The organism is Actinobaculum sp. oral taxon 183 str. F0552 (assembly GCF_000466165.1).
Classification (GTDB): Bacteria; Actinomycetota; Actinomycetes; order Actinomycetales; family Actinomycetaceae; genus Peptidiphaga.
Map to the genome: position 1 here is coordinate 1 of NZ_KE951414.1, position 45,310 is coordinate 45,310.

Here is a 45,310-nt window from a genome sequence, read left to right on the forward strand (position 1 = left end):
CCGCGCGGTGGGGCAGGCCGGCTACCCGGCGCAGGCCCAGCCCGGCCGCGGCGCCGGCGAAGGCGGCGCCGGCGAAGACGGGATGAGGGAAAAAGAGGTGAGCCAGCCAGCGCGAAACGGAAGGGGGACGGACCGATGAGCGCGATGATCGACCTCGGGTCTCGAATCGAGGAGGCAAGCCGCTCTCGGATCGACGTGGCAGGCGATTCTCGAATCGGCCCCGCGAGCTACCCCGGAGTCGTGGACTTCGGTCCCCTCCTGGAACGGCTTCCGGCCATAGGCCTGGAGGATCTGGCCTCTCAGGCGGCCCTCCTGAAACGGACCGACAGAAAATACCTTCTCGACCGCGCGCTGACGGCCGAGCTCGTCGAATACCTCTGCTCGATCCAAGCCGAGGTCCTCTCGATCGGAGGGGCCAGGGAGTTCGGCTACCTGTCGGATTATTTCGACACCCCGGATTTCGCGCTGTACCGTGCGGCGGCCACCAAGCGGCGGCGGCGGTTCAAAGTCCGATCCCGCGTCTACCTCGACGCGGGCCTGCGATTCGTCGAACTGAAAACGCGCAGCGGACGCGGGCAGAACGTCAAAGACCGCCTGCGCCTGGACGACGTGCCGATGGACGTGTGCGAACGCCTCAAGAGGGGGCTGCCGGTCGAAGCCTTCGACCTGACGCCGGACGTCACCGGCTGCCCGCGGATCCGCGAATGGCTCGCCGCACGGCTCACCGAACGCGGCGTCGTACAGACCCGCAGAGCCGGGGCGCGGGCCGTCGGCGAGCTGGCGTGGGTGATCCGCTCGGTCTACACGCGAACCACCTTCCGGCTGCCGGGCGATTCGCGGCTGACGATGGACCGGGGGCTCACGCTCTCGACCCCTTCCGGCTGGTCCCCTCTCCGGGTGCCGGAGGTCGTGGTGGAGACGAAGTCGAGCAAGCACCCGTGCGAGGCGGACAGGTGGCTGTGGCGTCGAGGAGTGCGCCCGGTGCGGCTGTCCAAGTACGCCGTCGGCATGGCGGCGATCAACCCCGGGCTCCCCGCCAATCGCTGGAGCAAAACGATAGCAACGCTAGGAGGCATAGCATGAGAAGGACGAAGACGTGGGCGGCCGCCGCCCTGGCCGCGGGGCTGACGCTCGGCGCCTGCGGAAGCGGGAAGACCTCGCAGGGGAAGACGAGCAGCGGATCCCCCGCCGGCAGCTCGACCACGCACGGCGAAACCCCCGCCAAGGACGGCCTGGCCCAGCTGGACTCCCTGCGCCGGATAGCGGGGAAGTCGATTCCCCGCGGAGACGTCTACGCGAACACCGTGAAGGCGGACGGCGCCACAGCCGAGAGAATGATGGCGGAGAATCAGAGACCGCACGCCGATTCCAACGACGTGCAGTACGACGAGTCGTCGGCCACGAAGATCCGGCTCAACGGCACCTCCGCCGCCGTCGAGGGGCCCGGCGCATCCTCGGGCGGCGGCTCCGCCGTGACCACCAGCGCCGGGAAGGTGACGATCTCCAAGGCGGGAACCTACGTCCTGTCCGGCGACTTCACCGGCCAGGTGTTCGTCAAACTCCCCAAGACCGCCAAAGTCAAACTCGTCCTCAAGGGAGCCAACATCACCTCTCCGGACAACGCGGCGATCCGCATCGTGGAGGCCGACGAGGCCGTCATCGCCCTGGCCGAGGGAACCGCCAACACCCTGTCCGACGCCTCCAGCTACGCCTCCACGGTCAAGGGGAACGGGCCCATCGCCGCCCTCGCCTCGAAGGCCGACCTGACGATCGGAGGCGGCGGGACGCTGGACGTGAGAGGCAACAGCAACGACGGCATCTCCAGCTCCGACGGGCTCGTCGTCACCGGAGGGACCGTCAAGGTCACGGCTCGCGACGACGCGATCCGCGGCCAGGACTACGTGGTGCTCGCCGCCGGGACCTTCGACCTCAAAGCCGGCAACGACGGCGTCAAGTCCGACAACAAGAAGAACGCCGGGCGCGGATACGTGCTCGTCACCGGCGGCACGGCGAACGTCGTCGCCAAATCCGATGCCTTGGAGGCGACCTCGGACCTCATCGTCACCGGCGGATCGGTGAACGCAGCCGGCTCGGAGGAGGGCTTCGAAGCCTCCAAGATGCTTCTGGCCGGCGGAAGCGCCACCGTGACCACCTCCGACGACGGGCTCAACGCCGTCAACACCGCGACCAAACCGTGGATGGCCATCACCGGCGGCGACTGGACCCTCAACACGGAGGGCGACGGCTTCGACTCGGACGGCGACGGCGTCATCAGCGGCGGCAAGGTCACGGTCTACGGCCCGTCCGCCGCGGGCAACGGAGCCGTCGACGTCGAGAACGGCTTGACGCTGTCCGGCGGCACCCTCCTTGCCGTCGGCTCGGTCGGCATGGACGAGGCGCCCAAGACGACCGCCGGCCAGTCGGCCATCAAGGCCCAGGCCGACATCCCCGCCGGAGGCAGGCTCGCCGTCGCCGATTCGACCGGCGGGGAGATCGCCGCCTACACGAGCCCCAAGCCGGCCAAATCCGTTGTCTTTTCCTCTCCGAGGATCAAGAAGGGCGACGCCTACGCCGTCACGGTCAACGGCCAGAAGGCCGCCGCCGCGACCGGCGGCGACTACAAGTAGGAGCGCTTCCCCGGCGATCGGCTGCGCATGTCGCGGTAGGGCGAGACGAGTCTACGGGAGCGCCTCCCCGAGTGAGCTGCGTGCGGCACCGCGGTTTCCGGGATCGCGCGAGCGGCGCCTTCCCGAGCGCGGTCTGGCGGGCCGCGAATTCGCCGACCGAGGCGGCCTGGCGACACGCTTGAGCGCGGCCTCGCGACACGCCGACGGCCGACACGCCCATCCCTTCGAAGTGGCGCGACGCGGTTCCGCCGCGGCGATTCACACGTGTGGACAGCGCGGATTCCATCGTCCACACATGTGAACTCGGTTTGTCCACAGGCGTGGATAAACTTGGGGATTCCCTCCGAAAGTAGGAGCGCCCGAAGCCGGTGGGCCGTCGAGCGCGGAGCGGGCCGGAAAGTGTCGGAGGCGTCTGCGATGCTGAGATCGGCCGCCTGGCCGGCGGTACGAACCGATCCCGTCTGGGCCGGTGCCGTCCGCGGCGCGCGGTCGGGGCCGGCTCCGGCGTGTGGACGCTCGAGGGGATATCTCTGCCGGCGCCGGGGCTCGGGCTTCACAGGTTGTCCACCCCGGTGGTCGGGCAGTCCACAGGAGAGGAATTGCACGGTGCCACTCGTCACGGAGACACAAGCCCTTGTGGTCTACCGCCGTGGTGACCACAAGGTGTAGTGTTTTCGCTCGAGTCGCCAAGTCGGCGGCTCGGTCGCGGAAGCCACCGATTACGGCCGCGGTTTCACGGAGGCCTTTGGAGGGGCTCTCCCGCGGGATGGGCGGAAATGAAGGCTCCGCCTCTCGCCGGGCGTCAAAGCCGGCGAGGCTCTCCCGCGGGCCGGGGTGGAAGAAAGGGAATACGAATTGAGCATCACTGTTTACACCAAGCCCTCATGCGTTCAGTGCAATGCGACGAAGCGGGCCTTGGACAAGGCAGGGCTCGCTTACAACGAAGTCGACCTGACTCAGGACGCTGAGGCTCTGGAGGCCGTCAAGTCTCTGGGCTACCAGTCCGCACCCGTGGTCTTCGCCGACGGCGACCACTGGGCGGGGTTCCGTCCGGACCGGATCAAGGCGGCGGCCGCCGCCGTCGCCGCCTCCGCCGTCACGGCGTGAATCGGAGGGTGGGGGCGCCGCTCGGCGCCCCCACCCGGCCCGGACGCATCAGGAGGTCCCGTGGGGCAGATCGTCTACTTTTCCTCGGCGACGAACAACACGAAGCGGTTCGTCGAGAAGCTCGGCATGCCCGCCCGGCGCATCCCCCTGCGTCCGACGGAGGAACCTCTGCACGTCGAGGAGGAGTACGTCCTGATCGTCCCGACCTACGGCGGAGGCAACGTCAAGGGAGCCGTTCCCAAGCAGGTCGTCAAGTTCCTCAACGACGAACGCAACCGTTCGCTCATCCGAGGCGTGATCTCGGGAGGGAACACCAATTTCGGCGCGGCGTACTGCCTGGCGGGCGAGATCGTCTCCGCCAAGTGCAAGGTGCCCCACATGTACAAGTTCGAACTGCTCGGCACGCCCCAGGACGTGGCCCGAGTGCGCGAAGGTCTGGAGAAGTTTTGGCAGCAACCACACTGACGGACACCGGCGAGGAGAACTGCGGCGATCCGGGCCTCGACTACCACGCCCTGAACGCCAAGCTCAACCTCTACGACGCCGACGGCCTCATCCAGTTCGACGCCGACCGCGCGGCCGCCCGCCAGTACTTCCTCCAGCACGTCAACAAGAACACGGTCTACTTCCACGACCTCGAGGAGAAGATGGACTACCTCCTCAAGGAGGGGTACTACGAGAGAGGCGTCCTGGACGCCTACGACTTCTCCTTCGTCAAGAGGCTGTACAAGGCCGCCTACGCGAAGAAGTTCCGCTTCCCGACCTTCCTCGGAGCCTTCAAGTACTACACCTCCTACACGCTCAAGACCTTCGACGGCACCCGCTACCTCGAGCGCTACGAGGACCGCGTGTGCATGGTCGCGCTGACCCTCGCCCGCGGCGACGAGGCGTTGGCGATGTCGTTCATGGAGGAGATCATCGAGGGGCGCTTCCAGCCGGCCACCCCCACCTTCCTCAACGCGGGCAAGGCCGCCCGCGGCGAACTCGTCTCCTGCTTCCTCCTGCGCATCGAGGACAACATGGAGTCCATCGCCCGCGGCATCAACTCCGCGCTCCAGCTGTCCAAACGCGGCGGGGGAGTGGCCCTGAACCTGTCGAACCTGCGCGAACTGGGCTCGCCGATCAAGAAGATCCAGAACCAGTCCTCGGGCGTCAACCCGGTGATGAAGCTCCTGGAGGACTCCTTCTCCTACGCCAACCAGCTCGGGGCCCGCCAGGGCGCCGGCGCCGTCTACCTCCACGCCCACCACCCGGACATCATGCGCTTCCTCGACACCAAGCGCGAGAACGCCGACGAGAAGATCCGCATCAAGACGCTTTCCCTGGGCGTGGTCATCCCGGACGTCACCTTCGAGCTGGCCAAGAGGAACGAGGACATGTACCTCTTCAGCCCCTACGACGTCGAACGCGTCTACGGGGTTCCCTTCACCGAGATCTCCGTGAGCGAGAAGTACCGCGAGATGGTCGACGACGAGCGCATCCGCAAGTCGAAGATCAACGCCCGGACCTTCTTCCAGACCGTCGCCGAGATCCAGTTCGAATCCGGATACCCCTACATCCTCTTCGAGGACACCGCCAACAGGGCCAATCCGATCGAAGGCAAGATCACGATGTCGAACCTGTGCTCGGAGATCCTCCAGGTCTCCGAGGCCTCCGAGCTGAACGACGACCTCTCCTACGCCCACGTGGGCAAGGACATCTCCTGCAACCTCGGGTCGCTGAACATCGCCAAGGCCATGGACTCGCCCGACCTCGGCAAGACGGTCGAGACCGCCGTGCGCGCTCTGACCGCCGTCTCCGACATGACGGACATCCGCTCCGTCCCCTCCGTCGAGCGCGGCAACTCGGCGAGCCACGCCATCGGCCTGGGGCAGATGAACCTCCACGGCTACCTCGGGCGCGAGCGCGTCTTCTACGGGTCCCGGGAGGCCCTCGACTTCACGAACGTGTACTTCTACACCGTCGCCTACCACGCGGTGCGCGCCTCGATGCAGATCGCGCGGGAGCGCGGGGAGCGCTTCGAGGGCTTCGAGAACTCCGCCTACGCCTCCGGCTCGTACTTCGACCAATACGTCGAGGGGACGTGGGAGCCCGAGACGGAGAAGGTGCGGGAGCTCTTCGCGGGGATCCGCATCCCCACCCGGCAGGACTGGGCCGCCCTCCGCGACGACGTGCAACGGTACGGCATGTACAACAGGAACCTCCAGGCCGTTCCCCCGACGGGCTCGATCTCCTACATCAACAACTCGACGTCGTCGATCCACCCGATCGTGGCCAAGGTCGAGATCCGCAAGGAGGGCAAGATCGGCCGGGTCTACTACCCGGCGCCGTACATGACGAACGACAACCTGGAGTACTACCAGGACGCCTATGAGATCGGGCCGGAGAAGATCATCGACACCTACGCCGTGGCGACCCGGCACGTCGACCAGGGCCTGTCCCTCACCCTGTTCTACCCGGACACCGTCACCACCCGCGACGTCAACCGCAGCTATGTCTACGCGTGGCGCAAGGGGATCAAGACGCTCTACTACATGCGCGTCCGCCAGCAGGCCCTGGAGGGGACCGAGGTGGAAGGCTGCGTCTCCTGCATGCTGTGAATGCGCGGCGCTGGGCGGGAAGGGGCTCCGGGCGCGTGAGACGCGGGCGCAGCGCCTTGACGGGAATCCCGGCCTTCGTCGTGACCGGGCCCTCGCTGCCGACGCGGGTGCGACGGCGCCCGCTCCACCCCCGCGCCACAGACGGAACGCCGCAGCCGGACCATGCTCCTCGCGCACTTCCAGCGCTGCGTCCTCGGCCTTCCACGGTGGAACGCGAATCTCGCTTATGACCGGCGGAGACCTCCTCCGGTGCGCTTCCCCTTTCACGGCGGCGTCTCGGGAATGTCGCCTGCCTCATAGAACTCCTCAATCTCGCACTGGACCTCCGAACGGTGCGCGCATAGAATTAGAGCGTGAATTCTAATTACTGTCGATGCGCTTCGGACCCCTCGGAGCGCAGAAGGAGAGTTCCATGAAAGCCGTCCGATTCGACGAATACGGAGACTCCTCGGTGCTCCACATCCGCGATGTGAACGTCATCCCGCCCACAAGCGGGCAGGTTCTGGTGAAAGTCCAGTACGCCGGGATCAACCCGGGGGAGATCGTCATTCGCGAGGGAGCCATGCGCGACTTCTTCCCCGCGCGCTTCCCCGGCGAGGGCCAAGGGAGCGATTTCGCGGGATCCATCGTGGAGCTCGGCACGGGCGTCGACCACCTCCGCGTGGGGGAAGCCGTCATCGGCATGAGCGACAAGCGCAGCGCCCACGCCGAGTACGTCACCATCGCCGCCAACCGCGTGGTCCCCATGCCCAAGGGCCTCGACCCTCGGGTGGCCGCCAGCCTCTACGTCGCGGCCACGACCGCCCAGGCGACCGTCGACACCGTGGCGCCCCAGCCGGGTGAGACCGTCGCGGTGTCCGCCGCGGCAGGCGGCGTGGGCATCCTCGCATCCCAGCTCGCCCGGCGCACCGGCGCCGACGTCATCGGAATCGCCGGGCCGTCCAGCGCCCAGGCTCTGCGCGACCTGGGAATCCAGCCCGTCGAATACGGCGAGGGACTGGTCGAACGGCTGCGGGAGGCCGCCCCGCGCATCGACGCGTTCATCGACTGCTTCGGCCACGGATACGTGGAGACGGCGCTCGATCTGGGCGTGGCTCCCGAGCGCGTCGCCACCATCGTCGACTTCGGGACGGCCCAGCGCTTCGGAGTCCCCGTGGTGGTGGGGACGTCGGCCGCCATGGACCCCACGGCCGTCGTCTCGCGGATAGCCAGGCTGATCGCCGCCGGAGAGCTCAGCCTCCCCATTCGCGCGGTCTATCCCTTCGACGAGGTCCGCGCCGCCTACGACGATCTGGCGACCAGGCACGGCGTGGGGAAGATCGTCCTGAGCGTCGGCTGACGCCCGGCGTCCGCCGACCAGGCGGACCCCGCCATGCCCACATTGGACGTTTCCTGGATTGTTCCGGGGAATGTCGGGCCCGGAACGTCCGCCTGCCCTCGCTTCATCATCGATAGGGTGAACACGTGATCGAATTCGAATCGGTAGCCAAGACCTACCGGGGCGGAGCAGTCGCCGTGGCCGACTTCTCCTTGACGATCCCCTCCCACCGCACTGTCGTGCTCGTCGGGTCCTCGGGCTCGGGCAAGACCACGCTCCTGCGCATGGTCAACCGCATGGTCGACCCGACCAGCGGCCACGTCCTCATCGACGACGAGGACGTCCGGGACGCGAACCCCGTCCGCCTGCGCCGATCCATCGGGTACGTGCTGCAGACCGGCGGGCTTCTGCCGCACCGCACGGTGGCCGACAACGTCGCCACGGTTCGCGTGCTCAACGGCGAATCCCGCAGGAAGGCCCGAGCCGGCGCGGCGGAGCTCCTCGAACGAGTCGGCCTGGATCCCTCGCTCGGCTCTCGATATCCCGCGCAGCTGTCCGGCGGACAGCAGCAGAGGGTCGGCGTGGCGCGCGCCCTGGCCACCGACCCCAACATCCTGCTGATGGACGAGCCCTTCGGCGCCGTCGACCCGATCGTGCGTCGTGAGCTCCAAGACGAACTCCTGCGCCTGCAGGCCGAACTCGGCAAGACCATCCTCTTCGTCACCCACGACATCGAGGAGGCCTTCCGGCTCGGCGACGAGGTCGTGGTCCTCAAGGAGGGCGGGCGGATCGCCCAGCGCGGCACGCCCGAGCGGATCCTCGCCGAGCCCGCGGACGAATTCGTCAGGGACTTCATCGGCTCCGACCGCGCCGACGTGCAGCTGGAAGTGCGCAGCGTAGGCGGAAGGAACGTCGTGGTCGATCCCGATGGGCGCCCCGTGGGCGTTCTGGGAACCGAGCGGCGGGAGGGCTCGTGAACTGGCTCTCCTACAATTGGCAGTGGGCCGGGGACCTGGCCGCCACGCACCTGTACCTGTCCGCGTCGGCCGTCGTCATCGCGGTGCTCGTCGCCGTCCCGCTCGGACGGCTCGCCTTCCGCTTCCCCAAACTGGGAGGGGCCCTGCTGAGCGCGGCGACGCTGATATACGCCGTCCCCTCGCTGCCGCTCCTGTTCGTCGTCCCGATCCTCATCGGGACGCCGCTGAGATCCTCGACTACGATCATCGCGGCCCTCGCCCTGTACGGCGCCGCGCTGCTCGTCCGCACCGCCGCCGACGCCTTCAACGCCGTCGACCCGATCGTGCGCGACAGCGCGGTGGCCCTCGGCTATTCGCGCACGAGGATCCTCTGGGGGGTGGACCTGCCCCTGGCCACCCCCGTCCTCGTGTCGGGGATCCGGGTGGTGACGGTCTCGACCGTCGGGCTCGTGACGATCGGCGCCCTCATCGGCATCCCGAGTCTCGGCACGCTCCTGACCGACGGGTTCAAACGGGACATCATGGCCGAGGTCGGCACCGGCATCGCGGCGACGGTCCTGCTGGCCCTCGTCCTGGACGCCGTCGTGCTGCTGGCCGGGCGCGCCCTGACTCCGTGGATGAGAGCCGTGGGGAGGGTTGCGGCATGAACTACCTCCGCCAAGCCTTCTCCTGGCTGACCGACTCGTCCAACTGGTCCGGCGCCTCGGGCATTCCCGCGCGAATCGGCGAGCATCTGCTCATCACGGCCATCGTCGTCGGGCTCGCGGCCGCGATAGCGGTGCCTGTGGGCGTGCTCGTCGGCCACACTCGGCGCGGGGCGGCCGCCGTGGGCGCGGTCACCGGCGCCGCCCGATCCATCCCGACCCTCGGCCTGCTCACGGTCTTCGGGCTCGCCTTCGGCATCGGCCTCAAGGCCCCCGTGCTCGCGCTCGTCATCCTGGCGATCCCCTCGCTGCTGGCGGGAACCTACGCGGGGATACAGGCCATCGACCCGGCCATCCCCTCGGCCGCGAAAGCCGTGGGGATGAGCCCGGCCCAGGTCATCGGGAAAGTCGAAATCCCGCTCGCCCTGCCCGTGATCGTCGGCGGGATCCGAGCCGCGGTGCTCCAGGTGATAGCCACCGCGACGCTCGCCGCCTACATCTCGGACACCGGGCTCGGCCGGTATCTGTTCTCCGGTCTCAAATCGCGGGACTACACCCAGATGCTCGGAGGCGCGTTCGTGGTCATCCTCCTCGCGCTGCTCATGGAGGTCATCCTGGCGAGCCTCCAACGAGCTGCCACCCGCATCGCCGATCCAACCGGTAAGTGATCCGGTCGGCGCACGAGACCCGGCTCCCAGGGAGAATTCACGTGAACACTAAAACCATCGCCTTCGCGGCGGCATTCCTCCTCGGCCTGGCGTGCACGCTCACGGGGTGCTCGAACCGAGACCCGTTGCGGGGAGGCGGCGGGTCCGGCGACGGCACGATCGTGGTCGGCTCGCAGGACTATTACTCCAACGAGATCATCGCCGAGATCTACGCCCAGGCCCTCGAAGAGAAGGGATACTCCGTCGACCGTCAGTTCCTCATCGGGCAGCGCGAGGTGTACATGCCCGAAGTGGAGTCCGGGCGCATCGGCGTCATTCCCGAATACACGGGAAGCCTCCTCCAGTACTACAGGAAGAACGCCGCCTCGGCCGACGCCGGCCAGATCCACGAGCAGCTCGCCAAGGCGCTGCCCAAGGGCCTGACCCTGCTCGACCAGTCGGAGGCGACCGACCAGGATTCCTACGTCGTGACCAAGGAATTCGCCAAGAAGCACTCTTTGGAGAGCATCGGGGACCTGGCGCGGGTCCGCGGGCTGAAACTCGGCGGGAACTCCGAACTGGAGACGAGGCCCTTCGGTCCGAAAGGCCTGAAAAGCGTCTACGGCGTGGACGCGACGTTCACTCCCATCGAGGATTCGGGCGGGCCGCTCACCCTCAAGGCTCTGCGGAGCGGACAGGTCCAAGTCGTCAACATCTTCTCGGCCAACCCCGCGCTCGACGCCGGAGACCTCGTGGTCCTGAAGGACCCGAAGAAGATGTTCATGCCCTCGCATGTCGTGCCTTTGACATCGGGGAAGCTGCCCGCCGGCGCGGCCGCGGTGCTCAACCGGATCTCAGCCGAATTGACCGCCGAGGACCTCGTTTCCATGAATGCGGAATCCGTGGACAAAGGCAAGCCGGCTGCCACTATCGCCTCCGACTGGCTGGAGAAGCACGATGTCGCGTAACCCGTGACGTCGCCGTGGTCCGTGCCACGTGCGGTGGCTCAGGCGAATCCGGTCGCCTCCGGGCCGGCCGTGTGTTCGGGCCGTGGAGCCGCGTGCTCGGGCCGTGGAACCGCCTTCTCCGGCTGCGGAGTCTCCGCCTGGGAGGCCGCATTCTCCGGCTGGGAGAGTCCCGGCACGGAGGCTGTCCTCTCCGGCCGAGGGACGGAGTGTCTGCGCTGCCCCTTGGCCGTGGCCGCGAGCGCCGACGCCTCGGCTTCCAGGATCCTGCGCCTCGCGTTCGCCAGGCGGCAGGCGGCGTGCAGGAAGCGGACGAGGGCGACGGAGACGACGACCGTGACCACCGTCAGCACGATGATGAATACGGGAAACGCCAGCAGTTCCATGTATCCGATGAGATTATTCCAGGACAAGGCGACTCCTTCAGTGGTGCGCATTCGTTCCGGCGAACGATTCCGTCAATCGAGTCTACGGGAAATCGGCGTCTGCCCCTGTCGGCCCGTGCCGGAACCCTCGCGCCGATCGCATGCACGCCCGTCGCCGATTGCACGCCCCTCAGCCGACTGCCCTGCCGGCGCGTCGGGGGTGCGCATGCTAGCCTGGCCCGCGGAGCAGTGGACGCGCGCGTCGATCGGAAAGGGCTGACATCGTAAATATGAGGCGACAATGGCGTTATGGTGCGTTCGCACTCGTGGCCGGGATGACACTGTCCCTTCTGGCGACGGCACCGCCTCCGCCCGCCCCGATTCCCCGCCCGCTGGCCGAAGGCGGCCGGCAGAGCCTCGACCGGCGCGCCCGCGACCATGTCGGCGGGAACGGTTACTGGACGAAGGACCGCCTTCGGCGCGCCTTCCGCGGCGGCGAGCGCGCGAAGGACGGCTCCGGCCCCGTCGTCGACATCGACGACCCGAAGCTCTCCGGCTACAAGCTCGGCGAGGGGAAGATGGGGGAGGGCTACAATTTCGCGGGCATCCCGCAGATCGGAACGTTCTTCTTCAGGACCGGCCCGGTCTCGACCGCCCAGGTCCACACGTGTTCGGGAGCCGTCGTCAACTCCCCGTCCGGGACGATCGTCATTTCGGCGGCGCACTGCTGGTACGGGGTCAACGCCCAGTCGATCGTCTTCATTCCCCAGTTCACCTTGGTCCACGGCCGGCCTCAGGCCCCCTACGGGGTTTGGGAGATGTCCGGGACGAAGATCTACATCGATCCGCGCTACGGCAAGGGCTCGGGCAACGGCGTCGCCTACGACGTCGCGATCCTGACCGCCGCCCCGAACGTGGCCAACCAGACGATTCAGGACGTCGCGGGCGGGCTCGACATGGCCATCGACTCGGCCACTCAGCTGTCCGAAGTCGAGATCGTCGGATACCCCGAAAGCGACTCGAGCGACCACACGTACACGACCGCCTACCCTCGGCACTGCCGGAACGCGACGACGACTTACACGGAGGCGGGCGCGAAATTCTTCGACATCGCCTGCACGGGGATGGCGGCGGGGATATCGGGCGGCCCTTGGCTCGTACGCGACCAGTCGAACTCGTGGAAGATCGTGGCCATCACCGGCGGAGGACAGGACGGCGGCGGATACACGGACGACGAATCCGTCGGCGTGCCGATGACGGCCAACGTCTCCGCGCTCATACGGAAGGCCGAGCGCTTCGAGCCCGGCGAGGGCCGCGACTGGTCGCAGGCCCGGCTGATGGCCGCGGGCGACTTCGGCGCGGTCGAGAGCAGCGACGACCTCGTCGTCACATGGCTGGACGGGAAATCCGATCTCTACCTCGGTTCGGGCAACGTCAAGTCCCCCTTCATGGGGGTCAAGCGCGTGTGGGAGGACGCCGCGTCCTCTCTGCGCATGATAACCACGGCGGACCTGGACGGGTCGGGCCGCGACGATCTCGTGACCCTCTCCTGGGACGGAAGCGTCCACCTCATCCAGGACCCGGGAAGCGGTTCGCGGCGCAGACTGCACCTCAACAGGAACGATCCCCTCACCTGGGTCAACGCACGCCAGATCGTCGGCGGCGATTTCAGCCCCGACGGCGATCGGAAGAAGGACGATCTCCTCGTCGTCTGGGCCGACGGCACGACCTCCGTCTACCTCCACGTCTCCAAGCACGGGCTGTCCAAGGACCACCGCTGGCCGATCGGCGGGCTCGCGGGCCTGAAAGGGAGCGCCGGAGGGAAGGACGGGCCGCTGGCGGGCGGAGTCAAGGGGCCCATCACCGCGGGGAACTTCGGCGGAGGCAGCCTCACCGACGTGATGGTCGTCGGGCGCGGCAAGGACGGCAGGACACGCGCATGGCTCATCACCGACGACCCTCCCAAGGGCGGCCTGCCGGTTTACCGCATCACCGAGTACGACCTCGAGGCGGCCGGGATCGACCCGGCAGACGTCGTGGCGACGGCTGCGGGGAATTTCGACGACAAAGCCACCACGTCGGACGTCATGATCGGCACGCGCAACGCCGGCCTGTACGCGCTCAGCGGCGTCAGCGTCGGCAAGACGCCGACTCGAGGCGATCTGACGACCGTCGTCGCCCCGCAGTGAGGCGGCCGGAGCATCCCGGAGGCGCCGAAAGAGGCGGCCCGGTGAGCCCGCTGAGCGCTCCGGCGGCATCCCGGCGCGGCGGAGAAGGCAGTGCCTCGGCCGGGGGCGGTCCGGTGAACTTGTGCCATTTGGGGTGTCCCGAACCGGAGGAGACGTCGGGAGAGGCCGCGCTCGGGGGAGTTCTGCCGCGTTTGGGACCCGGCGAGTGCGCTTCGCGCCTGCAAGCCACTAGGCTGGGTTGGGAGAGTGAGGTGGGATGAACAGGACACGAGTCTTCAGCGTTGCGGCGTCGGTGTCGTTGGCGCTCGCCGCGTGCACGTCGACGCCGTCCGATTCGCCCACCTCCCCCTCGCGGGCGTCGGCGGCGTCGCGGGGGCCGTCGGCTTCCTCGGCCAAGGGACTGGCCCCCGGCGTGGAAGGCATGGACCTCGCCTTGGAGTTCAAGGAAAAGGGGGTGGGCGAACTGGCCGACGCGGTGACGGACGGGAAGGTCGTCGCCACGATACGCAACGATCTGTCGCGGTCCACCCACACCGTCACCGGCTACTCGGTGAAGACCGGCAAGAAGATGTGGACGGTCAAGGACGAGGGATGGCTGGAGTGCACTCGGACCTCGCCGATCGTCTGCCAGACCACAGTGTACGAGGAGGGCGACCGGACGGTCACCGACGCCAGCATCCTCACGCTGTCCTCGGGCAAGACCGTCGCCCTCAAGGTCGGCCCGAACGGGAAGTTCGTGTTCGCCGGCACACACGAAGACATCGCCTATTTCCTGACGTGGGAGGGCACCGAGGACATCCACATGACCGGCTTCGACAAGACGGGCGCCCCCGTCGCCGACAAGAACCTCAAGATCTCCGCCCCGAAGAGCACTGTGAAACACGGCGTCAAGGCGGATATGTCCGGCCCCTACGCCTCGGTGCGCACCGAGGACGAGTCCGGTGTGTACGTGGCGGGGCGCAACGGCTACGGGCCGCTTCCCGTCACGGGGCCGTGCATCGCTGTGCGCGACGGCGCGGTCTGCCAGGTCGAGGGCGGCATCGTCGGGGTTCACCCCAATTCCAAGGAAGCGTGGCGGATCGACACGTCCGTGACCGTCGTTCCGTCCTCCGTGATCTCGGAGCTCACGCTCGCCAAGGCCGAGAAGCTGCTCCAGGGGGCGCTGTCCAACTCGGTGGGCACCGCCTCGGGGCCCACCGACGACCACAAGCCCGAGGCCTCGGAGACGCCTTCGCCGAGCCCTTCCCCATCGCCGTCGACGAGGCCTTCGCCGTCCGCGAGTGGGACGTCCCCGTCGGGGAAGGCGTCGCGGCCGAGCCCGTCCGGATCGCGCGCGTCCCATTCGTCCAACCCGTCCTCCCGCCCGTCCCGCATGCCGACTCCCGACGAGACGGCCACCTCGCAGGCCCGGCCCGGAGAGGAGAATTACCTCGTCTCCCTGGCGTCGGGTCCGGGGCTGGTGAAGAGGACGGACGGCGGGAACCTCGTCTTCCCGGGCGGCGGAGTGGTCAGCCTGGGCACGTCGAGTCTTGTGGACTTCGACGTCCGCCACAGCATCGCCGTGGTCAACGCGAAACAGCGCGCCGCTTCCCGCGGCGAGGCCTCCGGCCCGGCTGTGCTCAGCTCGACGCTCGCCGACAGGCGCGGCAAAGTCCTGGCGAACCTGGGCGCCGACAAGGCGAACCGCATCCTCGCGAACGCCTCCGGCGGCGACATCCTCAAGCCTTTCACCTTCGCCTGGCAGGGCGACACCCTCGTCTTCGTCGATGCGGTCAACGGCGTCGTGGGCGTCTACACGGAGAAGTAGACGGTGGAAGCGGAAGCGATCGTGAAGAGAGGCGGCGGACATGCCCGATAGCGTCCGGGTGGACGTCTGGCTGTGGAGTGTCAGGCAGTGCAAGACTAGGACGTTGGCGACCACGGCCTGCAAAGCCGGCCACGTGCGCGTCAACGGCGAGACGGCCAAACCCGCCGCGTCCGTGAAGGTCGGCGACGAGGTCCGCTACAGAGTGCAGGGGTTCGACAGGATCCTCAAGGTCACCGCCCTTATCGTCAAGCGCACGAGTGCCCCGCTGGCCCGTGAATGCTACGAGGACCTCACCCCTGAGCGTCCGCGCGTCTATTTGCCCGTCATGGCCAGGAAGCGGGGAACGGGCCGCCCGACGAAGAAGGAACGCCGCGAACTCGACCGATTGACCGGCCGTGACGCCAATTTCGGGCATCGAGGCTGAATCTCCCCGTCGGTGCCCTGGCCGCGAACGGCAGAGCGCTCTGTCGGTTCGAGCCTCGCGTGGATCTGAAAAGGAAATGCAATGTCAAAACGTTTTATTTCTCTATTAAAACCACGATAGCAATCGTTTCGCTTTTGATTGTATCTTGGTTTTATTTTAGTAAGCATACTTTTCGACTCAGCGGCATAAAATATTATAAATGTAATTCACTTGCTTGGAGGCATTTTGATGAAAGTTTTTCATTAATCAGCGGATTAGATATTTATAATTCAAATTATGTGAATAACTATATGAAAAAATATTCAAGTTGGAATCTATCGGATCAAGAAGTGCGCAAGTATATATTGTAAGGTTGTAATCTTGCACGGGATGATCGCCGGACTCTTATAACGATCTTCTCAGTGCTCTCGGCTACGATCTTCCTGTCGATTCCCAAGCCTAAGGCTTCATCGGAGCCGAAGCGAGTGGGTTCGGCACCGGTGGGCACGGGTCCGGATCGGTCACCGAGTGAGCCGGACCCGTCGCGAGGGGGAGCGATCCAGGCGCAGTGCGAGAGGAAGACGCTTCCCAAGGGGAAGGCGTGCAGCGGGCTGATGCCGCTACCGCCGAGTCGCGGGAAGACGGCGCGAATCAGACTGACGGCGAGCGCCGTGGAGGCGGTCGAGTCTCGCCGTGATCGCGAGCCTCGCCATGAGCGAGTGAGTCGCGATAGACCGCGATGCGGGCGCGTGACATGATGGGCGGGGGCCGCGGATCGTCCGCGCAGGCTTGCCCGGTGGCTCGGCACGGGCCTGGCAGGCCGGAAGGGGCGAGACGGCGGCGGGCTTCCGCCCGGCAGTGAGGAGAAACATGACGCCGCAGAAGATCAAACTCATCGATCGCGTCCAGGCCATTAACTGGAACCGTCTTGACGACGACAAGGATTTGGAGGTCTGGGACCGCCTGACCGGCAACTTCTGGCTGCCGGAGAAGGTTCCGCTGTCCAACGACATCCCCTCGTGGGCGACTCTGACCCAGCCCGAGAAGGACATGACCACCCGGGTCTTCACCGGCCTGACCTTGCTCGACACGATCCAGGGCACCGTCGGAGCCGTCTCGCTCATTCCCGACGCTCGCACACCCCACGAGGAGGCGGTGCTGACGAACATCGCCTTCATGGAGTCCGTCCACGCCCGCTCCTACTCCTCGATCTTCTCGACTCTGCTCTCCACCCCGGAGATCGACGAGGCCTTCCGCTGGAGCGAGGAGAATCAGAACCTTCAGCGCAAAGCGCGCATCATCCTCGACTACTATCGCGGCGAGGACCCGGAGAAGCGCAAGGTGGCCTCGACGATGCTCGAATCCTTCCTCTTCTACTCCGGCTTCTACGCCCCCATGTACTGGTCGGCCCACGCCAAGCTGACCAACACTGCCGACCTCATTCGCCTCATCATCCGCGACGAGGCCGTCCACGGCTATTACATCGGCTACAAGTACCAGCTGGCCGTGCGCGAATCCTCGCCTGAGCGTCAGGCCGAGCTGAAGGACTACACCTTCGATCTGCTCTACGAGCTCTACGACAACGAGGAGCAGTACACCGAGGACCTCTACGACGAGCTCGGCCTGACCGAGGACGTCAAGAAGTTCCTGCGCTACAACGCCAACAAGGCCCTGATGAACCTGGGCTACGAGGCGCTGTTCCCCGCCGACGCCACGGATGTCAACCCGGCCATCCTCTCGGCTCTCTCGCCGAACGCGGACGAGAACCACGACTTCTTCTCCGGTTCCGGCTCCTCGTACGTCATCGGGACGGCCGAGGCGACCACCGACGACGACTGGGACTTCTGAGGATGCAAGGTCGCTGGGATCGCGAGGCGTCGCCGAAATGCGACGCGAGGCAGAATGTCGATGAGCTGGTCGAGCACTCGGCGCGACTGGCTCAGGCCGACGATGAGATGCGCTGGGCTCTCATCCAAGCGCGCAAGGAGGCCGGCCTCTCGCAGCGAGACGTCGCCGACGTGATGGGTGTGGAGCAGTCGGCGGTCGCCGCGTTCGAGAGCCAGGACGACGACCCTCGCCTGTCCACCCTGCGTCGCTACGCGCTCGCTGTCGGGGCGAGTGTGGAACACCGCGTGACGACGTCGTGCCATACGTCCTTTGAGTCGGAGGCCTGAACTCCTCAGGGTGTGGCGACGCGGCAAGAATGAAGAGCAGCGCATCGGGGGCGTTTGCAACGAGCTCGATCTGACCGAGGGCTGGAATCAGGGCGTCGCGGAAGCCCCCGATTACAGCATCGGCGAAGCCCTGATGAAAAGGCCTTGGAAAAGCTCTGACGAGCCTGGGCGGCCAGGTGCTGTCCCCGCCGAAACCGCTACCTGGAGGCTGGGACTTCTGAGGATTCAGGCCCTATACTTCATCGGAGCGGCGAAGGCAACTGCCGACGAAGAATGAGATTCCCGCTTCGGTCACAATGCGCGCTTTCGCGGGAGGATGGGACTTAGGGAGTAATCCCGCGGGATGACGCGCGCGAACGGCGTCCTCGTATCGGCGAGTGCCGGCTTTCCGCGAGAAGAGGGTGATTACGGCGATGGGACTACTGCTGGCGCAGTGCTCCGGGATGGCCGGCTACGCCTGCAGGTTGACCTCGTGTCCCCCTGTGGTTAGAGTTAAGCCACCCCATGGGAAACATTACCCATGGGGCGGGGGTCGATAGCGCAATCGCCCTCCCATAGTCTTAAGACTGTTTGGCGTGGCGACCCGTTTGCCATGCCTTGTGTCCAAATTTCAGCCGCTAGGCTGCTCACGCAAGGAAATATGGTGATTACACATACCTCACATAAGCGTTCCCGGAAGCGCATGCCGGGAATCGTCGCGATGCTCAGCACGATGCTGCTGGGCCTCGGAGCACTCGTGTCATTGCCGTCCTCTGCGCATGCCGCGGAGGTCAACGTGGTCAAGTCCATCGAGATGAAGAATCTCTACAACAAGGATGGCGCGACCAAGACGAAACTCTGGGATACCTTCCGAGTCAACTTCACGGTTGACACGACCGGAACCGGTGCGAAGGCGGGTGACACCTTCACGGTCAAACTCCCGGATTCGCTCCGTACCAACGTCACTTCCTTCCCCATGTACGCGAAGGATGGCAAGACCGAGGTCGCCAAGTGTGAGGTTCCCGGAGGTGACGGGCAGACCCTCACGTGCACGTTCGGCGATTACATCACCAGCCATCCCGACATGACCGGTGGCGGCTGGGTCCAGGCCGCGGTCAGCAAGCACAAGGACGTCAAGAAGTTCACCTTCATGGTCCCCGGAGGGCAGATCAGCAAGGACGTCCCCGGCGGCTACGTCGATCCGGGCAGGCCGCGCGACCTTCCCAAGAAGGCGGCCAAGGACGGATGGCCCGAGGCCTCGGTCAGCCCGAGCCTCCTGTACTGGTCCATCAAGATCAACGCCTCGGGAATCTCCGGGCAGCAGAACGTGGACATCGTCGACAAGTTCGACACCTCCAACGGCGGCTACAAGCTCGATGACAACCCCGGGCGTGCGCCCCGATTGCTGAAGTGGAACTCCGCCTCCGACTACACCTCGGGCAAGGACCCCGCGCTCAGCGTCGCCGCCGGCCAGGCCGTCAACAACGGGACCTTCACCTTCACTCCGAGCGAGACCGGATACAAGGCTTCGTGGCCCAACAGCGATCCGAACGCCGTGTACGAACTGCGCTACTTCACCCAGCTCAAAGATCCCTCCCAGGCCAAGCCCGGGGTCAAGTTCAAGAACGAAGCCCAGGTGAATGGGGAGACCTACGCTCATACCAGCCAGTTGATCACCTTCGGAGAGGGGCAGCTCGACGGCGTGGGCCGCGGGTCGGTCTCCGTCAAGAAGGCCTCCCTGGAGGGCGACGGGGCGAACTACGTCGACAAAGCCAAGCAGTACGAGGTGACCGCCACGTATTCAGTAGGCGGGGTCGACCGCAGCGAGAAACTCGTGTTGACCGCCGGCGGTGAGGCCAAGACGCTTCGCTCCCTGCCCGTTGGAACCAAGGTGACGCTCTCCGAGATCACCCCCGTGGACCCGGAGTTCAAGTGGGGCAAGCCCGTCTTCAGCTCGTCCGACCCGAACGTCAAGGTCTCCCAGGACGGTTCCTCCGCCGTTGTGACCGTTGGCGAGAAGGCCACGGCGAAGGTGATGGTGACCAACAGGGTCACCGCGCCCTCTCCGAAGGTCGACATCGTCAAGAAGGACTCCAAGGGGAATGACGCGAACACTTCGAATGAAGCCGTGGACCTGAGGGGCAGCAACGGATCCACGCAGCTTACCTTCAAGGTGACCAACAACGGGACCGAGACCCTGACCGACGTGAAGGTCACGGACTCCGTGACCGCGGGCAAGGCCAAGGTCGACAACCTCTCCTGCACCTTCCCGGACGGCACGAAGGGCACGACGTGGGCTGGCCCCTTCGCACCGGGCGTCTCCTTCCCGTGCACCGCGGACCTCTCCGGCGTGACGGCAGGCGACCCGCATGCCGACCGCGCCAACGTCGAAGGCAAGGGCAAGTTCACCGGCAAGCCCGTTTCCGATCACGATACGTACAACGCGAAGGTGAACACCCCCCAGAAGCCTGCCCCCGGTGCTCCCGGAGCTCCGACCGTATCCCCCTCGACGCTGGTGAAGCCCACGCCTCCTGTGGCTCCGACCACTATGAGCCCGACTCCGACCGCGTCGATCTCTCCGTCGCCTTCACCGACGACCGCGAGCCCTTCGCCGACCGCAAGCCTGTCGCCGACCGCGAGCCCGTCTCCCACGGCGAGCTCTTCGCCGACGGCTAGCTTGCCGCCGACCGCGAGCCCCTCGCCCACGGCGACCCCGTCGGCGACCGCCAGCCCGACGGCCCAGCGCCCGACGGCCACCTCGGGGCCGGCGAAGCCGAGCCCGTCGACGACCGCGAAGCCTTCCAAGCCTTCACTGCCCAGAACCGGTGCGAAGGTTCTCGGCCTGGGGATCGTCGCTCTCGTGGCGATCGCCGGAGGTGCAGCCCTGATCCTGGCTCGCCGCAAGAAGAACTGACGGTTTCACTAGTCAGCTGAACGGCTGACGAGCCTCCGAGGGGTCCGCGCGAGGAATCGCGCGGACCCCTCTCCTCGTACGGGACGGCCTTGCCTTATGGAGGACCAACTTTCCTCATGCGGGATGACGGCCTCGCTGATCGCCGGTCGGCTCGGTTGGAAGGAAGAAAAGACATGAGGTCTCGGAGCCGTCCCGGGCCTCTTCGACGGGACGATGCCGCGAGCCGGGCGCCGAACTCCTCCGCGGTGGGCGGCGTCCCGATGGAGGGCCGATAGGATGGCGCCATGGAGTCGATACGCGAAGACCTGACCGCCAACCCCCGGATACTCGTCGTGTGCACGGGGAACATCTGCCGGTCGCCGATGGGGGAGGCCGTTCTCCGCCAGCGGCTCGAAGGCGCCGGGCTCGCCTACGAGGTAGCGAGCTGCGGGGTTTCCGCCGAAGAGCACGGCAACCCGGTCTATCCGCCTGCCGCCCGGGCCTTGGAGGAGGCCGGCTATCCCGTTCCCTCGCATTCGGCCCATCGCGCCACCCGCGCGGAGCTCAGGGAATCCGGCCTCATCCTCGCGATGACCACGGGCCACGCGCGGGCGCTGCGCCGCATGTGCGAGCAGGCTGGAGCGCCCGCCTCGCGCATCCACCTGTGGCGCGAGTTCGACGGGTCGGGCTTGGATGTCGCCCCCGAAGGGTGCTTCGGTCCCGGCGGCGCCCTCCACGACGACATCGAGGCCGGATACAGGTCGGAGTTCTACTACTCCTACGGAAGGTACGACGTCGTCGACCCCTGGGGCGGAGGCCCGGACGAATACCGCGAGACGCTCGACGCCGTCGAGCGCGGAGCCGACGGGATCCTCGCGCTGCTGAGCAGCGTCGCCAAACGCGTATGATCCACCTCACCGGTCCGTTCCGAGGTCCTCACTGCCCTGCGCCGAGATCCGTGCCATTGAGGCATGGGCCGAGACTCGAGGCGCGGGAGTCGAGCGCCCGGCGCGCCCACCGACTGGCGGGCGAGCGCCTGCCGGTAGGCGCACCGTAGGGCGTCGGCCCATTATGGACCGACTTGCGACGACGGCTTGGCGGGCGTCCTGGTCGAGCGCGCGGACGATGCGATCCGCCGGCTACTTCATGCCCGCGTTGCCGGCGTTCTGCGCCTGTTTGAGCCCCTCGGGCACAGGCCGGGCGCCGGAGAAGACGTCGAGCAGGATCGGCGTGTAGGCGTTGGTCCCCGCATTGACTTTCGGCCCGACCGGCGGACGGACGGTCCGCCCCCTGGCCGCCTCGACGAACGCCGAGACGTCCACGCCCTTCGCCTTCCAGTAGTCGACGAAGGCGCCTTGTGCGCTCACCACCCCGGGGAAGGAGACCCCCTGTTCGGCCAGGGGCAGTTGCCCCTGCCTGGTGCCGAGCCATGCGAGGACTTTGGCCGTCGCCTCCTTGTGCTTCGTCTTCGCATTGCCCACGGCGGCGACGCCGTGCACCGTGGACAGGCGGCCCTTCGGGCCCGCCACGAGTGGGGCGAGACCCCAATCGACTCCCTTGGCGGACTCGGCTATCGTCTTGAGATTGTAAGGCCCCGACTGGTAGAGGGCGAGCTTCCCTTGGACGAAGAGGTCACGGGTGGCGTCTGCGCTGGTGTTGGTGTCCGCGGCCGGAGGGGCGACGCGGTGTTTGGAGATCATGTCCACCAGGTAGCCGATGGCGTCCTCTCCTGCGGAGCTGGCGAAGGCGAACTGGCCGGAGGGACTCTGGTAGTCGGCGCCGGCCTCGGCCAGGAAGGGGAGGTAGACCGCCTGCATGTCGGCCTGGGCGTTGAAACCGTAGACCTTGGTGTGCGAAGCGTCGAACCCGGCCTCGCCGGGATGCCTGCCCGCTGCGTCGACGGTGAGCTTCCTGGCGGCGGACAGCAGGGTGTCGCCCTGCCCTCCGTGAGGCGCCCAGGCCAAGCTGCGGACGTCGACTCCGGCCGCGCCCACGAGGCTCTTGTTGTAGTAGAGGCCGATCGAATCCCACAGCTGGGGAACCCCCCACAGCTTGCCTTTGCGAGTGTAGAGGTCGACGACTGGCTTCTGCCACTCGTCGTGGTCGGCGCCCACGGCCTGGCCGGCGTCCATGATGTCGCCGCTGTCCGCGTACTGGGCGAAATTGGAGGAGTTCGTCCAGTAGACGTCGGCCATGTCCCCGGAGGAGACGTCCAACGGCAGGCGTTTCCAGTACTGCTCCCACGGCACGACCTCGACCCTGACGTCGATGCCCGGGTTCTTCTCCGTGAACTTCTTGAACGACGCCTTGTAGGCCGAGACGGCCTTCTCGTCCCAGAGGCGGAAGGTGACGGTGGTCTTCCCGCCGCTCCCGTCCTGCTCGGCCGCCGGCGAGCATGCGGACAGGACGAGGGCGGCGACGGCCAGAGCCGCAGTGATTGCGGCCGTTCGCCGTGAACGGTTCATTCGGTCTCTCCTTCGAGTTCTGGTTCCGCGGATTGGGGATTCGCGCCCCGCCTGCGGGCGGGGCGTCGAGCGTCTCGTGGTATTCGTCCGGGCCTCCGAAGGGTCGACGACCGGGTCGTACCTGCCGTAGGAGTAGTAGAACTCCGGCCCGTATCCGGCCTCGGCAGCCGCCGAACAAGGCGCCGTAGGGACAACACCCGTAGAATACGGGTTATTCCGCCATTTTGCGTCACTGCGCCGCTCACCGGCCCGTGCCGGCGAAGGCTATCGCACATCGCCGATGCCCAAGGCTGCGACGATCTGCCTGTTGAATGCCAGGAAGAGGACGACGAGCGGCGCGAGGGCGACGGTGGTCGCCGCCATGACGAGCGTCCAGTTCCCGGAGCGCTCTTCCTGCAGCGCCTGGGTGGCGACCGTCAGAACGCTCCACGTCCGGCCCGGTGCGATGACCGACGGCCAGAGGAAGGCGTTCCACTGGGAGACGACGGTGATGAGCGTCAGGGCGGCCAGGATCGGACGGTTCATCGGGAGCACGATCGAACGCAGCGTGCGCCAGTGGCCCGCCCCGTCCAACGTCGCGGCGTCGAGGACCTCCTGGGGGATCGCCTGGAAATTCTGGCGCAGGAGGAAGATGGCGTACGGAGAGCCGAGGAGGAAGGGAGCGACGAGCCCGGCGAAGGTGTTGCGCAGACCGAGCTGGGAGAGCATGGAGAACAGGGGGATGACGGTGACGATGGGAGGCGCCATGAGCGTGGCGACGTACGCCCAGAACAGCGCGCGCCTGCCGGGGAAGCGCAGGCGCGCGAAGGCGTAGGCGGCCAGGACCGAGCAGACGACCTGGCCGACGGTCAGCACGGCCACCACCTGGACCGTCACGGCGAGGGGGACGGTGAAGTCCCGGTCGCCGGAGAACAGCGCCGAATAGTTCTCGCCCGTCACCGGCGCGGGGAACGCCAGGGGATCGGTCGAGGCGAACTGCTCGGGCGATTTCAGGCTCGTCAGGACCGAATAAGCGAAGGGCACGACCATGATGGCGGCCCCCGCCAGGAGCATCGCATAGGTGGCCGCCAGGGAGAGCCGGCGCAGTCGAATGGCCCTGCGGGAGGCCGTCTCAGGCGATCTCATACACCGTCCGTTTGGCGAAGTACCGCTGCTGGGCGGCGGTCACGGCGGCTACGAAGACGAGCAGGACGACGGCCATCGCGCTGGCGCGGCCGACGTCGTTGCCCGAGCCGAAAGCCGTCGAATAGATCTGGGCCGCCACGACGTTCGTCGTGCCGCCCGGGTAGCCGGGATTGCCGCCCGTCAGGCCGTAGACCAGATCGAAGGCCTGGAAGGAGGAGATGAGCGAGGTGACGAGCACGAAGAACGTCGTCGGGCGCAGGAGCGGCAGATACATCCGCCAGGCGAGCCGGACGGGCCCCGCGCCGTCGAGTCTGGCCGCCTCGATCACCGAGGCGGGAATGCCCTGAAGGCCGGCGAGGAAGAAAAGCGAGACGTACCCGACGTTCTGCCACACGTAGACGAAGGCCACGGTCGGCAGTGCCAGCGCCGGATCGCTCATCCATTCCACGCGCTGCCCCAGGACGCCGTCGATCAGACCTCTGGACGGGTCGAGCAGCCACTTCCACACGATTCCCAACGTGAGGGGCGCGCACACCCAGGGGAGCACGTAGAGCAGCCTCATGAGCGAGGACCCGGGCAGGTTCCGGTTGAGCCCGAGGGCGATGAGGAAGCCGACGGCCACCGTCGCCGGGATGGCCATGAGCGAGAAGAGAGCGGTGACGACGAGCGAGGAGAGGAAGCCCGAGTCCGCCAGGAGGGAGGCGTAGTTCTCCAGGCCCGTGAAGCTCGGCCGGGTGATGAGGTTCCAGTCGGTCAACGAGACGGCGACCACCACGGCGATGGGCGCGACGAGGAAGAGGCCGACGCCCACCGCCGAGGGGGCCAGCATCGCAGCCGCGGTGAGCCTCTCGGTGCGCGACTGGCCCGTTCGGCTTCTAGGCGCGGATGCGGCGTTCCGTCGCCGCGTCCGCGCACTCGCGGCGGAGGCGGTCAGCATGCTCCTCCGGCCTTCATACCGCCGAGCTTTCCACAGACTGCCGGCCCTCGGCTCGCGGCGCGCCGGCCCAGCGGACTCTACACTCGTAGCATGGACATGCCCGCAGTGGCCGCGCTGGCCCGCGAACTCATGGACGCGCACGGGTTGAACGAGTGGGGCCTGCGTTTCGACCGGGCGCGCAGGAGGGCCGGGATGACGAGCTTTTCGGATTCGACCATCAGCCTGTCGCGGGTGCTCATGCCGCTATTCGACGAGGACGACGTGCGGGGCACCATCCTGCACGAGATCGCGCATGCGATCGTCGGCCCGGATCACGGGCACGACTCGGTGTGGAAGGCTACGGCCCGGTCGATCGGGGCTCCTGACAGGGCCAGGCTCACCGGAGTGCCGTCGCCTCCGGCCCCGTGGGTGGGGCGATGCCCGAACGGCCACGAAATAGAGCGGTTCCGCAGGCCGACGGGCGTCAGATCCTGCGCCAAATGCTGCAGAGTGTTCAATGCTGAATATATCATACGTTGGTATCGGAGACCGTAGGGGAGACGCGGACGCGTGCTGTTCGAGGCGTGGGGAAAATTCCCCCGGCGAGTGAACGGAGTGGGAGGATTAAGGTATATATGGATGGTAAGGCCGATGTGAAGGGGGAGAAGAATGGCTGTCGACGATCGAAGTGACGATGCCGGCGAGGTCCCCGCCTACCATCCGGGCGGGAAGGTGCCTCAGGAGGACAGGCGTTTCACTCCGGGCTATGCGCAGCAGGTCGCCGCCGAGCAGGCGGCGAAGAGACGAGAGTTCGAGAAGAAGATCGAAGCGATGCGGAACCGGGCGGCGGACGCGCAGGGCGAATCCTCACCCGAGGCCCGTCGACCGGACGCTCCGGCCTCCGGAGGAGCCGCCTCCGCCGAACCCGACGGCCAGGTCCTCCGCTCCGCGCCGCGGAATGCCCCGCTACCGCGGGATTCCGCCCCGTCGCCGGCGAATCCCCTGCCCCGGGGAGGAGACTCCCCGCGCCCTCCGTCCGCCGGCCGGAGCGGGGCGAGTCCCCGGGCTCAGGCGGGAGCGGTGCAAGCGGCTCGCTGGAGCCCGGAGAGAATCGCGGCCGCCTTGGTGTGGCTGCTGGCCCTCGCCGTCGTCATCGCGATCGTGGTTCTCGAAACCATCCCGTCCGGTTCCGCCCACAACGCAGAGGGAGGGTCGACGAGCTCGACGGGGGCGACGAGCCCGTCATCGCCCACAATGACCTACAGCCCTGTAAACTGGCCAACCAAGGTTCCCTCCCCTTCCCCGGCTCCGGGAGCGGATGGCGTTACTAAAGTGAACGATTTAGATGTTACCTACCTCGGAGTCAACCTGGATGCCACTTCCCAAGTGGCTCCCTATGGCAACGTCCCCGACTACGGAAAGAAAGTCGTAGGCATCAAATTACGAGTAAAAAACAGCAAAGATTCATCGATTACCATGATTGGTTATCGGGACGGATTTCATGTCGTCTTACATCTCAATGTAGGGTCTGAAAGAAGTCGTTCCCGGGACAAAGGCCCGGATGCTCTATGGGACGGAAGTTCACTGCCTTCCGGCCAGACTAAAGAGGGATGGGTCTATGTGGAAGTTCCTCAAGAGTATAAAGGCGGATATCTGTCTTATGAAACGATGGATGATATTGATACGAGTATATTGGTTCAGTGAGATTGAGTTCAGATTGCCGAGGTATTTATGAATGAGAAGCGAATTAAGCAATCCCCATGGGCGATTGTGTCCGGCATTGCCGTTCTATTGGTTGCAATCATCATTCTCGTATTGGTTATCAAAGATCGCGGAAGAAGTGCCGCCGCAGAAGGCTCCGGTTCGTCTTCCACTGCTGTGAGCAGCGGTGCGTCCACTCGGTCCACTCATGGCTGGACGGGAACCTACAAGCCGGCGCCGGCCCCCTCCGTTCTCCCCACACTGGTTAAGAGCGTTCCGCAGCACGCCCTCCCGGGATGTGAGAATCAGCCGACTTACACTCCGTATTCGCCTGCCGATTGGCCGACGGTCCTCCCTCCGTCCCCGGCTCCCGGCAATGACGGCGTCACGAAAGCCGGGAAGCTCGCCATCACTTATCTGGAGTTCAATTCCGATGCGACGGCTATCGTTCAGAAGACGGGGATCAACCCCTATCCGGGTGAGAAATTCGTGGGTGTGAAGCTACGCGTAGCCAACACCAGTTGTCAAGAGTCTTTGCATATTCTATTTGACGTCCGGTTATCCATCGGACAGGTTAAAGCGCTTCGAGCAGTATATAACCCTAAGAATATTCCTGGTTCCTTCGATGATGGAACACGAATGCGATCGGGCGAAACGCGTGAGGGATGGTTTTATCTACGCGTTCCGAATAGTTTCAAAGGCGGTTGGCTTGAATATTCGGCGCTGGACGGACCGCAGTTCGAAGTGAAAACCGGAATATTGGTGAAGTAGCGCAGAGTTAACCGTCTGCTGACGTGAGAAGGCCGTCTGCCGACATGGAAAAGGAATGGGAAAGGAACATGCGAGCATGAGCGCGAATGGAAACGGTTACCCGCCCGCCTGGCAAGGGGGCTTCGACGGAGAACCCGGGCAATGGAGTGCGGATCGGAACCCTCAGCAACCGGAAGAGTTGCCTCAGCAGGGCGGAAGCCCCTTCGATGGAGCGCCGGGCGTACCCGGCCCGTGGGGCGGACAACAGCCCTACGAGGGCATGCGGGGAATGCCGGGACATCCGGCGGAAACCCCGTACGGCTATGCTCCGAATCCGTTCCAACCCGAACGGTCGCGAAGGAGAGGCCGCGCGTGGGCGTGGGCGGTCGCCGCCCTCGTGGCGGTCGGCGCCGTCGTCGGGATCCTCTTCGCCACGGGAGTCTTCGGCAAGAAGGGAGATGAGGCGAATGAGCCGACGGCCGAGCCGAGCACCTCGGTGACCTCGCCGAAGAGGGAGACGCCGACTGAGCCGACGTCCAGGCCCAGCACGCCCTCGACGACTGAGTCCACCCCCTCTCCGGACCGGCCGTCGCTGCCGACCGAGCCGACGACGGTGACCGCCGGTCAGCCGGTTCAGGTCGGAGATTTCCAGATGACCTTCCTCGAATTCAACCCGAATGCCACCTCTGCTCTGGCCGCGCGCGGCCTCACCCCGCAGTCGGGAAGCAAATTCGTGGGCGTGAAGCTGAAGGCCACCAATACGTCCGCCAAGGAGGAAAGGCCTGGGAAGGTGGGGTTGATGATCGAAGGCGTCTACATGGAGACGTTGGGCTACCACGAATCCGATGGCATGCGCAGCGTGAGCAGCCTGCAGCCTGGCCAGAGCGTGGAAGCATGGCAATACATCCAAATACCGGAAAGCATGCAGCCGACGAGTTATACATACAATTACTACTCGACGGATTATAATATTTATAAATCAGCTAAAAACATTACCGTCAGAATTTCCTGATATGCGGATCGCTGAAGAAAACACTGTCATTTAAGCGCGATCAAATGGCGCTGTCACAGTGACCGAATGGCGTTTCGTCGATGGTTAGAGAGGATCGTTCGATGAGCGGGAAGACGAATTCTCCCGGTGGCAAACCGAGTCGGGCAGGGGAAGTCGGCCAGGCGGGCAAAGCGTCCGCGGCAGGCAGGCCCGGGGGCGGGGATGCCGGGCCCGAACATGGCGGGCTGGAAGCGTCCGCGGCAGGCGGATTGAAGGACGCCGCGCGGGAGGGGGACTCTCCGGCGCGGGCCAGGACGAACCCCGGCATCCAGAACGAAGGCCGAGACTCCCCGGCGCGCAGGGCCGCGGCGTGGGCGGGGAAGGCGCTGCGGCGGGCGAGGCGAGCGGCATCCGCTCCGGTTGCCTGGGCGAAGGCCGCCGGAGCCTTCGTGCTAGCCTTGGGCCTGCTGGCAGCCGCGAGGATCCTGCCTCCCGACGATCACGCCGAACTCCACGAGAGGATCCCCGTCGTCAAGCCCGTCGGGGCCGGCACCCCCGTTCGCGTCGGCGGCTTCAAAGTGACCTACATGAAGTTCAGTCCGGACGCCACAGTGGATCTCGACGGGCAAACGGCGGCGCCCGAACCCGGATACAGGGATTTCGCCGTCAAGCTCAAGTTGACCAACGTTTCGAAGAAGCTCTTGTCAACAGCCGATCTGACGATCGACGTCGGACCGACGAAAACGTGGCGCGGCAGCGCGCACGTCAAGGATTCGCTCTATAGAACGCTCCGCCCCGTGGAGACCGCCGAGGTGTGGAAGACCGTAACCCTTCCCAAGGACGTGGTTCCGCTGGAATTCACCTATCGGTACGAGGACAGGGGCGACCCGGACAAGTCCCGAGTGGTCGTGATCGACCAGAAGGCCGATCGTTTCCACCCGAAGGCGCCGGTGAACTTCTCCACGCCCCGAGTGGTCGCAGCGGGAACTCCGGCCGACTTGGAGAAATTCACCATCACGTGTTCCGAACGCCCGATAGAAACCGGCTCTATAAAACAATTCACAATTCCACCAGAGTACTATAAAGAGGTATTCCTCTTACTCACGGTGGAAAACACGGCGGAATACCCTCATGATATGTGGAAATACCTCACTGTGGAAACTCTCGATCATAAAAATGATGGCTGGGTAATCGACGAAGGTCTAGAATCCAACCCACTCGAACCGGGACAAAGAAAAATGATCAAGGTACGATTGTGGATACCCAGAAATGCGAAACTGCAGGAGTTCACATATAAATTCCATGGGGGTAAAACGGGAAGCAAATGGGAGCATGGACTGAATACGAATGTGATCGTCAAAGCCCCATAATCATTACTTCATGATCGTTCCTCCACTGGGACCGCCACCGCTGCGAGCCCGCCGCATCCGGTGGAGCCCGGCCTGAGCCGGCCGGCTGCAGGCTCCGCCGACGATCGGACGTGGCTCGTCTGCGGTAGGACTTGGCCCCGTCGGCGACCGGAGCGGGTGGGGCCTCACCGGGCCGCGACCGGTTAGGAGACGCCGGGCAGCGGCAGGTCAGACGAGGTCGGGCTGGCAGGCTAGGCGAGGTTGAGCCCCTGGAGGACTCATGGCTGGTCGGGAACTCCGTGGCCGGTCAGGGGATCGTCGACAGGAGCTTGTCGATCCGCTTGACCGACACCTTCCCGTCGGTTCCGAGCTGCTGGGCGAAAAGCGACACCCGGAGCTCTTCGACCATCCACCGGGCCTCCTCGAGCGTCGCAGCGGTGCGTGAGTCCCATGGGCGGGTGGAAGCCTCCTCCCGGGCGGACTCCAGCCGTTCTGCCACCTCGGCCACCTGCCAGGCGCGGGAGTCGTCCGCCGCAGGATTCGCCGGAGCCTTCTCGATCCGCAGGAGGGCCGCGCGCAGATAGCGGACGAGATGCGGGAGCCGGGCGGCGGGCGTCGCGCTGACGAATCCCGGCGGGACGAGGGCGGAGAGCTGATCGCGGACGTCCGTGACGGTCCCGATCAGGGCCGCGGACGCGCTCGAGAGCGCCTCGACGACGTCGGCGCGACGCGAGCAGATCTCCGCGACGGTCATGGAAAGCCTGTACACCTCGTCCTCTTGCCGGGGCTTGGCCCAGGAACGCAAGTCCTCCCACTCGCGGCGGCTGCGGATCTCGCCGAGCGTCGTGTCGTGGGCGGCGGCCCAGCGGTCGGCGAGGGCCCGCGCCGACGCCAACTGGAGATCGGCGACCAGCGCGGATGTGTCCGAATAGGGGCCGCCCGCCAAGGCGAGCGCCTGGTCCCCGGCCCAACGGGTCGTGATCCGAGCCTCCGGCAAGGCGATGGACCGGGCGAGGAGGGCGGCGATGCCTCGCGCGTTCTCGTGCGCCTGCTGGCCGGGATCCGCCAGGACGTCGAGTCTGACCCGTCCGCCGTCGGCCACGATCGCGGGGTAGGCCCGTACCGTCATCCCGTGCGGGCCGGGCGTCTCGATCGACCCGGGGACGGCCCCGCCGGGGAAGTCCGGCCAGTCGGTGAGATCGCCGCCGAAGGCGCCGCCGGCGGGGGAGGATGGCGAAGAGGAGGCGGGGGAAGACTGGGCGGAGGAGACGCGCGGAGCCTGCGGGGACGCCTGAGGAGCCTGCGGGGAGGATCGCGGGCCCGGCGGATTCGAGGACTGCGGCGCCGAGGAGCCGGGCGCGCGGGAAACTGGGAAGCCGGCGGAGCGGGGATCGGCGGCTGCGCCGGCCAGCGCCGCCCGGGCTGCGGCACGGTCGAAAGCCTGCGCGACGGCCCCCTTGACCACCTCGCCGACGGCCGAGCGGGACTGCGGCGCCAGGCTGATCTGGAGGCGCTCCAGGCTCGTCGACTCGTCGAGGACGGCCCCGCGCTCGGAACGGACCCGGAAGAGGACCTGCAGGTGGGGCGGGAGCTCGGTCTGGGCCCAGGCGTCGTCGTCGATCCGGAACCCGCGAAGGCGCAGGACGCCGTCGGTGAAGGCATCGCGGAAACCGCGTGCTCCCCCGCTCGGCGCGGAACCCCCGCCCTGACCGCCGGGCGCGGGCGCTTCGGCGTCCAGGATCGGCAGCAGCTCGCGGGCGACGTCGGGGGCGGGCACCAGCTGGCGGCGGATACGCTTGGGCAGGGCTCGGATCGTGCCGGTGACGAGATCCTCGCGCATCCCCGGGACCAGCCAGTCGAAGCCCTCCGGGCTCACTCGCGGCAGCACGGTGACCGGGATCGTCACGGTGATGCCGTCGGCGTGGGAGCCGGGTGCGAAGGAGTACTCGACGGGGAAGCGGAGGTCGCCTTGGACCCACTCGGAGGGATAGTCCCCTTCGGTCGCCTCCGCTTCGCCCAGGAGGAGCTCCCGCGTGAAGTCGAGGAGGCGGGGGGACTCCCGCCTCGCCTTCTTCCACCACGAGTCGAAATGGCGGCCGGAGACGACGTCGGCCGGGATCCGCTCCTCGTAGAAGGCCTCCAGAGCCTCTGGTCCGGCCACGAGCCCCCGCCGGCGCAGCTTCTCCTCGAGCTTCTCCGCGTCCCGGAGCGCCTCCGCATTGTCGCGCAGGAAGGCGTGGTGGGCGCGCCACTGACCTTCGACGAGGCCGTGGCGGATGAACATCTCCCGCGCGAGCTCGCGGGCCGAGTCCGTGCCGAGGGAGGACAGCGGCTTCGGGCGGTCGGCGACGAGCGTGACCCCGTACAGCGTCACTTTCTCCTTGCACATCGCCGCGCCGCTGCGCGAACTCCAGTAGGGCTCGGAATATGTGCGCTTGACCAGGTGCCCGGCCAGAGGCTCGATCCATCCCGGTTCGATCGCCGCGACCGTCCGCGCGAAGAGACGCGAGGTCTCCACCAGTTCGGCCGCCATCACCCAGGCGGGATTGCGCCGGTGGAGGCCCGAGCCCGGCCAGATGACGAAATGCGAACCGCGGGCCCCGCCGTAGTCGCGCGTGCGTTCATTCCAGGCGCCGACGTTGGACAGCAGGCCGACGAGCATCGAGCGGTGGACCGCCCCGGCCTCCGGCGTGTCGGCGCTGCGGCCGAGCTCGCGGCATGCGGCGGCCACGGCGCCGGAACCGGGCGCAGCCCCGAGCGCCGCGGCATCGGACTGGGCCCGGATCTGACCGCGGGACGGCAGGGCGATGGGGCGCAGGTCGAGCCCCAGGGGCTTGGCCAGCTGGCGGAGCTGGGCGGCGACGTCGGTCCACTCCCGGTAGCGCAGATAGTTGAGGAACTCGCCGCGGCACATGCGGCGGAACGCCGAGCCCGACAGCTCCCGCTGCTGGGTGTGGAGATAGCGCCACAAGGTGAGATAGGCCAGGAAGTCGGAGCTGCGAGCCGTGAAACGCGCATGGAGCTGGTCCGCCTGGGGGCGCTTCTCGGCCGGGCGCTCGCGGACGTCCTGGACGGAGAGCGCGGCGACCAGGACGAGCACCTCGGAGGCGCAGCCGTTGCCTTGCGCCTCCAGGAGCATGCGACCCAGGCGCGGGTCGATGGGCAGGCGAGCCAGTTGGCGGCCGACGCGCGTCAGACGCGTCTCCTCGCCCCCGCGGGCCGGCCGCGTTTCGATGGCCCCGATCTCGGCCAGGAGCTGCGTGCCCGCGCGCACCGCCCGAGCGTCGGGCGGGTCGATGAAGGGGAAGGCCTCGACGTCGCCGAGGCCCAGGGAGAGCATGCGGAGTATCACCGAGGCCAGCGAGGTCCGCTGGATCTCCGGCTGAGTGAATTCGTCGCGTGCGGCGAAGTCGGCCTGCGAGTACAGGCGGATGCAGACGCCGTCGGCGACGCGCCCGCACCGGCCCGCGCGTTGGTCGGCGCTGGCCCGGGAGATCGGCTCGATGGGCAGACGCTGAACCTTCGTCTTGTTGGAGTAGCGCGATATGCGGGCGGCCCCCGGGTCGACGACGTAGCGGATGCCGGGGACCGTGAGGGAGGTCTCGGCGATGTTCGTCGCCAGGACGATGCGCCTGTGGGCGTGCGGCGCGAAGATCCGGTGCTGCTCGGCCGCCGAGAGCCGCGCGTAGAGCGGCAGCACCTCGACCGCTCCCGGCACCGAGGAGCGCCCGCCGCCTTCGACGCGCTTGGCTCCTAGCTCGTCGTCGAAGGCCGCTTCGGTGTCGCGGATCTCACCCTCTCCGGAGAGGAAGACGAGGATGTCACCAGGGCCTTCCTCCATGAGCTCCCGGCACGCTTCGACGACGCCCGTCACCTGGTCGACGGCCCGCCCGCCGGTCGCTGCGACGCGTGAGGCGGACGGGCCGGAGGCCGCGGCGAGAGCGGCTGTCGCAGCGGAAGCGCGACCCGGGGGCTCGGCGGCGTCCGCCCCGTCGGCACCGTCTTCGACCACCAGCGGCCGATACCTGATCTCGACCGGATACGTGCGCCCCGAGACTTCGACGACGGGCGCATCGAAGTGCTCGGCGAACCGCTGGGTGTCGATGGTCGCCGAGGTGATGACGAGCTTGAGGTCGGGCCGCCGCGGCAGCAGCCGAGCCAGGTATCCGAGCAGGAAGTCGATGTTGAGGGAGCGTTCGTGCGCCTCGTCGATGATGATCGTGTCGTAGCGCGTGAGGTCCGGGTCGGATTGGATCTCGGCCAGGAGGATGCCGTCGGTCATGAGCTTGACGAGGGTGCCGGGCGAGGCTTCCTCGGTGAAGCGCACCTGGTATCCGACGATCCCGCCCAGCTCGACGCCGAGCTCGTGGCACAGGCGCTCGGCGACCGCGCGGGCGGCCAGGCGGCGCGGCTGGGTGTGCCCGATCATGCCGGCCACTCCGCGGCCCAGTTCCAGGCAGATCTTCGGCAGCTGCGTGGTCTTGCCCGAACCCGTCTCCCCCGCGACGACGACGACCTGGTTGTCGCGTATGGCCGCCGCGATGTCCTCCCGTCGCGCCGAGACGGGAAGGTCGGGGTAGTCGATGGCGGGCACGGATGCGCGCCGTGCCGCTTGGTCGCCGAGCGAAGCGGCGGATCCGTGCCCGTGGGCGGATCCCGCGGAGGCGGCCGACGACCTGGCCCTGGCGGGCCGGCGGCCGCCTCCGCGACCGCGTCGACCGCGCCGGCTGCGGCCGTGGGGGCTGGATTCCTCGGACATCGACTCCCATTGTCCCACGCCGGCGGTTTCACTCGCAGGCCCCGACCGGCCGGATCGCAGGGCGGGCGGGGGGCGAGGCCGCGTACCTCGCGGCGTCGCCCCGTCTGGGCCGCAGAGAGATGAGCGTCGCGCCGTCGACGATCGCCTGCATTGGCGCCCGCGCGGCCTTCCATCCCCTCCGGGTCAGCTGACGGCCGCCACCGCCTTCCGCGCGTTCCAGGGCATGACGGACAGGAGGAAGCCGATTCCCAGGATCGCCACCTTCCACCACAGTCCGTTGGACTCCAGAACCTCATTGGCCTGCGAGTGTTCGCCCGCGCGGGCATTCAGGGCGGCCGCCGCCGCGGGGATGACGAGGGCCAGCCCCGCCACCAGCGTGAGCGCTCCGAATGCCCCGACCCCCACCAGGACGCCCGTGGAACGGTGCTCGCGGTAGTGGCGCAGGAGCGGGATGGAGGCGATGCCCCCGAAGAGGAATCCTCCCAGCCCGAAGAGGAGGATCCACAGCAGGTTGAGGGCGGGGGCGACGACGGTCAAGTGGAGGAGCAGCGGCAGGCACACGATCATGCCGCCGACCACGACGCCCGCCAGGAGCCACTGCCTGGAGTCGGCGACGTAGGCGGTAACGGCTCCCGTTCCGGGGCCGAGCCGCGGGATCCCCTCGACCTTCTGCTGGAAGAACTCGTAGGGCATCGTCCCCAGCTCCACGTATCCGATGCCGGCCCGCTGGGCGAATTCCTTCGCCTTCTCGCTGTCGTAGAGAGGGGAGTCCCCATAGGATGCCGAGGCGCTTCCAAGCCAGGCGACGGGGTTCTCGTCGTCCCCCAGCAGGAGCCAGCCCGTCTTCTGGACTGTGCGGTTGGACACCCGCGCCCCCCGGCCCGGCACGCGGATGACGACCGTATAGCGCGCCAGGGCGGCGACCCGCGACGTGGAGCGCTGCCGCATCCCCCGGGTCATCTTCCACGCCGAACCGGTCGTGGCCGGCGTGACGGAGAAGGCGGATGTGTGAGGCTGGCCTTCATGCGGCGGCTGGCCGGCGGCCAGCGGGAAGACCGTCGGATTCTTCTTGTGATGCACGACGATGGTCTGGCCCTCGAGCGTCAGTTTCGACGCTCCGCTCAGGTCGCGAGGCTCAAGCTGTATCTCTTCCATGGGCGGTGATTCAGTCCTTTCGACCCTTTCGACGCCGGAGTGCCCGACCATGTTAAGCCCCGAGAACGCTTTCGGCGAAGGTGACCGATCCCCGACCCCGCGCCGTTCCCCGCCGCAAGGCCCTCCTTCGCCCTCCTTCCGCGCGGCCCGCCCGCCATGCCGCAGCAGCCGAGGCGGCCGGTCCCGCCGCGCCGGATGGGAGATGCGCCGCAAGACGTCGCGTCGTCCGGGAGACGCGCAGGTTTCGACGCTATGCTCGCCGTTGACTCGAGAGGAACACGCATGAGAATCAGCCCGATGAAGCTGACGTGGGCGATCCTGGCGTCCGTCGCGGCGACGGCGGCTGCGGCGACCGTCCGGCCGGACGTCCTTCCGGGAGGCCTCCGCCGACTCGCGCTCACCGCTCCCTACGCGGAGCTCGTGGCGCTGCGCGGATGGGAGGCGATGCTGCTCGGGGCGGCCGCGCTGTTCTTCCTGATCATCGGGATCGTGCGCCGCGTCCTTCTGCAGCGCGGGCGGATCGCCTTCGCGCTCGCGGCCGTCCTGGCCGTGTGCTCCGCCCTCCACGCCGGGATCCTGATCACGAGGGGCTTCACCAACCACGGGGCCCTCCCTCCCGACAGGGGAGTGACCGCCCGGACGAAGGGCGACGGATCGGTGACCGTCATGCAGTACAACACCGAAGGCGGACGGGTCCCCGTCAAGGCCCTCGCCGACCTCGTCGAGAGGAACGGCGTGGACGTCGTCACCCTCGTGGAGACGTCCACGGGGAGCAGCAGGAAGCTCGCCGCCGAACTCGAGAGCAGAGGTCTGGCGTTCGCCCGATTCGACAACGGGCACTCCAGGTACGCGGCCGATTGGGGGTCGACCGTCGTCCTCGTGTCCAAGGGCCTGGGCGAGTACGCCGAGCGGACGCTCCCCCGGGCGATCGCCGACGCCGACCTCCCCGCCGTCGCGGTCGGCCCAGTGAGCGGGAAGGGCCCCTCGATCGTCGCGGTCCACACCGTCGCCCCGACGGGAGCCTCGTTGGACGGGCGGCGCATGAGCGAATGGAAGGGGCACATCGCGGCGGCCTACGGGGTGTGCAGGCAACTGCCCGGAGCCATCCTGGCGGGGGACTTCAACTCCACCGCCGACCACGAACTCGTCCTCGGCGGCACCGCGTGCCGGGACGCGGCCGCCGAAGCGGGGAGCGGAGCGGTGGGGACGTGGCCGAGCAACGTCAGCCCCCTGCTGGGCGCGCCCATCGACCGGATCATGAGCCCGGCGGGGTACAGGGGGGACCGGGCCGCGATAGTCGACGCCGGAGGCTCCGACCACCGCGGGCTCATCGTCCGACTCCACAAGAGGTAGCCGGCCACAGCGGCCTTCGGGGGTGGCGGCGGTTCGCCCGCGCGGGCGGAGGCGCCGGAAAGACGAAGAGAAAACAGCCATGATCGAGGTCGGTTCGCCTGTGCGGGCGGAGGCGCCCGGCCGGGGACCTTGTAGCGGGCGTCGACCCCGCGCCGGGTCAGGAGACGAGCGAGGCGAGCGCGGTCAGGGCGGCGCGCCAGAAGGCCTTCGTCTCCTCCAGGTCGTCGGCGCGCAGCAGCCCCGAGTGCACGACTTCCACGCGCGTGCGCGGCGTGCCGTCGGCCGCGTCCGGCAGGGCGCGCAGCGAGACCGCCACCCGCGAGCCGTCGGCGGCCTCCAGGCGCAGCGACGTGCCCGGCGTGTGGCTGCGGACCTCGAACTCGCAATCCAGCCAGTCGCGGCGCTCGTCATCGTCGTCGATCCACGGCCAGACGTCCTGTGGACGGCATCGGACCGTCTTCGTGACGGACGCTCGGTGCGCGCCGTCCCGGCCCCGCCCGCCGTCGCGCAGTCCGCGGGCGCGCTCGTAGTCGATCGCGAGCGCCTGCGCCCACCAGGCGTCCACCTCGCGTTTGGCGCCCAGCCAGCGCGCGATCCTCTTACGGTCCCATTCCTGGGCGCCGACTTCGTCGAGCTCCCGGTACCAGTGCCTGCGCGAGCGCCCCGTGGCGTTTTCGAGGCGTTCGTCGCTGATCATCGGGTGCGAGACGGAGACGGCGGGGGTGTGTGCCGAACCGCTCATGATTCCTCCTGAAGCCAGTGTATGGGTAAGATGTGGTGGGTGCCACCTGCTGACGGCGCGGTGGCCGTGTCGGCGAGACAAGCGCACGCGGGGCAGTCGTGTGCAGGCGAAGAGCAAGGAGTGATTCATGGGTGTCAAGTCCCTCGCGGTGGGGTTCGCGGCCGGATACGTTCTCGGGGCGAAGGCGGGCCGCAAGCGGTACGACCAGATCGTCAAGGTCAGCTCGAAAGTGTGGAATTCGAAGCCCGTTCAGGCGGGTGTCGACAAGGCGCAGGACGCCGCCGGGCAGGCGTTCGGGGCCGCGAAGTCGAAGGTGGCCGACGCCGTGCCGTTCGGCCGTGGCAAGGCGGCCGAGGAGGACGAGACGATCGTCGCCGAGGCCGTCGAATAGCCCGGCCGTCGAATAGCCGGCGGGCTCTCCCGGGCTTGCCCGCGGCCGGGCCCGCGTCGCAAGCCGGCCTCGGCGTGGTTTTCCCAGAGACCTCCCGCGCCCCTGTCGAAGAAGCGGGCCGTCCTCCCGGCGGATGAGGCCTCCTCCGAGGAGTCCGTGCCCGCAGGCTCTACACTTTCAGGGTGGATCTCTCCGAGGTATTCCAGTGGGTCTTCCTGAGCGTCGACGTGGGCGGAGTCGTCGTTGCGGGCGTTCTGGGCGGGATGGTCGCCCGTGAGCGTCGCTTCGACCTCGTCGGGTTTGTGGCCTTGGCGTTGATGGCTGCCCTCGGCGGGGGCATGCTCCGCGACGTCCTCCTGCAGAGCGGTCCGCCCGTCGCGCTGACGAACCCCTATTATCTGGGCGGCGCGGTCCTGGGGGCCGTCGTCGCCTTCCTCCTGCCGCTGCGCGGAAAGTGGTGGCACCGGTTCTTCATTCTGGCCGATGCGTTCGTCCTGGGCGCCTGGTCGGCCACCGGAACCATCAAGACCGTCGAGCTCGGCTTCGGGATCGGGCCTGCCATGCTCCTGGGCGTCATCACCGGGGTGGGCGGGGGCATGATCCGCGACATCGCCGTCGGCCGGACCCCGGCGATCTTCGGAGGCAACACCCTCTACGCCACGGGCGCCCTCGCGGCGACGATCCCGGCCATGGCCCTGTGGCATGCGGGGCATCCCAGCCTCGCACTCATCGCCGCCACGCTCGTGGGAGGGATCGTGTGCACCGCCGCTCGCTGGTACAAGTGGCGCTTGCCCCTGAACGACGACTACTCGCTGGGGCGAACCTACCGGCAAGTGCGCGCCTCCTTCGAGGAATACACAAGGATGCGCGAAGCGGGCCTGCTGCGGAGACGTCGCACGGAGGCGGTCGAGATCCGGGCTCGGCACAGCAGGCGCCGGCGCGGACGCGGGCTTGGGCGCGGACGCAGCCGATGACGGCGCCGCCCGGCCGGGTCGGTCCCGCCCGGCCGGGTCGGTCCCGCCCGCCGGGACGGGAGCCGCCCGGGAGGCGCCGCTCCGGGAAGGTCCGTGGCGGGAAGCCTCTAGCCGTGTGCGGACGCCTTGACGACGACGGCCTGGGCGAGGTCCGCCAGCTGCCCGCCCGTCATGCCGGGCCAGCCGTGGACCGCCCGCCTCCACTCGGCGGGGATCGCCTTCTCGCCGTGGGCCGCTCCGAGCAGGCCGCCGGCGATGGCGGCGACGGTGTCCGTGTCGCCTCCCAGAGACACGGCGTTGACCAGGCCCGTGCGCACCGCCCGCTCGCCCGCGAGGTCGCGGACCGAGAACACGGCGTGCCAGGCGCATTGGAGGGCGACGACGGTGAAGCCGTTCTGGTGGGCCGAGAAGGCGCCCGCCTCGGCGTCGTCGACGGCTTTCGCCCAGTAGTCGCGGGCCTGCGCGTCCAGCAGGTCGAGCCCCGCCCGCACGTCGGCCCGCCCGGTTGTCAGGGCGTGGCGGATCGCCTCCGTCCACAGGATGCAGGACTGGTCGACCAGAGGGTCGTAGTGCGTGAGGCGGGCCATGGCCTTGGCTGCCTTGGCCGTGCGCATCCGCGAACCGGGGAACGCCAGCCCGACCGGCGTGGTCCGCATGAGCGCGCCGTTTCCCGCGGCTCTGTCGGTCCGGGCCGAGAATTCGTCGGCCGCCTCGTGCAGGCGGTCCGAGACGTCGCCGCGGCCGGCTTCCGCGGCGTGGGCGAGCACCGCCCGCGTCTGCGTTCCCACGTCCGACGCGCCGCCTGCCAGCCAGTCGAGGAAGCGCTCGCCGACTAGGTCGAGGGCGGGCTCGCTGGTCAGCGATACGCCTTTGGCCGCCACTTTGGCGATGCATATCGCCATTTGGGTGTCGTCGGACCATTCGCCGGGTTCGTAGGGGCCGAGTCCGCCGCCGATCATCTCCGGCGAGTCCGTGGGCGCGGCGAATTCGTAGGGAACCCCGAGGACGTCTCCGCAGGCCGAGGCGAGCATGGCGCCCCGTGCTCGGGAGACGATTTCGGGAGTCGCTTCGAAGCGGGAGTCATCCGCTAGTCGGGCAAGGTCTTCGGGTTTCATCGCTCCTCGCTTTCTGGTGTGGCTTTCCGCTGACCCGGCCGGGGCGCGGGGACGCCGCGTGGCCGTGGCCCCGGTTCCGCTCGGCGCTTCGAACCCGCCGGATGCGTGAGCCCGTGGAGCATCGCCCAGCCCCGTTGCATGGTCGTGGTCGCCCCTCCATTGTACGTGCGCCCCTTGGCCGGAGGCACCCCGATCGGTTAACTGAGCGCACCCCGATCGACCGGCTCGCCCCGGCGGAAGCGGCCGAGGATCGCCCGGGAGGGTGGCCCCACCGGACGGTTGGAGGACTCCGGACTGTCCGGGAGGACTTCCCTGGTCGAGGCCCGCGACGGATGGCCCGGCGGCCGATCGGCTCGCGTGCGGGCTCCCCGAGGTTTCGCATGCGCGGTTCCGCTCCCATTTCCGGCAGCGTCGTTGTTCCGGTGGCGTTCGCGCTCGCCGCCGGGGGCCTGCTGCGCCCCGCGGTTCTGCGCGCCGTCCGGGGCCGGCGCGGATACGATGGCGGACGTGAAGATCGTCTGCGCCCCCGACAGCTTCAAGGAGTCGATGAGCGCCGCCCAAGCGGCCCGCGCCCTCGCGCGGGGAATCCGGCGAGTCCTCCCCGACGCCGAATGCCCCGAAATCCCCATGGCCGACGGCGGCGAGGGCTTCGCCGAATCCCTGGCCGACGCGCTCGGCCTGGCCCCGGTCGAGGTCCCGGTGCTCGACGCCTACGGCGGCCGGGCGACGGCGCGCTTCGCCATGGCCGGCGGCACGGCGGTCATGGAGTGCGCCCAGGCGGTCGGATTGGGGATGATCCCGCCGGAGCGCCGCCGCATCCGCGAGGCGACGAGCTTCGGCGTCGGGCAGATGATCCTCGCGGCCTTGGACGGCGGGGCGCGCGACCTCCTCGTCGGCGTGGGCGGCAGCGCCACGAACGACGGCGGCGCCGGGATGCTCCGCGCACTCGGGGCGCGCCTCCTGGACGCCGACGGGCGCGAACTCGACGGGAGCCCCTCCTCGCTCGCCCGCCTGGCGGCGGTGGACACCGCCGCCTTGGACCCGCGGCTGAACGGCGTCGCAGTCAGGGTCGCGTGCGACGTCGACAACCCGCTCCTGGGCGCCCGCGGCGCCTCGGCCGTCTACGGGCCGCAGAAGGGGGCCACTCCCGAGGACATCGGATTCCTCGACGCGGCGCTGGCCCGCCTGGCCGCCGTGTGCGGGCACGACGCCGGGCTCGCCCTGGCCGCGGGCGCGGGCGCGGGAGGCGGCCTCGGCTACGCGTTCTGCGCCTTCCTCGGCGGGGAGTTGCGATCCGGCGCGGACCTCGTCGCCGAGGCGGTGGGGCTCGCGGACGCTGTGAGGGACGCCGACTTCGTGTTCACGGGCGAGGGCGCGGTGGACCGCCAGACCCTCATGGGCAAGGCCCTCTCGGGCGTGGCCCGCGCGGCCCGCTCCGCCGGGGTGCCGATCGTGGCCTTCGCCGGCAGGCTCGGCGAAGGGGCCGAGGCGCTCTACGACCACGGCTTCGCCGGGCTCGTGCCGATCGTCGCCGGGGTGACGACCCTGGAGGAGGCCCTGGCCTCGGGCCCGACCGCCCTCGCCGACGCCTGCGAGCGGGCGACGAGGCTGCTGGTGGCGGGCCGCGCCCGCCGCGGGGAGAGACGTTGAGAAGCCGCGCGCCGGGAGATGCTCGCCGTCCCGAAGGGTGAGCCTGCCGGCCCGCGGGCCCCGCTGCCGTCTAGGCTGGCTCTGGTGAGGGTCAGTGCGGCTGGACGCGGACTGTTCGAGTTCGAGCGCCTATGGAAGCGCTCGGACGGCGAATGCCGCGCTGCCGGCCTGACGGAATCGAAGGAAACCCGGAGGCGACCGTGGCGTACTCGCGACGCGATTACGGACTGTGGCTGGGAGCCTCGACCGCGGACATGCTCGCACGATCGTGCCAGGAGGTGGCGCTCCCGTTCGTCGTCTTCTCCCTGACGGCTTCCACGGCCAGCACCGGCGTCGTCCAGACGGCTGGGATGATCGCGTTCCTGCGCTTCGCGCTCTTCGGAGGGGTTCTCGTCGACAGGGTCGACCGACGCCGGCCATGATCGCCAGGGGCTCTCCGGCGCCGTCCTGTGGGGCCTCTTCGGGCTGCTGCTGGCCGTCGTGCTGCTCGCGGGCTCGGCGTTGTCGAAGCGGTACGCGCCCAAGGTGGGTTCCGGCACGCTGCTCGTCTCCGCGATGTCCGTCATGGCGGGGCTGGCCTCGGCGACCGTCTTCTCGCACACTTACGCGGCCCTGTTCGTCTGGTTGTCCGCATGCGGATCGCCGTGCCGCTGGTCGGAACCGTGGCGCAGGGATACATCTACTCGGTCACTCCGTCGAACCTCCAGGGGAGGGTCGCCTCCCTCATGAGCGTTCTGGAGACGGGGCTCTCGGCGCTCGTCCCCCTGACCGTGGGGCCCTCGTCCAGGCGGGCCAGGTCGGGCCGTCCTACGGGCTGGGCCTGGCGGCCACCCTCGCGGCGCTGGCCGCGGTGAGCGTCGGCGGCCTGCGCAGCCTCGGAACGCCGTCGACGTGGAACCGCGACTGAGCGCAGCCCCGGCCCAGTTGCCGGGCCGGGGATCGCCCCGAAGCGTTGACACCGCGAGGCCGCCACCCTACCCTTTCTGGGTAGGAACGGCTAACCTGACTGAGCGATCCGTTTCCCGCGGACCGTCACGCGGCCAATGCTTCTGCTTCATCGACGAGGTCGGGGCACGCGCACGTGAACGCAGTTCAGTGCGCTCGGCACGCCGAGCGGACTGACCTCGGCGCGCGGGTGCGGCCGGTCCGGACCGGCCGCACGGCACGCACCGCGGGCCGGCGGCACATCTGCGATGGAAAGGGACATATCGTGAAGAGAAGAAGGCGGGCCCGCCTGGCGGCCCTGGCCGCGGGCGTCGCCCTCGTCGTCTCGGGATGCTCGGGAGGGGATTCGGGCGGCGGCTCGTCCAAGGGCTCCTCGCAGCAGCTGCGCATCGGCACGGCGCTCACCCCGACCGACTCCCTGGACCCCAACACGGCGACGTCGCCGGGCATCATGATGACCATCTCCTACATCTACGGCTCGCTCGCCGCGACGACGGACAAGGGGACGAAGATGCGGCTGGCCGAATCCATCACGCCCAACGCCACGGTCGACGAATGGACGGTCAAGCTGCGCAAGGGCCTGACGTATTCCGACGGGACCCCGGTGACGGGCCAGGACGTCCTCGCCTCGTTCCAGCACCTAGCCCAGGCGCCCGAGTACAAAACGCTGTACGGGGGGATCGACTTCGCCGCGTCGAAGGCGGAGGGCTCCACGGCGGTGCTCAAGCTCACCGCCCCGTCCTCTGATTTCCTCGAATCGACCTTGGCCATGATGTCCCCGATCGCGCCCAAGGGACAGTTCACCGGCGTGGGGGCCGGCCCCTACGCCCTGCAGAAGGGGGACTCCTCGACCGGCTACCAGCTGAAGAGCAACCCCAAGTACTGGGCCGGCGAGCCGAAGATCAAGCGCGTCGAGGTCAAGATGATCGCGAGCGCCTCCGCGCGGGCGAAGGCCCTCAAGGCCGGCGAGATCGACTACGCCTACGGCCTGGACTCGGCCTCCCTCGCCACGCTCAAGAGCGCCTCCGACCTGGTCACCCCCAAGCCGACCCTGCAGTCGGCCTCGGCGATGGACCTCGTGCTCAACACGCGCGTCGCCCCGTTCAACGACCCCGAAGTCCGGCGGGCGGCGAAGCTCACGCTCGACCGGGCGAAGATGGTCAAGACCGTCCTGGGAGAGTCCGGCGAGCTCGGCAACGACATGCTCGGCAAGGGCTACCCCTCCTATCCCAAGGACATCGAGCAGGTCAAGGCCGATAAGGAGAAGGCCCGCAAGATCTTCGCGTCCAAGGGCGTGACGTCCTTCACCATCATGGCGGCGGACATCACCCCCGGCCTGGTCGCCTCCGCCGAGCTCATGGCGCAGGAGTTCAAGAAGGTCGGGGTGGACGTCAAGATCGAGAAGGCCGACGCCCAGTCCTACTTCTCGCAGATGGACAAGCTCTACGCCTCCCCGGCCTTCACGATGTACTGGATCAACCGCCCCGCCATGGGCGAGTTCAGGATGCAGGCCGACGCCCGGTCTCCCTACAACGTCAGCGGGTACTCCTCGCAGGCGATGACCGAGAAGTTCACCAAGGCCACCCAGACCCTCGACGAGAAGTCCCGCGACAAGCTCGTCGCCGAGATCTCCCAGGAGATCCACGAGTCGGGCGGCGACCTCGTCTGGGGCTTCCAGAAGCAGCTGTCGGCCTACCGCAAGGGGCTCAAGGGCCTCGTCGTCGACCAGTCGATGCCTTGGATCGCCGAAGCGACGTTCTCGGCCTCGTGAGCCTGACCGGGTCCCGGGTGAGCCCGGCCGAGCCCCGGACGGGGCTGGCCGGGACCGGCGCCGGGCTGCCCGCCTGGCTGATGTGGCGGGCGGCCCGCGGCCTCCTCCTCTGCCTCTTGGGGAGCGCGGTGCTCTTCCTCCTCGTCCAGGCGCTGCCCGGCGACGCCGCCTCCCTGGCGGCCGGGAGCGGCGGTCCGGAGGCCGTGGCGCGGATGCGCGAGAGGATGGGGCTGGACGTCCCCCTTCCGCGCCGGTACCTCTCCTGGCTGGGCGGGGTGCTGACCGGCGACTTCGGCACGACGCTCAATGCGGGCGTGCCCGTCTGGCGGGCCGTCGCCACGCCCCTGATGGCGACCTTCACCGTCATGGCGATCGTCCTCCTCGCCCTGGCGCTGGTCACGCTGCCCGCGGCCGTGGCGGCCGGGGCCCGGCCCCGCGCCCGCGCATCCCGAGGCGCGGCCGC

Annotated in this window: 39 protein-coding genes and 1 pseudogene; 30 read left to right on the forward strand and 10 right to left on the reverse strand. The window is 67.9% G+C overall.

The genetic code is table 11. From position 1 onward, the window contains the following. The first annotated feature begins 135 nt into the window (after positions 1-135). From HMPREF0043_RS02830 to HMPREF0043_RS02875, 10 genes are all read left to right on the forward strand, one after another. Positions 136-1,083, forward strand: a complete 948-nt coding sequence (locus HMPREF0043_RS02830; protein ID WP_021601341.1) for a VTC domain-containing protein — start codon at positions 136-138, stop codon at positions 1,081-1,083. Then, positions 1,080-2,627 (forward strand): carbohydrate-binding domain-containing protein, encoded by a 1,548-nt coding sequence (locus HMPREF0043_RS02835; protein ID WP_021601342.1) that lies wholly within the window; start codon positions 1,080-1,082, stop codon positions 2,625-2,627. Before HMPREF0043_RS02830 ends, HMPREF0043_RS02835 begins: the two co-directional genes overlap by 4 nt. Positions 2,628-3,482: 855 nt before the next feature. Next, complete coding sequence (nrdH, locus tag HMPREF0043_RS02840) at positions 3,483-3,734, forward strand: glutaredoxin-like protein NrdH (protein WP_040317714.1); 252 nt, start codon at positions 3,483-3,485, stop codon at positions 3,732-3,734. 60 nt (positions 3,735-3,794) lie between these two features. Continuing rightward, the gene (gene nrdI / locus HMPREF0043_RS02845; RefSeq protein ID WP_021601345.1) at positions 3,795-4,199 is read left to right on the forward strand and encodes a class Ib ribonucleoside-diphosphate reductase assembly flavoprotein NrdI; all 405 of its coding nucleotides are present in this window, start codon (positions 3,795-3,797) and stop codon (positions 4,197-4,199) included. Then, positions 4,181-6,334, forward strand: a complete 2,154-nt coding sequence (gene nrdE / locus HMPREF0043_RS02850; RefSeq protein ID WP_021601346.1) for a class 1b ribonucleoside-diphosphate reductase subunit alpha — start codon at positions 4,181-4,183, stop codon at positions 6,332-6,334. Before nrdI ends, nrdE begins: the two co-directional genes overlap by 19 nt. A gap of 412 nt (positions 6,335-6,746) precedes the next feature. Continuing rightward, a complete protein-coding gene (locus HMPREF0043_RS02855; RefSeq protein WP_040317726.1) occupies positions 6,747-7,673 on the forward strand; it encodes an NADP-dependent oxidoreductase in 927 nt (308 codons plus the stop codon). A gap of 125 nt (positions 7,674-7,798) precedes the next feature. Next, a complete protein-coding gene (locus HMPREF0043_RS02860) occupies positions 7,799-8,629 on the forward strand; it encodes an ABC transporter ATP-binding protein (RefSeq protein ID WP_021601349.1) in 831 nt (276 codons plus the stop codon). Beyond that, on the forward strand, positions 8,626-9,276 hold the full coding sequence (locus HMPREF0043_RS02865; RefSeq protein WP_021601350.1) for an ABC transporter permease: 651 nt from the start codon (positions 8,626-8,628) through the stop codon (positions 9,274-9,276). The genes HMPREF0043_RS02860 and HMPREF0043_RS02865 overlap by 4 nt, the downstream gene beginning before the upstream one ends. Next, entirely contained in the window at positions 9,273-9,941 is a 669-nt protein-coding gene (locus HMPREF0043_RS02870; protein ID WP_021601351.1) for an ABC transporter permease, read from the forward strand. The genes HMPREF0043_RS02865 and HMPREF0043_RS02870 overlap by 4 nt, the downstream gene beginning before the upstream one ends. Before the next feature lie 41 nt (positions 9,942-9,982). Continuing rightward, positions 9,983-10,888: an ABC transporter substrate-binding protein gene (locus HMPREF0043_RS02875; RefSeq protein ID WP_379051072.1), complete on the forward strand. Its 906-nt coding sequence runs from the start codon at positions 9,983-9,985 to the stop codon at positions 10,886-10,888. A 38-nt stretch (positions 10,889-10,926) separates the two neighbouring features. Here the strand turns inward: HMPREF0043_RS02875 and HMPREF0043_RS02880 are convergent, their stop codons facing one another. After that, on the reverse strand, positions 10,927-11,298 hold the full coding sequence (locus HMPREF0043_RS02880; protein WP_156897489.1) for a hypothetical protein: 372 nt from the start codon (positions 11,296-11,298) through the stop codon (positions 10,927-10,929). Positions 11,299-11,585: 287 nt separating this feature from the next. Here HMPREF0043_RS02880 and HMPREF0043_RS02885 point away from each other — a divergent pair, with 287 nt between their 5' ends. Then, positions 11,586-13,439, forward strand: coding sequence for a trypsin-like serine peptidase (locus HMPREF0043_RS02885; RefSeq protein WP_021601354.1), 1,854 nt, complete (start codon positions 11,586-11,588; stop codon positions 13,437-13,439). Between the two features lie 228 nt (positions 13,440-13,667). Here HMPREF0043_RS02885 and HMPREF0043_RS02890 read toward each other — a convergent pair whose 3' ends face one another. After that, complete coding sequence (locus HMPREF0043_RS02890) at positions 13,668-13,862, reverse strand: hypothetical protein (RefSeq protein WP_021601356.1); 195 nt, start codon at positions 13,860-13,862, stop codon at positions 13,668-13,670. On the opposite strand from HMPREF0043_RS02890, the gene HMPREF0043_RS02895 reads away from it, so the two are divergent. The 6 genes from HMPREF0043_RS02895 to HMPREF0043_RS02925 all read left to right on the forward strand — a co-directional run bounded on the left by HMPREF0043_RS02895 (position 13,852) and on the right by HMPREF0043_RS02925 (position 21,603). After that, positions 13,852-15,246, forward strand: a complete 1,395-nt coding sequence (locus tag HMPREF0043_RS02895; RefSeq protein ID WP_156897490.1) for a hypothetical protein — start codon at positions 13,852-13,854, stop codon at positions 15,244-15,246. The genes HMPREF0043_RS02890 and HMPREF0043_RS02895 overlap by 11 nt on opposite strands. Positions 15,247-15,286: 40 nt before the next feature. After that, on the forward strand, positions 15,287-15,670 hold the full coding sequence (locus tag HMPREF0043_RS02900) for an RNA-binding S4 domain-containing protein (protein ID WP_021601358.1): 384 nt from the start codon (positions 15,287-15,289) through the stop codon (positions 15,668-15,670). A gap of 849 nt (positions 15,671-16,519) precedes the next feature. After that, positions 16,520-17,497 carry a class 1b ribonucleoside-diphosphate reductase subunit beta gene (nrdF, locus tag HMPREF0043_RS02905; protein ID WP_021601360.1) on the forward strand — a complete coding sequence of 326 codons (978 nt, stop codon included), beginning with the start codon at positions 16,520-16,522 and terminating at the stop codon, positions 17,495-17,497. A gap of 2 nt (positions 17,498-17,499) precedes the next feature. Beyond that, positions 17,500-17,823 (forward strand): helix-turn-helix domain-containing protein, encoded by a 324-nt coding sequence (locus HMPREF0043_RS02910; RefSeq protein WP_021601361.1) that lies wholly within the window; start codon positions 17,500-17,502, stop codon positions 17,821-17,823. 682 nt (positions 17,824-18,505) lie between these two features. Next, complete coding sequence (locus HMPREF0043_RS02915) at positions 18,506-20,716, forward strand: Ig-like domain-containing protein (protein WP_021601363.1); 2,211 nt, start codon at positions 18,506-18,508, stop codon at positions 20,714-20,716. A 284-nt stretch (positions 20,717-21,000) separates the two neighbouring features. Beyond that, positions 21,001-21,603: a low molecular weight protein-tyrosine-phosphatase gene (locus HMPREF0043_RS02925; protein ID WP_021601364.1), complete on the forward strand. Its 603-nt coding sequence runs from the start codon at positions 21,001-21,003 to the stop codon at positions 21,601-21,603. 231 nt (positions 21,604-21,834) lie between these two features. On the opposite strand, the gene HMPREF0043_RS02930 is transcribed toward HMPREF0043_RS02925, so the two are convergent. The 3 genes from HMPREF0043_RS02930 to HMPREF0043_RS02940 form a co-directional block, all read right to left on the reverse strand. Next, positions 21,835-23,160 (reverse strand): ABC transporter substrate-binding protein, encoded by a 1,326-nt coding sequence (locus HMPREF0043_RS02930; protein WP_021601365.1) that lies wholly within the window; start codon positions 23,158-23,160, stop codon positions 21,835-21,837. A 264-nt stretch (positions 23,161-23,424) separates the two neighbouring features. Continuing rightward, complete coding sequence (locus tag HMPREF0043_RS02935; protein WP_021601366.1) at positions 23,425-24,285, reverse strand: carbohydrate ABC transporter permease; 861 nt, start codon at positions 24,283-24,285, stop codon at positions 23,425-23,427. Then, complete coding sequence (locus HMPREF0043_RS02940; protein WP_021601367.1) at positions 24,272-25,114, reverse strand: carbohydrate ABC transporter permease; 843 nt, start codon at positions 25,112-25,114, stop codon at positions 24,272-24,274. Before HMPREF0043_RS02940 ends, HMPREF0043_RS02935 begins: the two co-directional genes overlap by 14 nt. A gap of 198 nt (positions 25,115-25,312) precedes the next feature. Between HMPREF0043_RS02940 and HMPREF0043_RS02945 the strand changes: the two genes are divergently transcribed. From HMPREF0043_RS02945 to HMPREF0043_RS10980, 3 genes are all read left to right on the forward strand, one after another. Then, on the forward strand, positions 25,313-25,756 hold the full coding sequence (locus HMPREF0043_RS02945; RefSeq protein WP_021601368.1) for a SprT-like domain-containing protein: 444 nt from the start codon (positions 25,313-25,315) through the stop codon (positions 25,754-25,756). 699 nt (positions 25,757-26,455) lie between these two features. Next, positions 26,456-26,905, forward strand: coding sequence for a DUF4352 domain-containing protein (locus tag HMPREF0043_RS10975; RefSeq protein ID WP_156897491.1), 450 nt, complete (start codon positions 26,456-26,458; stop codon positions 26,903-26,905). Positions 26,906-26,932: 27 nt separating this feature from the next. After that, entirely contained in the window at positions 26,933-27,673 is a 741-nt protein-coding gene (locus HMPREF0043_RS10980) for a hypothetical protein (protein ID WP_021601370.1), read from the forward strand. Positions 27,674-27,973: 300 nt separating this feature from the next. Here HMPREF0043_RS10980 and HMPREF0043_RS11635 read toward each other — a convergent pair whose 3' ends face one another. Next, positions 27,974-28,222, reverse strand: coding sequence for a hypothetical protein (locus HMPREF0043_RS11635; protein ID WP_040317720.1), 249 nt, complete (start codon positions 28,220-28,222; stop codon positions 27,974-27,976). A 43-nt stretch (positions 28,223-28,265) separates the two neighbouring features. On the opposite strand from HMPREF0043_RS11635, the gene HMPREF0043_RS11640 reads away from it, so the two are divergent. Both HMPREF0043_RS11640 and HMPREF0043_RS02965 read left to right on the forward strand, forming a co-directional pair. Then, positions 28,266-28,664 carry a DUF4352 domain-containing protein gene (locus HMPREF0043_RS11640; RefSeq protein WP_232206002.1) on the forward strand — a complete coding sequence of 133 codons (399 nt, stop codon included), beginning with the start codon at positions 28,266-28,268 and terminating at the stop codon, positions 28,662-28,664. Between the two features lie 101 nt (positions 28,665-28,765). Continuing rightward, complete coding sequence (locus HMPREF0043_RS02965) at positions 28,766-30,013, forward strand: hypothetical protein (RefSeq protein WP_156897493.1); 1,248 nt, start codon at positions 28,766-28,768, stop codon at positions 30,011-30,013. Between the two features lie 286 nt (positions 30,014-30,299). On the opposite strand, the gene hrpA is transcribed toward HMPREF0043_RS02965, so the two are convergent. Then, positions 30,300-34,586 carry an ATP-dependent RNA helicase HrpA gene (gene hrpA, locus HMPREF0043_RS02970; RefSeq protein WP_021601373.1) on the reverse strand — a complete coding sequence of 1,429 codons (4,287 nt, stop codon included), beginning with the start codon at positions 34,584-34,586 and terminating at the stop codon, positions 30,300-30,302. Positions 34,587-34,934: 348 nt separating this feature from the next. Further along, positions 34,935-35,906, reverse strand: a complete 972-nt coding sequence (locus tag HMPREF0043_RS02975) for a hypothetical protein (RefSeq protein WP_021601375.1) — start codon at positions 35,904-35,906, stop codon at positions 34,935-34,937. 282 nt (positions 35,907-36,188) lie between these two features. On the opposite strand from HMPREF0043_RS02975, the gene HMPREF0043_RS02980 reads away from it, so the two are divergent. Continuing rightward, positions 36,189-37,259 (forward strand): endonuclease/exonuclease/phosphatase family protein, encoded by a 1,071-nt coding sequence (locus tag HMPREF0043_RS02980; RefSeq protein ID WP_021601377.1) that lies wholly within the window; start codon positions 36,189-36,191, stop codon positions 37,257-37,259. Positions 37,260-37,416: 157 nt separating this feature from the next. On the opposite strand, the gene HMPREF0043_RS10105 is transcribed toward HMPREF0043_RS02980, so the two are convergent. Continuing rightward, entirely contained in the window at positions 37,417-38,001 is a 585-nt protein-coding gene (locus HMPREF0043_RS10105; protein WP_021601378.1) for a hypothetical protein, read from the reverse strand. 127 nt (positions 38,002-38,128) lie between these two features. Here HMPREF0043_RS10105 and HMPREF0043_RS10110 point away from each other — a divergent pair, with 127 nt between their 5' ends. Both HMPREF0043_RS10110 and HMPREF0043_RS02995 read left to right on the forward strand, forming a co-directional pair. Then, on the forward strand, positions 38,129-38,392 hold the full coding sequence (locus tag HMPREF0043_RS10110; RefSeq protein WP_021601379.1) for a hypothetical protein: 264 nt from the start codon (positions 38,129-38,131) through the stop codon (positions 38,390-38,392). 182 nt (positions 38,393-38,574) lie between these two features. After that, positions 38,575-39,366, forward strand: coding sequence for a trimeric intracellular cation channel family protein (locus HMPREF0043_RS02995; protein ID WP_021601380.1), 792 nt, complete (start codon positions 38,575-38,577; stop codon positions 39,364-39,366). A gap of 107 nt (positions 39,367-39,473) precedes the next feature. On the opposite strand, the gene HMPREF0043_RS03000 is transcribed toward HMPREF0043_RS02995, so the two are convergent. Next, positions 39,474-40,481, reverse strand: coding sequence for an ADP-ribosylglycohydrolase family protein (locus HMPREF0043_RS03000; protein WP_051317407.1), 1,008 nt, complete (start codon positions 40,479-40,481; stop codon positions 39,474-39,476). A gap of 498 nt (positions 40,482-40,979) precedes the next feature. Between HMPREF0043_RS03000 and HMPREF0043_RS03005 the strand changes: the two genes are divergently transcribed. From HMPREF0043_RS03005 to HMPREF0043_RS10115, 5 genes and pseudogenes are all read left to right on the forward strand, one after another. Beyond that, positions 40,980-42,131 (forward strand): glycerate kinase, encoded by a 1,152-nt coding sequence (locus HMPREF0043_RS03005; RefSeq protein ID WP_021601382.1) that lies wholly within the window; start codon positions 40,980-40,982, stop codon positions 42,129-42,131. Positions 42,132-42,385: 254 nt separating this feature from the next. Further along, entirely contained in the window at positions 42,386-42,553 is a 168-nt protein-coding gene (locus HMPREF0043_RS11895; protein ID WP_198010271.1) for an MFS transporter, read from the forward strand. A gap of 210 nt (positions 42,554-42,763) precedes the next feature. After that, positions 42,764-42,985 carry a hypothetical protein gene (locus HMPREF0043_RS03015; RefSeq protein ID WP_040317722.1) on the forward strand — a complete coding sequence of 74 codons (222 nt, stop codon included), beginning with the start codon at positions 42,764-42,766 and terminating at the stop codon, positions 42,983-42,985. Positions 42,986-43,341: 356 nt separating this feature from the next. Further along, positions 43,342-44,847, forward strand: a complete 1,506-nt coding sequence (locus HMPREF0043_RS03020; RefSeq protein WP_021601385.1) for an ABC transporter substrate-binding protein — start codon at positions 43,342-43,344, stop codon at positions 44,845-44,847. Further along, positions 44,814-45,310 (forward strand): annotated as a pseudogene (locus tag HMPREF0043_RS10115) (hypothetical protein); the annotation flags it as partial. The gene HMPREF0043_RS03020 and the pseudogene HMPREF0043_RS10115, both read left to right, overlap by 34 nt.

Bases quoted from the DNA above. Each gene is read 5' to 3' on its own strand.
- HMPREF0043_RS02830 (WP_021601341.1), top strand. From the start codon at position 136: ATGAGCGCGATGATCGACCTCGGGTCTCGAATCGAGGAGGCAAGCCGC.
- HMPREF0043_RS02835 (WP_021601342.1), top strand. From the start codon at position 1,080: ATGAGAAGGACGAAGACGTGGGCGGCCGCCGCCCTGGCCGCGGGGCTG.
- HMPREF0043_RS02855 (WP_040317726.1), top strand. From the start codon at position 6,747: ATGAAAGCCGTCCGATTCGACGAATACGGAGACTCCTCGGTGCTCCAC.
- HMPREF0043_RS02870 (WP_021601351.1), top strand. From the start codon at position 9,273: ATGAACTACCTCCGCCAAGCCTTCTCCTGGCTGACCGACTCGTCCAAC.
- HMPREF0043_RS02885 (WP_021601354.1), top strand. From the start codon at position 11,586: ATGACACTGTCCCTTCTGGCGACGGCACCGCCTCCGCCCGCCCCGATT.
- HMPREF0043_RS02890 (WP_021601356.1), bottom strand. From the start codon at position 13,862: ATGCCTTCCACGCCGGGGGCCAGTCCCTTGGCCGAGGAAGCCGACGGC.
- HMPREF0043_RS02900 (WP_021601358.1), top strand. From the start codon at position 15,287: ATGCCCGATAGCGTCCGGGTGGACGTCTGGCTGTGGAGTGTCAGGCAG.
- nrdF (WP_021601360.1), top strand. From the start codon at position 16,520: ATGACGCCGCAGAAGATCAAACTCATCGATCGCGTCCAGGCCATTAAC.
- HMPREF0043_RS02910 (WP_021601361.1), top strand. From the start codon at position 17,500: ATGCAAGGTCGCTGGGATCGCGAGGCGTCGCCGAAATGCGACGCGAGG.
- HMPREF0043_RS02915 (WP_021601363.1), top strand. From the start codon at position 18,506: ATGCCGGGAATCGTCGCGATGCTCAGCACGATGCTGCTGGGCCTCGGA.
- HMPREF0043_RS02925 (WP_021601364.1), top strand. From the start codon at position 21,001: ATGGAGTCGATACGCGAAGACCTGACCGCCAACCCCCGGATACTCGTC.
- HMPREF0043_RS02930 (WP_021601365.1), bottom strand. From the start codon at position 23,160: ATGAACCGTTCACGGCGAACGGCCGCAATCACTGCGGCTCTGGCCGTC.
- HMPREF0043_RS02935 (WP_021601366.1), bottom strand. From the start codon at position 24,285: ATGAGATCGCCTGAGACGGCCTCCCGCAGGGCCATTCGACTGCGCCGG.
- HMPREF0043_RS02940 (WP_021601367.1), bottom strand. From the start codon at position 25,114: ATGCTGGCCCCCTCGGCGGTGGGCGTCGGCCTCTTCCTCGTCGCGCCC.
- HMPREF0043_RS02945 (WP_021601368.1), top strand. From the start codon at position 25,313: ATGGACATGCCCGCAGTGGCCGCGCTGGCCCGCGAACTCATGGACGCG.
- HMPREF0043_RS10975 (WP_156897491.1), top strand. From the start codon at position 26,456: ATGACCTACAGCCCTGTAAACTGGCCAACCAAGGTTCCCTCCCCTTCC.
- HMPREF0043_RS10980 (WP_021601370.1), top strand. From the start codon at position 26,933: ATGAATGAGAAGCGAATTAAGCAATCCCCATGGGCGATTGTGTCCGGC.
- HMPREF0043_RS02965 (WP_156897493.1), top strand. From the start codon at position 28,766: ATGAGCGGGAAGACGAATTCTCCCGGTGGCAAACCGAGTCGGGCAGGG.
- HMPREF0043_RS02975 (WP_021601375.1), bottom strand. From the start codon at position 35,906: ATGGAAGAGATACAGCTTGAGCCTCGCGACCTGAGCGGAGCGTCGAAA.
- HMPREF0043_RS02980 (WP_021601377.1), top strand. From the start codon at position 36,189: ATGAGAATCAGCCCGATGAAGCTGACGTGGGCGATCCTGGCGTCCGTC.
- HMPREF0043_RS10105 (WP_021601378.1), bottom strand. From the start codon at position 38,001: ATGAGCGGTTCGGCACACACCCCCGCCGTCTCCGTCTCGCACCCGATG.
- HMPREF0043_RS10110 (WP_021601379.1), top strand. From the start codon at position 38,129: ATGGGTGTCAAGTCCCTCGCGGTGGGGTTCGCGGCCGGATACGTTCTC.
- HMPREF0043_RS03000 (WP_051317407.1), bottom strand. From the start codon at position 40,481: ATGAAACCCGAAGACCTTGCCCGACTAGCGGATGACTCCCGCTTCGAA.
- HMPREF0043_RS03005 (WP_021601382.1), top strand. From the start codon at position 40,980: ATGGCGGACGTGAAGATCGTCTGCGCCCCCGACAGCTTCAAGGAGTCG.
- HMPREF0043_RS11895 (WP_198010271.1), top strand. From the start codon at position 42,386: ATGCTCGCACGATCGTGCCAGGAGGTGGCGCTCCCGTTCGTCGTCTTC.
- HMPREF0043_RS03015 (WP_040317722.1), top strand. From the start codon at position 42,764: ATGCGGATCGCCGTGCCGCTGGTCGGAACCGTGGCGCAGGGATACATC.